The 57,110-nt window shown below is 63.8% G+C and carries 49 protein-coding genes (2 of these 49 cut by a window edge); 20 read left to right on the plus strand and 29 right to left on the minus strand.

Annotated elements, in window-relative coordinates:
* Window positions 1-25 carry the beginning of a hydroxylamine reductase gene (gene hcp, locus GTA51_RS06805; RefSeq protein WP_160959758.1) on the minus strand. The gene continues 1,592 nt to the left of window position 1, outside the view, so the window shows 25 of its 1,617 coding nt (coding positions 1-25); its start codon is at window positions 23-25; its stop codon lies beyond the left edge, outside the window.
* Between the two features lie 532 nt (window positions 26-557).
* On the opposite strand from hcp, the gene GTA51_RS06810 reads away from it, so the two are divergent.
* The gene (locus tag GTA51_RS06810) at window positions 558-2,780 is read left to right on the plus strand and encodes a methyl-accepting chemotaxis protein (protein ID WP_160959759.1); all 2,223 of its coding nucleotides are present in this window, start codon (window positions 558-560) and stop codon (window positions 2,778-2,780) included.
* 106 nt (window positions 2,781-2,886) lie between these two features.
* On the opposite strand, the gene GTA51_RS06815 is transcribed toward GTA51_RS06810, so the two are convergent.
* On the minus strand, window positions 2,887-4,197 hold the full coding sequence (locus GTA51_RS06815) for a 4Fe-4S binding protein (protein WP_160959761.1): 1,311 nt from the start codon (window positions 4,195-4,197) through the stop codon (window positions 2,887-2,889).
* On the minus strand, window positions 4,194-4,826 hold the full coding sequence (locus GTA51_RS06820; RefSeq protein ID WP_160959762.1) for a 4Fe-4S dicluster domain-containing protein: 633 nt from the start codon (window positions 4,824-4,826) through the stop codon (window positions 4,194-4,196). Before GTA51_RS06820 ends, GTA51_RS06815 begins: the two co-directional genes overlap by 4 nt.
* Window positions 4,827-4,932: 106 nt before the next feature.
* Here GTA51_RS06820 and GTA51_RS06825 point away from each other — a divergent pair, with 106 nt between their 5' ends.
* On the plus strand, window positions 4,933-5,640 hold the full coding sequence (locus GTA51_RS06825; protein WP_160959764.1) for a cyclic nucleotide-binding domain-containing protein: 708 nt from the start codon (window positions 4,933-4,935) through the stop codon (window positions 5,638-5,640).
* Between the two features lie 62 nt (window positions 5,641-5,702).
* A complete protein-coding gene (locus GTA51_RS06830) occupies window positions 5,703-6,407 on the plus strand; it encodes a class I SAM-dependent methyltransferase (RefSeq protein WP_160959766.1) in 705 nt (234 codons plus the stop codon).
* A gap of 153 nt (window positions 6,408-6,560) precedes the next feature.
* Here GTA51_RS06830 and GTA51_RS06835 read toward each other — a convergent pair whose 3' ends face one another.
* Both GTA51_RS06835 and htpG read right to left on the minus strand, forming a co-directional pair.
* Window positions 6,561-7,832, minus strand: a complete 1,272-nt coding sequence (locus GTA51_RS06835) for a GGDEF domain-containing protein (RefSeq protein WP_160959767.1) — start codon at window positions 7,830-7,832, stop codon at window positions 6,561-6,563.
* Between the two features lie 163 nt (window positions 7,833-7,995).
* Window positions 7,996-9,906, minus strand: coding sequence for a molecular chaperone HtpG (gene htpG, locus GTA51_RS06840; RefSeq protein WP_160959769.1), 1,911 nt, complete (start codon window positions 9,904-9,906; stop codon window positions 7,996-7,998).
* A 242-nt stretch (window positions 9,907-10,148) separates the two neighbouring features.
* Between htpG and GTA51_RS06845 the strand changes: the two genes are divergently transcribed.
* The 4 genes from GTA51_RS06845 to GTA51_RS06860 all read left to right on the plus strand — a co-directional run bounded on the left by GTA51_RS06845 (window position 10,149) and on the right by GTA51_RS06860 (window position 12,158).
* Window positions 10,149-10,562 carry an Hsp20/alpha crystallin family protein gene (locus GTA51_RS06845; protein ID WP_160959770.1) on the plus strand — a complete coding sequence of 138 codons (414 nt, stop codon included), beginning with the start codon at window positions 10,149-10,151 and terminating at the stop codon, window positions 10,560-10,562.
* An 88-nt stretch (window positions 10,563-10,650) separates the two neighbouring features.
* Window positions 10,651-11,019: an Hsp20/alpha crystallin family protein gene (locus tag GTA51_RS06850; RefSeq protein ID WP_160959772.1), complete on the plus strand. Its 369-nt coding sequence runs from the start codon at window positions 10,651-10,653 to the stop codon at window positions 11,017-11,019.
* A 346-nt stretch (window positions 11,020-11,365) separates the two neighbouring features.
* Window positions 11,366-11,764, plus strand: a complete 399-nt coding sequence (locus GTA51_RS06855; RefSeq protein WP_160959773.1) for a Ros/MucR family transcriptional regulator — start codon at window positions 11,366-11,368, stop codon at window positions 11,762-11,764.
* A gap of 118 nt (window positions 11,765-11,882) precedes the next feature.
* Window positions 11,883-12,158 (plus strand): HU family DNA-binding protein, encoded by a 276-nt coding sequence (locus GTA51_RS06860; RefSeq protein ID WP_160959775.1) that lies wholly within the window; start codon window positions 11,883-11,885, stop codon window positions 12,156-12,158.
* Between the two features lie 243 nt (window positions 12,159-12,401).
* On the opposite strand, the gene GTA51_RS06865 is transcribed toward GTA51_RS06860, so the two are convergent.
* From GTA51_RS06865 to GTA51_RS06910, 10 genes are all read right to left on the minus strand, one after another.
* The gene (locus tag GTA51_RS06865) at window positions 12,402-12,851 is read right to left on the minus strand and encodes a PPC domain-containing DNA-binding protein (RefSeq protein WP_160959776.1); all 450 of its coding nucleotides are present in this window, start codon (window positions 12,849-12,851) and stop codon (window positions 12,402-12,404) included.
* Between the two features lie 153 nt (window positions 12,852-13,004).
* On the minus strand, window positions 13,005-14,210 hold the full coding sequence (locus GTA51_RS06870) for an FprA family A-type flavoprotein (RefSeq protein WP_160959778.1): 1,206 nt from the start codon (window positions 14,208-14,210) through the stop codon (window positions 13,005-13,007).
* A 44-nt stretch (window positions 14,211-14,254) separates the two neighbouring features.
* Window positions 14,255-14,413: a rubredoxin gene (gene rd / locus GTA51_RS06875; RefSeq protein WP_160959779.1), complete on the minus strand. Its 159-nt coding sequence runs from the start codon at window positions 14,411-14,413 to the stop codon at window positions 14,255-14,257.
* Window positions 14,414-14,678: 265 nt separating this feature from the next.
* On the minus strand, window positions 14,679-16,691 hold the full coding sequence (locus GTA51_RS06880; protein WP_160959856.1) for a methyl-accepting chemotaxis protein: 2,013 nt from the start codon (window positions 16,689-16,691) through the stop codon (window positions 14,679-14,681).
* A gap of 107 nt (window positions 16,692-16,798) precedes the next feature.
* Window positions 16,799-17,290 (minus strand): cytochrome c family protein, encoded by a 492-nt coding sequence (locus tag GTA51_RS06885; protein WP_160959781.1) that lies wholly within the window; start codon window positions 17,288-17,290, stop codon window positions 16,799-16,801.
* Between the two features lie 231 nt (window positions 17,291-17,521).
* Complete coding sequence (locus tag GTA51_RS06890; RefSeq protein ID WP_160959782.1) at window positions 17,522-20,518, minus strand: phosphoribosylformylglycinamidine synthase subunit PurL; 2,997 nt, start codon at window positions 20,516-20,518, stop codon at window positions 17,522-17,524.
* 58 nt (window positions 20,519-20,576) lie between these two features.
* A complete protein-coding gene (locus GTA51_RS06895) occupies window positions 20,577-21,545 on the minus strand; it encodes a polyprenyl synthetase family protein (protein ID WP_160959784.1) in 969 nt (322 codons plus the stop codon).
* Between the two features lie 64 nt (window positions 21,546-21,609).
* A complete protein-coding gene (locus tag GTA51_RS06900; RefSeq protein WP_160959785.1) occupies window positions 21,610-22,413 on the minus strand; it encodes an MqnA/MqnD/SBP family protein in 804 nt (267 codons plus the stop codon).
* 13 nt (window positions 22,414-22,426) lie between these two features.
* Window positions 22,427-23,134: a futalosine hydrolase gene (gene mqnB / locus GTA51_RS06905; RefSeq protein WP_343039494.1), complete on the minus strand. Its 708-nt coding sequence runs from the start codon at window positions 23,132-23,134 to the stop codon at window positions 22,427-22,429.
* A gap of 137 nt (window positions 23,135-23,271) precedes the next feature.
* Window positions 23,272-24,585, minus strand: a complete 1,314-nt coding sequence (locus tag GTA51_RS06910) for a nucleotide sugar dehydrogenase (protein ID WP_160959788.1) — start codon at window positions 24,583-24,585, stop codon at window positions 23,272-23,274.
* 119 nt (window positions 24,586-24,704) lie between these two features.
* Here GTA51_RS06910 and GTA51_RS06915 point away from each other — a divergent pair, with 119 nt between their 5' ends.
* Complete coding sequence (locus GTA51_RS06915) at window positions 24,705-24,911, plus strand: DUF2065 domain-containing protein (protein ID WP_160959790.1); 207 nt, start codon at window positions 24,705-24,707, stop codon at window positions 24,909-24,911.
* A gap of 332 nt (window positions 24,912-25,243) precedes the next feature.
* Here the strand turns inward: GTA51_RS06915 and GTA51_RS06920 are convergent, their stop codons facing one another.
* Window positions 25,244-25,963, minus strand: a complete 720-nt coding sequence (locus GTA51_RS06920; protein WP_160959792.1) for a ubiquinone/menaquinone biosynthesis methyltransferase — start codon at window positions 25,961-25,963, stop codon at window positions 25,244-25,246.
* Window positions 25,956-26,159 carry a hypothetical protein gene (locus GTA51_RS06925; protein WP_160959793.1) on the minus strand — a complete coding sequence of 68 codons (204 nt, stop codon included), beginning with the start codon at window positions 26,157-26,159 and terminating at the stop codon, window positions 25,956-25,958. Before GTA51_RS06925 ends, GTA51_RS06920 begins: the two co-directional genes overlap by 8 nt.
* A 413-nt stretch (window positions 26,160-26,572) precedes the next feature.
* Here GTA51_RS06925 and GTA51_RS06930 point away from each other — a divergent pair, with 413 nt between their 5' ends.
* Genes GTA51_RS06930 through GTA51_RS06940 form a run of 3 tightly spaced genes read left to right on the plus strand, consistent with a single transcriptional unit; the run spans window position 26,573 to window position 30,622 of the window.
* Entirely contained in the window at window positions 26,573-27,619 is a 1,047-nt protein-coding gene (locus GTA51_RS06930) for a hypothetical protein (protein ID WP_160959794.1), read from the plus strand.
* Between the two features lie 3 nt (window positions 27,620-27,622).
* A complete protein-coding gene (locus GTA51_RS06935) occupies window positions 27,623-30,256 on the plus strand; it encodes a cytochrome ubiquinol oxidase subunit I (RefSeq protein WP_160959796.1) in 2,634 nt (877 codons plus the stop codon).
* Window positions 30,257-30,286: 30 nt separating this feature from the next.
* A complete protein-coding gene (locus GTA51_RS06940; protein ID WP_160959797.1) occupies window positions 30,287-30,622 on the plus strand; it encodes a hypothetical protein in 336 nt (111 codons plus the stop codon).
* 111 nt (window positions 30,623-30,733) lie between these two features.
* On the opposite strand, the gene GTA51_RS06945 is transcribed toward GTA51_RS06940, so the two are convergent.
* The 3 genes from GTA51_RS06945 to GTA51_RS06955 are packed head-to-tail and all read right to left on the minus strand — an operon-like array spanning window position 30,734 to window position 35,123.
* Entirely contained in the window at window positions 30,734-31,861 is a 1,128-nt protein-coding gene (locus GTA51_RS06945; RefSeq protein ID WP_160959799.1) for a DUF362 domain-containing protein, read from the minus strand.
* Window positions 31,858-34,323, minus strand: a complete 2,466-nt coding sequence (locus tag GTA51_RS06950; protein WP_160959800.1) for a mechanosensitive ion channel domain-containing protein — start codon at window positions 34,321-34,323, stop codon at window positions 31,858-31,860. Before GTA51_RS06950 ends, GTA51_RS06945 begins: the two co-directional genes overlap by 4 nt.
* A 47-nt stretch (window positions 34,324-34,370) precedes the next feature.
* Complete coding sequence (locus GTA51_RS06955) at window positions 34,371-35,123, minus strand: RNA methyltransferase (RefSeq protein WP_160959802.1); 753 nt, start codon at window positions 35,121-35,123, stop codon at window positions 34,371-34,373.
* A 258-nt stretch (window positions 35,124-35,381) separates the two neighbouring features.
* Between GTA51_RS06955 and GTA51_RS06960 the strand changes: the two genes are divergently transcribed.
* Window positions 35,382-36,020, plus strand: a complete 639-nt coding sequence (locus tag GTA51_RS06960) for a polymorphic toxin type 44 domain-containing protein (protein WP_160959803.1) — start codon at window positions 35,382-35,384, stop codon at window positions 36,018-36,020.
* A 289-nt stretch (window positions 36,021-36,309) separates the two neighbouring features.
* Here the strand turns inward: GTA51_RS06960 and GTA51_RS06965 are convergent, their stop codons facing one another.
* From GTA51_RS06965 to GTA51_RS06975, 3 genes are all read right to left on the minus strand, one after another.
* Window positions 36,310-37,059 (minus strand): hypothetical protein, encoded by a 750-nt coding sequence (locus tag GTA51_RS06965; RefSeq protein WP_160959805.1) that lies wholly within the window; start codon window positions 37,057-37,059, stop codon window positions 36,310-36,312.
* 331 nt (window positions 37,060-37,390) lie between these two features.
* Entirely contained in the window at window positions 37,391-38,728 is a 1,338-nt protein-coding gene (locus tag GTA51_RS06970) for an ATP-dependent 6-phosphofructokinase (protein ID WP_160959806.1), read from the minus strand.
* A 163-nt stretch (window positions 38,729-38,891) separates the two neighbouring features.
* The gene (locus GTA51_RS06975; protein ID WP_160959808.1) at window positions 38,892-39,254 is read right to left on the minus strand and encodes a DUF2917 domain-containing protein; all 363 of its coding nucleotides are present in this window, start codon (window positions 39,252-39,254) and stop codon (window positions 38,892-38,894) included.
* Window positions 39,255-39,454: 200 nt separating this feature from the next.
* Between GTA51_RS06975 and GTA51_RS06980 the strand changes: the two genes are divergently transcribed.
* The 4 genes from GTA51_RS06980 to GTA51_RS06995 all read left to right on the plus strand — a co-directional run bounded on the left by GTA51_RS06980 (window position 39,455) and on the right by GTA51_RS06995 (window position 44,000).
* Window positions 39,455-40,927: an aminotransferase-like domain-containing protein gene (locus GTA51_RS06980; protein ID WP_160959809.1), complete on the plus strand. Its 1,473-nt coding sequence runs from the start codon at window positions 39,455-39,457 to the stop codon at window positions 40,925-40,927.
* A 124-nt stretch (window positions 40,928-41,051) separates the two neighbouring features.
* On the plus strand, window positions 41,052-41,366 hold the full coding sequence (locus tag GTA51_RS06985) for an STAS domain-containing protein (RefSeq protein WP_160959811.1): 315 nt from the start codon (window positions 41,052-41,054) through the stop codon (window positions 41,364-41,366).
* 8 nt (window positions 41,367-41,374) lie between these two features.
* On the plus strand, window positions 41,375-42,931 hold the full coding sequence (locus GTA51_RS06990; protein WP_160959813.1) for a SpoIIE family protein phosphatase: 1,557 nt from the start codon (window positions 41,375-41,377) through the stop codon (window positions 42,929-42,931).
* A 154-nt stretch (window positions 42,932-43,085) separates the two neighbouring features.
* The gene (locus GTA51_RS06995; RefSeq protein ID WP_160959815.1) at window positions 43,086-44,000 is read left to right on the plus strand and encodes an SAM-dependent methyltransferase; all 915 of its coding nucleotides are present in this window, start codon (window positions 43,086-43,088) and stop codon (window positions 43,998-44,000) included.
* 42 nt (window positions 44,001-44,042) lie between these two features.
* Here GTA51_RS06995 and GTA51_RS07000 read toward each other — a convergent pair whose 3' ends face one another.
* From GTA51_RS07000 to GTA51_RS07015, 4 genes are all read right to left on the minus strand, one after another.
* Window positions 44,043-47,162, minus strand: coding sequence for an efflux RND transporter permease subunit (locus tag GTA51_RS07000; protein ID WP_160959816.1), 3,120 nt, complete (start codon window positions 47,160-47,162; stop codon window positions 44,043-44,045).
* Window positions 47,159-50,287 (minus strand): multidrug efflux RND transporter permease subunit, encoded by a 3,129-nt coding sequence (locus tag GTA51_RS07005; protein ID WP_160959818.1) that lies wholly within the window; start codon window positions 50,285-50,287, stop codon window positions 47,159-47,161. The genes GTA51_RS07000 and GTA51_RS07005 overlap by 4 nt, the downstream gene beginning before the upstream one ends.
* Window positions 50,284-51,486, minus strand: a complete 1,203-nt coding sequence (locus GTA51_RS07010) for an MdtA/MuxA family multidrug efflux RND transporter periplasmic adaptor subunit (protein WP_160959819.1) — start codon at window positions 51,484-51,486, stop codon at window positions 50,284-50,286. The genes GTA51_RS07005 and GTA51_RS07010 overlap by 4 nt, the downstream gene beginning before the upstream one ends.
* Window positions 51,487-51,833: 347 nt before the next feature.
* Window positions 51,834-52,037: a hypothetical protein gene (locus tag GTA51_RS07015; RefSeq protein WP_160959821.1), complete on the minus strand. Its 204-nt coding sequence runs from the start codon at window positions 52,035-52,037 to the stop codon at window positions 51,834-51,836.
* A gap of 218 nt (window positions 52,038-52,255) precedes the next feature.
* Between GTA51_RS07015 and GTA51_RS07020 the strand changes: the two genes are divergently transcribed.
* The gene (locus GTA51_RS07020; RefSeq protein WP_160959823.1) at window positions 52,256-52,873 is read left to right on the plus strand and encodes a hypothetical protein; all 618 of its coding nucleotides are present in this window, start codon (window positions 52,256-52,258) and stop codon (window positions 52,871-52,873) included.
* A 164-nt stretch (window positions 52,874-53,037) separates the two neighbouring features.
* Window positions 53,038-53,565: a hypothetical protein gene (locus tag GTA51_RS07025; protein ID WP_160959824.1), complete on the plus strand. Its 528-nt coding sequence runs from the start codon at window positions 53,038-53,040 to the stop codon at window positions 53,563-53,565.
* Window positions 53,566-53,947: 382 nt separating this feature from the next.
* Here the strand turns inward: GTA51_RS07025 and GTA51_RS07030 are convergent, their stop codons facing one another.
* Window positions 53,948-54,472: a shikimate kinase gene (locus GTA51_RS07030; RefSeq protein WP_160959830.1), complete on the minus strand. Its 525-nt coding sequence runs from the start codon at window positions 54,470-54,472 to the stop codon at window positions 53,948-53,950.
* Window positions 54,473-54,637: 165 nt separating this feature from the next.
* On the opposite strand from GTA51_RS07030, the gene GTA51_RS07035 reads away from it, so the two are divergent.
* Both GTA51_RS07035 and GTA51_RS07040 read left to right on the plus strand, forming a co-directional pair.
* On the plus strand, window positions 54,638-55,258 hold the full coding sequence (locus GTA51_RS07035) for an RNA polymerase sigma factor (RefSeq protein WP_160959832.1): 621 nt from the start codon (window positions 54,638-54,640) through the stop codon (window positions 55,256-55,258).
* Window positions 55,251-55,652, plus strand: a complete 402-nt coding sequence (locus GTA51_RS07040; protein WP_160959834.1) for a hypothetical protein — start codon at window positions 55,251-55,253, stop codon at window positions 55,650-55,652. The genes GTA51_RS07035 and GTA51_RS07040 overlap by 8 nt, the downstream gene beginning before the upstream one ends.
* A gap of 90 nt (window positions 55,653-55,742) precedes the next feature.
* Here the strand turns inward: GTA51_RS07040 and GTA51_RS07045 are convergent, their stop codons facing one another.
* Window positions 55,743-57,110, minus strand: partial view of an SPFH domain-containing protein gene (locus tag GTA51_RS07045; protein ID WP_211922472.1) — the 3' portion only. Its footprint extends 732 nt past the window's final position; the window shows 1,368 of its 2,100 coding nt (coding positions 733-2,100); the start codon falls outside the window, past its right edge; its stop codon occupies window positions 55,743-55,745.

Consider the following 57,110-nt stretch of genomic DNA (forward strand, 5'->3'; position numbering starts at 1 on the left):
TCTGTTCGCACTGGTAGCAAAACATATGTCGTCCTCCGTTTGGGTTTGGTTCGGATTCGCGTTTCGTTGATTTCGGTCTACGCGGGCCGGGCCGGGAGCGGTTTGACCTAAGTCAAAAGGGCGCATTATTTTCGAGAGGTCCGCATTTTTTTGGGGGACCGGTGTCGCGAAGCCGGAAAGGCAGTGAATCCGCAACCGTGTTTGCCGTGGCGTCGGGGAGTCGCGCGGGCGCGGCGTCCCCTGACGCGGGGACGGGAAACCTTTTGGGGAATAGGGGGACTATAGTACGGGATGGGGGAAAAAGGTCAAGGCGCGTCTGGTAGCCAACGGCCGTGGCCAGAGCCGCAGGTGTCCTGGGCGCTTCGCCGGAGCGACTATCGGAAAGGTGCCCCCGGGCTGCCCGTTTTTCCGAAGCCGGCATCACCCGGGCGGTCTCGCGATAGAGGCCCGGGAGTGCGGCCTTATGATTGTCACATACGCAGCGTAGTGTAATTTTTCAGGGTTCCAAGGCGTTGTCGTGGGAGAGCATGTCGGACTTTTGTCTATCGGAGCTGTGTATGTTCAAAGATTTGCAGTTGCGTTATAAAATTCTTTTCCCCGTTTCCCTGGTCTGCGTTGGGGTGTTTGCAGCCATCATGATTGTGGTGCAAATGGAAATGGAGGAAAAGTCTGCCATCGAGACGCGCCAGCTTGGAGAGGAAGTCAGCGCCCGCTACGCCGGCGTGGTGCAGGGGGAACTCAATGCCGCCATCAGCGCCGCCAAGGTTCTGGCTGCGGCTGTTGCCAGCGAGCGGGCCGCCGAGCAGCCCCACCGGGCTGCTGTGGCCGGTCTGCTGCGACGGACCCTGGACGTGTTGCCCAATGTTTTCGGGGTCTGGACCGCCTGGGAACCAGACGCCTTTGACGGCAGGGACCGGGAATTTGCGAACGCGGATGCCCTGCACGAGGCCTCGGGGCGCTTTCTGCCTTACCTGATCCGGGGCGAGGCCGGCGTTGAGCAGACCCATACCACGACACCCTCGGCGGGTACCCGCGACGAGGGGGAAAAGTGGTATTGGCTGACCCTTGAGACGAAAAAAACGCTGCTTGTGGAACCGACGGAATACGAGGTGGCCGGCAAGAAGCGGATGATGGTCAGCGCATGCGTTCCCCTGCTGGAGAAAGGCCAGGGGGTGGCCGGCCTGGATCTGAGCCTGGAAAATCTCCAGCGGCTTGTTTCGAGCATCTCGGTTTTTGGCGGGGGCTACGGCGTGTTGTTGTCCAATACGGGGATGATTGTGGCCCACCCCGAGAAAGGCCTCATCGGAAAACAGGCCGGTGATCTGCTGGACGCCGCCAACAAGGTGGCGGTGGCCGAGGCCCTCAAAAACGGATCGCGTTTCCTGTTCTCCCAGAAATCGCCGAGCACGGGCCAGGAGATGCTCTACAGCATGACGCCTGTGGCGCTTGAAGGCGTGGCCGGGGCCTGGAGTTTTATCGTCGGCATCCCGAAAGAGGCCATGCTGGAAAATGCCCGCCACATGCAGATGGTGCTTTTCTGGTTGTGCCTGGGTGGCCTGATCCTCCTCATTGCCGCCGTCTTCCTGATCGCCCGGGCCATCGTCCGGCCGGTTGGGCAGATCGCGCAGGCCGCCCAGGTTGTGGCGGCGGGCGACCTGAACCATCCCATCGAAATCCGGCAGCGGGATGAAATCGGCCGGCTGGCCGACGCGTTGCGGGAGATGGTGGACGGACTTCGGAGCAAGATCGCCGAGGCCGACGAAAAGACCCGTCTGGCCGGCGAGGAGTCGGACCGGGCGGCCCGGGCCGGCGAGGAGGCAGAGGCGGCCCGGCAGGCAGCCGAGCGGGCCAAGACCGAAGGTATGCTGCACGCTGCGGCCCGGCTCGAAGACGTGGTGGAGATTCTGTCCTCAGCGTCCGATGAACTGGCCGCCCAGGTCGGGCAGTCGAGCCGGGGCAGTGAAGAGCAAAACGGTCGGGTGGCCGAGACGGCCACGGCCATGGAAGAAATGAATGCCACGGTGCTGGAAGATGCCCGCAATGCCGGCGAGGCGGCTTCGGCTGCCGAAAACGCCAGGACACGGGCCGAGGACGGAGCCGGGATCGTGGCCAATGTCATCACGGGCATCGGTACGGTCCAGACCCAGGCCACGTCGCTTAAGGCCGACATGACGAGCTTGGGCCGGCAGGCCGAGGGCATCGGAAACGTCCTGAACGTCATCTCCGACATCGCCGACCAGACCAATCTGCTGGCCTTGAATGCCGCCATCGAGGCGGCTCGGGCCGGTGAGGCCGGGCGGGGTTTTGCCGTGGTGGCCGATGAGGTCCGTAAGCTGGCCGAAAAGACAATGGTTGCCACCAAGGAGGTCGGTGACGCCATCCGATCCATCCAGGATGGTGCCCGCAAAAATATCGACAACGTGGAGCAGGCCGTGACCTCCATCGACGGGGCCACGGCCATGGCCCGGCAGGCCGGGGAATCCCTCAAGGGCATCGTCTCCTTGGTGGAAACGACTTCCGAGCAGGTGCGTTCCATTGCCACGGCGGCCGAACAACAATCCGCCACGTCCGAGGAGATCAACCGCTCCATCGATGCCGTCAGCCGGATCTCGTCTGAAACGGCCGACGCCATGCGCCAGTCGGCCCAGGCCGTCGGTGAATTGGCCGAACAGGCCCAGGCGCTCAAAGGACTCATTGCCGATATGAAAGACGAAAGCGGGGCCACGGCCCTGGCCGGTGCGGGGGTGAGACCTCCGGCCCTGGCGCGCGCCCGGAGTTGAGCTTCCCCGGTGCCTCGCCGTGTTCCAATCGTTGTTGTCGGAACACGGCGAGGTTCTGCCAAGCCCGGGATACAGCGTGTTGACCGCCCACGGCTCGTGCTTTTTCCTATATCCGCGCCACCCCCAAAAACACCGCGTGCAGCGCCACGACCAGCGCGAAAAAGGCCTGCCGCGCCGCCGTCGACGATAAGCCGGGAAAGCGAAAGGCGATGCGCGCGCCAGGGCAGGCCCCCACACAGTCGCCGCATAAGGTGCAGGTCGCGCCGGGCCGGCCGCGTTCCAAATCAGCCGGGGACAGGGCCAGATAGCGGCACACCCGCGTACACCGGCCGCAGCCGTCGCAGCCTTCCCCTATGCGGATGCGCCAGGGGCTGATCCGCCCCAGCACATTGCCGAGCAGCCCGATGGGGCAATACAGCGTGCAATGAACCATGACCCCGGTCGCCCGCGACAGCGTTGCCATGACGACCAAGCCGATGCCCCCGAAAATCGCCGCTGCCCAGACCGCTGCCAGGGTCGAAACCCCGGCCCAGCGCATTCCCAAAGCCCCGCCAACCGCCAGCGCCAAGGTCGCCAGCCGCCACCAGCCGAGTTTGCCGGGCAGGCGCTTGGGTGTGCCCCGGCCCAGGCGGGCGCAGGCGTCGTCGGCCGCGCCGAGGTAGCACAAATGCGAACACCAGCCCGGCCCCACCAGCAGCAGCGTGGACAGATAGAGGATGGGCATGAAATAGCCGCCGCCCCGGTAGAGCGGGCCGGCGACGATAAGCGCCGGCACCGGCAGATGCAGCGCCCCGGTCATGAGGAATATTGTTTCGCCGGCCAGACCCAGGGCGAGTTGGCCGAAAAAAACGAGCGAAAAGGCCGCCCAATAGCGCGAGCGCAAGGGGCCGGTGTGCGGCGCGTTGAGCATACGACCGGTGAGCCAGGCGGCGTAACCGGCCAGGGCAGTGATCTCAAAGAGTCCCCAGCCCGGAAAGAAACGGTCGGCCAGCAGGATGGGGAAGGACACTTTGGCGCGGGCCAGGGCCAGCAGCCCGGCCGCGAGCCAAAAGGCCGCCGCCTGGGCCAGGGCCGCCGCGCTGCCGCGCCGGTAAAACGCCTGCCCCCGGGCCGAAAAAGCGAAAAGCCCGCCCGCCGCGCACACCGCCACCACCCCGGCCATGATGGCCAGCAGACGGAGGTACGGCATCCCGGCCGCCAACCGAAAGAGCGCCATGTCCCGGGCGACGACGACAAAGGCCAAGCCCATGGCCAGCAGCGCCGGGCCGACGATCAGCCGGGCAAAGCCCTGCCGGCTGCACACCAGACCGACCAGGGCCAGACACGATGCGGTGAGGCCAAGCTCGCCCAGGCGCAGGCTGTGGGCGGCAAAAACGAGCAGCCCGAGAATTTGCAGGAGAACGCCGGCCGCAGTCACGATAGCACCCAGGCCGGCAGTCCCGGCAGGCCGCCCGGGGACAGGATGTCGCCAAAGCGCAGGCCGGGGCGCATATGGCGCACATAGGCGGCAACGCTGCGCTCGGCCAGGGCCAGGGCGTCGGCCGGGGGCAGACTGTGGCCCAGGTCGCAGCCCAGGTGCGGTCGCCGGCCCAGACGCCCGCCAAGAAAGGCTCGAAAGCCGACCCGGCCGGTTGCTATGGCCTGCGTCGGGCAAACGGCGGCGCACTGGCCGCAGCCCTGGCAGACGGCGGCATCAAGGACGGCCTTGCCGGCGCGTAGCGCCATGGCCCGGTCCGGGCAGCCCGCAACGCACAGGCCGCAGCCGGTGCAAAGGCTCGGATCAACGGCCACGGCCAGGGCGGCGGCCAGCCCCAGGTCGGCCACTTGCGGGCGCACGCAGCCGTTGGGACAGGCGCACACGGCCAGCCGGAACTGCTCATGGCGGCGCAGCGGGCGGGCCAGAGCGGCCACGGCCGGCGGTTGCGGGGCGGCGGCGGCCAGATTGACCAGGGCGGCGACCCAGTCCCAGTCCAGGGGCGCGGCGTGGGGGCAGCAGGACGGCTTAACACCCCGGCAGGTTTCCAGTAGGATGGCGGGAACTGGCATGGCGCGTCCTTTGTGGGGCGGATTGTGTGTCCGGGGGCGGTTGCCGCCAAAGATGGCGCAAGCGCGTCCAGCCTGCCTTGACTTACGTCAAAAACGGGGGAGCGTCGTGGATAAAGCCCAAGCCGTGGCCGGCATCGGTCTGTTTGCCGGTCTTGGTGCCAAGGAACTGGCCGCTTTGGCCGGCATCGCCGAAGTGCGCCGGTTTGGGCGCGGTGAGGACATCTTTTTTTCGGGTGACCCGGCCGAGGGTTTTTTTTCGGTGGCCTCGGGCAAGGTGCGCATCTACCAGACGTCGCTGGCGGGCAAGGAGCATATCGTCCATGTGTTTGGCCCGGGCGAGGTGTTTGCCGAAGTGGCGGTCTTTGCCGGCGGGGTCTACCCGGCCAGCGCCCAGGCCCTGGAAGCGGGCGATTATCTGTTCTTTCCCCGCGAACGCTTTCGCCGCCTTTTGGCCGACGACCCGGATCTGGCCCTGAATATGCTGGGGCTGCTCTCCATGCGCCTGCGCCAACTCGTCAAAAAACTTGAGGATTTGAGCCTGCGCGAAGTGCCGGCCCGCCTCGCCGCCCATTTGCTGCTTCTGGGTGCGGAAAGCAAAAAAAAGCTGCTCTCCCTGGATCTGCCCAAGGGGCAACTGGCCGCCTATCTCGGCACCATCCCGGAAACCCTGTCCCGGGTGCTGCGCCGCTTTGCCGACGACGGACTGATCAGCCTGTCCGGCAGCGCCATTGAAATTCTGGATGCCGGCCGCCTGGAAGCCCTGGCTGCGGGCACGGCGGCTGGGACGCCGCCGTTCGGGCCGGCAGCCCGTTAAGGCAAGCTGCAAGGGCAATAGCGCACTCTTGTGATGTGGCAACCCCTACGAGGTTTTAATTCATGAAAAGAGATGAAGATGATTCCAAGGCCAGACAAGCAAGCGGCAGCGGTATTTTCTCGAAGCTCACCGGCGACTTTGAAAAAATACTCACCAATATTTCGATTGTTTCAGGGTATTGGTTAATTACCGATGAGTTCGCTTTTATTGAAGGATTCCTTGACCCGATAGAAGGCTACGCGCTTTATTTGTTGTCAAAATTTGGCCCTGGCATTGGCACTATAGTGGAAATAGGAAGCTATGCTGGAAGGTCAACAGCCTATCTTGCCAGAGGCTCAAAAGAGGCTCGGCGTGAGAAAGTAATTGCTGTCGATCACTTTGAAGGATCTCCAGAACATAGAGAAGGAGGCGATCATGAGTCAGCATTTGTAAAAAATAACAATCTTTATGATGTGTTTATTCATAATTTGAATCGTGCCAAGGTTAGTGATCGAGTTTCTGTGATTAAAAAGAGTTCATGTGCTGCTGCTGCTGATTGGAGACACCCAATAAGATTATTGTTTATTGATGGCGACCACTCCTACGAAGATTCCAAGAGAGATTTTGAGTGCTGGTCCGAGTGGCTCGTTCCAGAAGGCTTGGCTGTCTTTCATGATATTGAGAGTTTTCAAGGAGTGACAACGTTTTATAACGAACTCTTGGCCGGCGGCCAGTATGGCGAAGTGCTTTCGGTCGATTCCTTGCGGGTCGTATCAAAGATTGCGTAGATCACAATAGTCGACTGGGCCGCGGTCCGAGCCGAGCTGCGGCTGCACAGCCCCATTGGGCGAATGGTCAAAATGCCAACCTTTCCCTTGCGTATTGCGTAACATTGCAGGTGATTTTTGCAAACGCGCCACGAGACGAGGCAGGGCGCTTGGTTATTCGTTTGACTCGATGGGCGGCTGGTCGCACTTCGTGTCGTCTGCTTGGCAGTCCTGCGCCATCGCCACCCGGTTTCGGCCGGAATTTTTGGCAGCGTATAACGCCGCGTCAACCCGGATCATCAATTCGTCCACGGATTCACCCGGGCGCAGTTGGGCCACGCCAAGGCTGATACTGCCGCTGATGCCATGGGGAAAGGGTGCGCTGGCAATGAGCTGGCGCAGTTTTTCGGCTAAAAGGGCGGCGTTGCCCAGGTTGGTGTGGGGCGCAGCCACCACGAATTCCTCGCCACCGTAGCGAAAAAACCAGTCCACGCCACGGGTTGCGGCCGAGACGCGACGCGCGATCTCGCGCAGCATGTCATCGCCGGCCGCGTGGCCGTAGGTGTCGTTGACGGCCTTGAAATGGTCGATATCGAACATGACCACGGCCAGCGGCTCGTTGTACCGGGCGGCGCGGCTGACCTGGCTGGTCATGACCTCATGGAATTTGAGCCGGTTGTAAGCACCGGTCAACTGGTCGGTCACGGCCAGTTCGGCCAGGGCTTCGTTGGCACCCTGCAGGCTTTCGCGGTCGGCGCAGATGCGGCGCACCATGGGCCGAAAGACGACGAGTCCCGAGGCGGCCAGGATGGCGAGCATGGCGGCGGCCGCCGCGAATTCCAGGCGGCGCAGCACGGCCAGGCGCGAAAGCGCCAGGCGCTGGTACTGCTGGACCACGGCATTCAAGTCGCGCAGCAGTTCGTTTTCGCCAAAAGCCAGCAGATTGCGAAAGGCCGGGTCGGACAGGGCCGGGCGGGCCGCTTCGGTATCTATAAAGGCCCGGGTGTTTAGGATAAACAGGCGCATGGCCCGGTCGAGGTCGTAGGGCGGTTTAAAATAGATGTCGCGCAGTTCGGGCGAGCGTGCGGCCAGGGAATCGGGGGCGTCGAGGTCGGCCAGCAGTCGGTCGTGGTTGACGGTCAGGACGGCCACAGCCTGCGTAAGGCGGCCCTTGATGTCGCGACGCTGTTCATCGTCATCGGCAGCGGCGGCAGCGGCCAGGAGCAGGCATTGGGCCAGGACGCGCTGGGTCAGCAGACGTTGGGAGCCAAACAGCGCGGTGGTGGCAGCGGCCTGGTCGATGGTGTCCATGCTGTGGCGAAACAGACCGTAGGAGGTCAGGGCCATGGCAGCGGCCAGGGTCAAGGCGGCAATATAGCGCAGGGTGAGGCTGCGTTTGAAGCGGCGGTTGCGCCGGGCGATGTCGTCCTGTTGAGGGTTTGCCATAGTGATTCTGTAGGCCAGGGCAGAGCAATAGGCAAGCCGGTGATGGCCGGCGGCCTGCGACGGTGCACCGCAGGCCGGCAGGCCGGACGCGATAAAGAGTAACGGCCGGGAGAGGACATCCATCCTCTCCCGGCCGTCGCCGTGTGCGGCAGTGCAGCAGCGCTTATTTGGCGTGCAGGGCGCTGGCGTCGGCCAGCAGATCATTGATGCGCGCCACCATCTGGTGCGGATCGGACAGGTAGCCGTCCAGCAACAGGGCCGAGTCGTAGAGCTGCTCAACTGCTTTGCCGATAAACGGATCAGCGGCGTCGCGACGATAGATGGCCAGCAGATTGCGGATCAACCCGTGGTCGCGGTTGATCTCCAGGGCTTTTTTCGGGACCGAGGTGTCCTTGCTGACCAGCCGCATGATCTTTTGCATGCTGGACGTCATGCGGTCATCCGGCGACACCAGACACGACGGGCTTTGGGTCAACCGGGTGGAGACGCGCACGTCGGTGACGCGTTCCCCCAGGATTTCTTTGATGGCTTTTAAGAAGTCGTCCATCGAGCCGGATTCCTCGGCCGTCATTTCCGGGGCTTTGGGCGCTTCGGCCGTGCCCTCAAAGGCATCAAGCTCGGCAGCGTCGGCCAGTTCGGCGGATTTAAGCGTCAGCTCTTTGTACGTGCCGATGGAATCCATGATGAACTCGTCCACCGGCTCGTAGAGATAGAGGACTTCCAAGCCCTTGGCCCGAAAGACTTCCAGGTGCGGGTTGAGGTCGAGTGCCGCCCGGGACGGCCCGGAGAGATGGTAGATGGATTTCTGGCCGTCGCGGGCCCGGGTGACGTAGTCGGCAAGGGAGGTCAGGCCGGCTTTGTCTGCGTCCCCGTCGGCCTGCTCCAGAGCCGAGGAATCAAAGCGCACCAGCTCGGCAAAGGCCTCGCGGTGGGCGTAGTCGCCGTAGCCGAGCTTGAAACCCTGGCCGTGGGCCGCAAAGAATGCATTATATTTGGCCGGGTCTTCCTTGGCCAGGGCCTTGAGCTTGTCGAGAATCTGCTTGACCAGCACGGACTGGATTTTGCGCAGCACCACGTTTTCCTGCAACGTCTCGCGGGAGATGTTGAGCGGCAGATCTTCGGTATCCACCACGCCGCGCACAAAGCCCAGATATTCCGGGATGAGTTCCTTGGTTTCCTTGGAAATGAGCACCCGGCGCACGTAGAGGTCCAGGCCGTGGTGGAGCTGTTCGCGAAAGGCCATAGGCCCCAGGCCGTTTTTGGGAATAAAGAGCAGGGCCGTAAACTGCACCGGCGCGTCCACGCTGACGTGGATCGTTGCCAGCGGTTCTTCGTTGTCATAGGTCAGGAACTGATAGAATTCCTTGTACTGTTCCGGCGTGACCGAGAACTTGGATTCCCGCCACAGGGCCGGGATGGTGTTGGTCTTCTCACCATCAACGAGGATGGGAAAGGAGATGAAGTTGGAGTGGGTGCGCAGCACAGCCTTGATGCGCTCGGGATCGGCGTATTCTTTGGCCTCTTCCTTCAGCGTAATTTCGATGCTGGCTCCGCGCGGCACGTCGCCCTCGACGTCCTCTACGGTAAAGCTGCCCGAGCCGTCGGAAATCCAGCGGGCAGCCGCGGCGTCCGGGGCAAAGGAGCGCGAGGTCACGGCCACTTTGTCGGCCACCATAAAAACGGAATAAAAGCCCACGCCAAAGCGGCCGATCAGGTTGGAGGCCGCGTCCTTGTTGTCGGCCACCGAGCGCATGAAGGCTTCGGTGCCGGACTTGGCGATGGTGCCCAGATGGTCGATGAGTTCGTCGCGGGTCATGCCGCAGCCGGTGTCGGCGATGGTGATGCGGCCGGCTTCCTTGTCCGTGGTGATGCGGATTTCAAGGGGCGCATCGGGATCGGCCACGGTTGTTCCCCGGCTTTGCTCGAAGCGCAGTTTGTCCAGGGCGTCGGAAGCGTTGGACACCAGTTCCCGCAGGAAAATCTCGCGGTTGGTGTAGATGGAATGGGTGATGATATCCAGGAGCTTGCGGATCTCGGCGCGAAACTCGTGGGTTTCGCCAGCGGTGGCGGACATGGGCGTATCTCCTTTCTCCGTTTGATCATGGCCGGTCGGCCGAAAAAAAGACGCCGTCCCCACAGGCAGGGCGGAGTCTTGGGGACGCATCCCCAGAGTATGTATTGAGAAAGAAATAACCCGCCGGCCGGACCTGTCAAGGCCGGTGCGGGAAGACCTTGCAAATGCGTTTCGGGCATTGACACGGCTTGCGGCTTGTTTATTTTGCCTTGATAAGAGTCCAACTGTCAGGAGGAGCATCTATGGTCATCGATCTGAGCCCGTTTTACGGCACAACGACGCCCTTTGACCGGCTGTTCGAGACGCTTTGGCCGTCCATGGCCATCAGCCAGCGCAGCATGGCCTATCCTCCGGTCAATATCGGCGAGGACGACGCCAACCTCTACGTGTGCTGCGAGATTCCGGGCATGGCCATTGCCGATCTCGATCTGACCCTGACCGATTCGAGTCTGGTCATCAAGGGCGAGCGCAAGGTCGAGCGCGGCAAATACTACCGCCAGGAGCGCCCGACCGGGGTGTTTCAGCGGGTGGTCAACATCCAGGCCGGCGTCGACCGCGACAAGGTGACAGCCACCATGCGCGACGGGTTGCTTGAGGTGGTGCTGCCCAAGGCCGATGAGAACCGGCCCAAAAAGATCAACATCGAGGCGATGTAAGCGGCATCTGAACCGGTGCCCCGACCGGGCGGCCGGGCAAAGTGACCGAAGAAGGCGATCAGAGTCCTTAAGCGCAAGGAGGAAAGCCATGGCGGAACAAGCAACCAAGGCCGAAGAACGGCGGCTGCCCCGGGTCAAACCGGCCACCGACATCATCGAGAAAGAAGACGGTTTCTATATTTATGTCGATATGCCGGGCGTGTCCAAGGAGCAATTGGTCATTGACCTCAACGAAGACGAGTTAAAGGTATCCGGCAAAGCCGAATACAAGCTGCCCGAGGGCCAGAAACTGGGCCATGTGGAATTTGGCGGCGGCGAGTATTTTCGCAGTTATACGGTGTCGCACATCGTTGACAAGGAGCGCATTCGGGCGACGTTGCGCGACGGGGTGCTGGAATTGCATCTGCCTCGTCTGGAAAGGGTCCAAGCGCGCAAAATCGACATTCAGGCCGGCTGAAGCAAGGGGCCAACCGCCTAAGAGCGACATTGAGGCCGGCTGCAGCCGCCGCGCAAGACTCTACGGGAATCCGACTGGAAAGCGGTCGGCGATTGAGCCGGGATGCGTAGGACGCATCCCGGCTTTTTTCGTGTCACGTTTTTGAAAAACAGCAGCCGGCGTCTGAAAACGGCTGCTCGTGGTGCATTTCAAAAGTGTAATGCAAGGATCGAGAGCAAAAGGGCTGTTGTGTCTGTGCCGTAGTCGTGGTTCCTGCGTTGGCGCATGGTGACTTTGCAATTGACAAAAAGGAGAAAGAACTGAAAGGCTCACGAGATTCACAAGCAATTGCCACGAAGGAGACTGCATGGACGACCATTTGAAAAGCGCACTGGAAATTGTCAAAGCCCAGGCTTCGGTGCGCACAATGACTCATGAGGAAATTTCTTCCATGGTGCGCTGTCTGGCCGCCGGTATCCGCGCCATCAGCCTCGGCCTGACTGAGGCTGACGACGCGACCGCCGTGGCGATGGACCCTAAAAAAGCGGTGAAGGAAAAATCCATCACCTGCCTGGAATGCGCCAAGACATTTAAGGTCATCACGAAAAAGCATCTGGCCACCCATGGGTTGACCCCGGAGTCGTACAAGGCCAAGCACGGGTTTAAAAAGACCATGCCCCTGGTGTGCAAGTCCTTGCAGCGGGAGCGGCGCAAAAAGATGCAGGATATGCGCCTGTGGGAGAAGAAGGGGAAAGTTGTGGCCTAATGGGGCGATTTTCGGTATGAGGGCAACGAATATGCGAATCGGTCGCACCGTTTTCTGCCTGAGGCCCTGGTGTCCCCCGCAGGAGTTGGCGCGCCAACGATAAGGAGATCGCACGCACATGGCTAAAACCGACATCATCGCCAAGATCCAGGCCAATGCCGCCATCGCCACCAAGGCCGAAGCCGGCAAGGTTCTCGACGCCGTCCTGGCCGCCATCCAGGAGTCCCTGGCCGGGGGCGAGGCCCTTACCCTGACCGGGTTTGGCACCTTCAAGGTGTCCGAGCGGGCGGCCCGTACCGGCCGTGACCCCCGCACCGGCAATCCCATTGATATCCCTGCTTCCAAGGCCGTGCGCTTTACCCCGGGCAAGACCCTCAAGGATGCCGTGAAGTAAGTTTTTTTGCAGCCGCATGCAAAAAAGGCCGTGAGCGATCACGGCCTTTTTTTGTGGCTGGAGGCGCTGCCCGCGTACCGGGAGTGCGGCGCTTCCCGGGCTGCGCTCCCGGCGACGGCCCCAGCGTGACGGCCCAGAGCGGCGGCCCAGGGTGACGGCGCGAGAGGACGGGCCAAGAGCGTCTCTCCGAGAGCGACGGCCCCGGAGCGGCGGCCAGGGCCGCGGCCCAAGTGCGGCAGCGTCTCAGCTTACAGCCCGGCCGAGCAGCTCGAACCCGGTTTCCGGGTCTTTGGCCCGGGCCAGATCCAGGCCGGTCATCTCGATGACCACCACCTCGAAGATCTTCCAGACATCGAGCCCGGGGCGTACACAGCCGGTGCGGGTTTCGCCGGCCCGGCCAAGGGCCGCGTGCATGTGCAGGCGCGGTGCGCCGTCGGCCCCGGGAAAAATCGTGCCCACGGCCGCGGCCTCGTGCACGGCGTCAATGGCCGTCAGCATGGCTGTCGGCGGCATGGTCGTGGCGTCCTGCGGCCCGGTGACCAGCCGGCCGTTTTCCACGCCGCCCAAGGCGGCCACGAGCGCCGAAGACACGCCGCGCGTGCGGGCAAACTCCTCAATGGCGTCCGGGATGCGGTCCCCGTCGCCCAGCCGCAAGACAAACACCCGGCCGAGCCGGCCTTCGGAAACGATCATGGCGTCCTCGCTTTGGCAGTCTGCCGCGCCAGGGACAACGGGGGGCGCGGTGTCGCCGGCCCCGGCCGCCAGCCCTTACCGGCGCAGCCTTTAAAAAAAAGGGGAACCGGACGCGCAGCCCGATTCCCCTGACAGTCGGTGACAGGAGGCGCGTTAGCCGAGCTTGTCGGCCACGAGCTTGCCGATGGTGCGGCCCATTTCCGTGCAGGCAGCCAGTTGTTCGTGGGTGGGCACGTAGAGCAGGCGCACCGGCGCAACAGGCATTTCCATGCCCATGTCGGTCAGCCAGGCGGCAATGTCCTTGGCGGCCTCGCCGCTCCAGCCATAGGAGCCAAAGGCCCCGCCGATCTTGCCCTTGGGCTTTAAGCCCTTCATGTAGGTCAGCATGTCCGCCACTTTGGGCAGCATGCCGTTGTTGTGGGTGGCGGAACCCACAAAGACCGCAGCCGCGTCCCAGACCTCTTCCATGACATCGGAATGGTCAAACATATGCAGATTCATGAGCTTGACCGTCAGGCCCTGCTCCATGAGGCCGGAGGCAATGGCGTGGGCCATGCGCTCGGTGGAATGCCACATGGTGTCAAAGACCAGCACGGCTTTTTTCTTCTGCTTCTGGGCGGCCAGTTCCTTGTAGCGTTCGATCACCCAGGCCACATCCTCGGGCGTGCGAAACATCAGGCCGTGGTCCGGGCAGACAAACCGGACATCCAGGCCCATGGTCTCGATGGTCTCGATGGTCTTTTGGGCGATGGGGCTAAAGGGCAGGACGATGTTGGCGAAGTAGCGGTCGAGCTGCTTGCCCAGCAGGCTGCGATTGACTTCGTCGGCAAAGCGTTCGCTGGTGGCCCAGTTCTGTCCAAAGGCGTCGGAGGAGATGAGCACGCCGTCTTCGGGGATAAACGTGGCCATGTTGTCGGGCCAGTGGAGCATGCGGGTCTCCAGGAACTGGAGGGTGCGCTTGCCCAGCGACACGGTGGAGCCGGTCTTGACCACTTCGATGGGCCAGTCGGCGCAATCGAAATGGGCGCGAAGGGCCCGCTCGCCCATGGGCGAGGTAAAGATCTTTTCGGGTTTGGTGCGGGCCACCAGTTCGGGCAGCGCGCCCGAGTGGTCCATCTCCACATGGTTGACGATGAGGTAATCGACCTCTTCGGGTTTGACCACATGGGCCAGACGGCACAGCATTTCGCTGCCGTGGCCGGCCTTGACCGAGTCGAACAGGGCGACTTTTTCGTCTTTGATCAAAAAGGCGTTGTAGGTTGTCCCGGTGGGGGCGGTCATGTAGCCGTGAAAATCACGGCAATCCCAATCGACGACCCCGACCCAGTAGACATCCTTGCATATTTCAACAGGGTGCATGGAAATCCTCAAAGTGTCGCCCGGAGAGCGGCGGATGAAACGGGTTAGACTTTGTTGAATTCGCTTTTGGGCGCGCCGCACACCGGGCAGACCCAGTCTTCGGCCACGTCTTCGAACTTGGTGCCGGGGGCCACGTTGTTGTCCGGGTCGCCGGCGGCGGGGTCATACACATAGCCACAGATGCTGCATTCGTATTTGTCCATGATGCTGCTGCTCCATTGCTTAAGGTTGGCTGGCTTGGCGATCCTTATTTGCCCTCAGCGCCGGGTTGCCCGGGGCACCCTTGCCTGAGCGGCAACAAGGTCATCTTCCATCAACGCAACAGCGGCCATCTGACGACAGCCGGGGCACGCCACGGAATCGGCCTCGCCGACAGGAGGCGCGGGGTAAAATTACCGCGCGCGCACGCCTAAGTCTATCCTTTAGTTTGCACCGAATTGTCAAGACCGGCCCTGCGCCCGGGAACGCTTACTCCTGCCGGAACTGCTCCACCAGCCGGGCCAGATGGTTGGCCATGGTGCGCACTTCGTGGATGCGCTCCCCGGTTTCGGCAATGCGGCTGGTCAGATCCTGGGAAAGTTCGTTGATATGGGCCACGCTGCCGGCGACTTCCTCGCTGGTGGCAGACTGCTGCTCCGAGGCCGTGGCGATGTTTCGCACCATATCGGCGATGCGGTTGGCCTGATCGACGATGCGCCCGAGCACCTGCCCCGAGCCTTCGGCCATGTCGGCCGTGCGCTCCACCCGGGTTTTCGTCTCGTCCATCCCGGTCACCACCTGCCGGGTGCTGTCCTGGATTTCGCCCACAGCACAGGCCACCTCGGAGGTGGCGGTCATGGTTTTTTCGGCCAGTTTGCGCACTTCATCGGCCACAACGGCAAACCCGCGCCCGGCCTCGCCGGCCCGGGCGGCCTCGATGGCTGCGTTTAAGGCCAGCAGATTGGTCTGGTCAGCGATATCTCCAATAACGGAAAGCACTTGTCCGATATTGGTGGCCCGGATTTGCAGTTGCCCCAGCGAGGCAGCCAGATCGGCGGTGCGTTTGGAAACCAACCGGGTTTCGGTGACGGTCTGGGCCACTTCCCGGCCGCCGGCCTCGGCCTCCCGGGAGGCGTCGCCCGAGGCCCGGGCCGTGTCTCCGGCGTTGCGGGCCACTTCAATGACCGTGGCGTTCATCTCTTCCATGGCCGTGGCCACGCGGTCGGTTTCCCGGGCGGTATTGGCTACGCCGGTGGTCAGTTCCTCCATACGGGAGCTTAAAACGTCTGCGGCGCTGGAAAGCGCCTGGGCAACCGAGGTGACTTCGTCGGCCACGGCCAGCAGCTTGGCGCGCTGGGCCTTTATGTGGTCCTTGTCGGTCTCTTCCTGGGTCAGATCAATAAGGACGCCGATGACGCCGACCACTTCGCCGGCGGCGTTTTTCAGCGGCGAAATTTCATAATGCAGGGGAAAGGTCTGGCCGTCAGCCCTCGTAAACCGGGTGAAGCCGCTGGTGCAATCGCCTGAGGACAGAACAGCGGCGCAGCCAGAGCGGCCGTCCTCGCGCAAAAAGCTCTCGACCACGGGCTGGCCGAGCATGGCCTGGGCCGATTTGCCGAGGATGGTGGTCAGCGGCGTGTTGACGAACTCAAAGCAGCGCTGCCGGTCGGCCACGAAGATGGGGATGATGACGCCGTTTAAGATGCCCCGGTTGTATTCAAGCTGGTCCTTCATGGCCCCGACCATGGTGGAGAGGTTGCCGGCCAGGGAGGCGATCTCGTCTTTGCCCGGATCGTTAAAGGTGAGATCCAACGAGCCTTGGGCTATTTTGGCCGACAGGGCGGCGATGGTTTTCACCCGGCCGACCACGGCATATTTCATAAAAAGGAGCAGGGCGGCCAGCAGGGCAACACCCCCGCCCACCGACAGTCCGGCCGCCTTGTACTGGTCGGCGGCCAACCGGCCCATTTCCGGGGCGATATCCTGGACCACCACCATGGCCCCGAGGATGGGCTTGGCAGCCCCGTGGCAGTGGTGGCAATCGGGTTCGTTGCGGATGGAAGTGACGGCCACAAAGGAGGGCGTGCCGGCCCAGGTGAGAATCTCGCCGCCGTGGAAGTCCCCGGCCAGGGCCTTTTTGACCAGCCTGGGCACGGCCGGGTCTGTGGCGGTGCGGTCGATGTCCTGGCGCACGGCCCCGGTCTCGGTGGCATAGGTCACGTTGCCGCTATAATCCGTTAAAAAGACCCGGATATCTTTGTGGGTAGCGGCCACCTTGGCAAATTGCGCCTTGGTTTCGGTGTTTTTGCCAAGCCGCATGGGTTCTTCGATGGCCAGGCGCAAGATGTTGCTGGAACGCGTGGCCGCCCGGTCGATCTGGTCCACCGCTCCCTGGCGCTGCCAGTGGGAGTTGGCCAGAAACAGACCGGCGAAGGCCAGGACGGTCAGCCCCGAAACAAGCAGCAGCACCTTGATTCCCAGCGATCGCGCAACCACATTCATCATGGCCTCCTCGGTAGGGTGGCCCGGAACATTGCACAGATGCAATTCCAGGCGGTACTCGCAACAGCCCTTCCGCCCGGCCAGCTTCCCGGCCGGGCGGGGTGGCCCTAGTGCGCTCCGGCAAAGAGCATGGGCTTGAAGTTAAACGTGCGCACCCGTTCGGCGCTGTGGCAGCCCTCGCACTGGCGCATGGCCAGCTTGGCCTGGATCAGCTTGGGATCACCGCCGGCATCGGCGTGGGCGGCACCTGGGCCGTGGCAGACTTCGCAGCCGGCGTCGGCCATTTCCGGGGTCTTTTCAAAGCTGACAAAGCCGCCGGGCTTGCCGTAGCCGGTGGTGTGGCAGGCAAAGCAACTGGCAAGTTCCTCGGGCGTGAGCTTGGGGGCCATGATCTTGACGGATTGGGAGGAGTGGGACTTTTTGGAATATCGGGAAAACGATTCGTATTGCTTGGGATGGCAGTCCATGCAGACTTTGGAGCCGACATAGGTGCCCGACGGTTCGTCTGCGGCGGCCGCTGGCGCTGTTGCCATGCCAATGGCGCAGGCGCAAAGACCTGCCGCAAGCAATGCCTTAAACCTAGCACGCCAACGGACCATGTCGGTCTCCTCGGTTACGTGTGTTGAGAAATTGGTTACTTTGTAACACAATCTATTCAGGGTTGCAATATGGATAGTCGAATTGCCGCAAAAGTCATTCTGCGTAATGGTTCCGTGTCTCTTGGTTGCACCAAGTCTGGCCTGTCCGGCGCACTGGGCGCAACAAAAACGCCGGAGGGAAAGTTCCCCCCGGCGTTTGGACAGGTTCTGGACGGGCGTAGGGCGGCGCGGCTACCAGTTCAGCGTTGCCTTAAAGGCCTGGGCCAGCGCTTCGGCGGGTTCGTCGCAAAGGACGACGCTGCCCCGGCGCAGGGTCAGCGCAGGGGACTGGGTTACGCTGCCGAGCCGGCCTATGGGCTGGCCGGTAAACAGCGTCTCGAAGGCGGCCGCATGTTGCGGGGAAACCGCCACCACAAGCCGGCTCTGGGATTCGCTGTAGAGCAGTTCCAGATCGGTCAGGCGTGCGGCCCCGGGCGCGGCGTTGCAGTCCAGCTCGGCTCCAAGGCGGCCGCCGATGGCCATTTCGGCCAGGGCCACGGCCAGACCGCCGTCGGAGCAGTCGTGGCAGGCGCTTACCAGTCCGGCCTGGATGGCGGCGAAAAGGGTTTTATAGCGGCGTCGGGCCGAGACGGCCTCGACCTGCGGCACATCCGGCGACGTGAAACCCAGCTCGTCGGCCAGTTCCGAAGCGCCGAGTTCGGCGGCTGTGGCCCCGAGGACATAGACCAGATCGCCGGGTTGTTTGAAATCCGAGGTCACGACCTTGGCCACGTCGGGCACGAAGCCCATGACCGAGAAAAGGACCGTGGGCGGAATCGAGATCTTGGCGCCGCCGCCGGAGTAGTCGTTTTTCATGGAGTCTTTGCCCGACACGCAGGGCGTCATAAACGCTCGGCAGAAATGGGCCAGGGCCTTGTTGGCCCGCACAAGCTGGGCCAGCTTGTAGCGGCCGTCCGGGGTCTTGGCCGACTCCACCGGATCGCACCAGCAGAAGTTGTCAACGCCGGCCAGACGGTCGGGATCGGCCCCCACGGCCACGGCCGAGCGCACCGCTTCGTCGATGGCGGCGGCCATCATCCAGTAGGCGTCAATGTCGGCATAGCGCGGACAGATGCCGTGGGTGAGCGCCACGCCTTCGGAGCGCGACAGCACCGGGCGCAGCACGCCGCCATCGGACGGGCCGTCACGGCGCACGCCGCACAGGGGCTTGACGGCCGAGCCGCCCTTGACCTCGTGGTCGTACTGGCGGACCACGTATTCCTTGCTGCAGATATTAAGCCGGCCGAGCATCGTTTTGAGCAGCGCGCCGTGGCCGCCGGCCGGCAGGACCGGTTCGGTGCGCGCGATAACCGGACGCTTCCAGGTGGCGGCAAGCGCCATGCGCGGCGTGCCGTTGTGCAGGAAGTCCATGTCGATGTAGGCCACCGTGCGCTGGCCGTAATAGACACGCAGATAGCCGGAATTGGTATAGTTGCCCAGTTCCGTGGCTTCGACGCCCATTTCCTTGGCCAGGGCCATGAATTCGGCGAACTTGTCCGGCGGCACGGCCAGGGTCATGCGCTCCTGGGCCTCGGAGGTGAAAATCTCCCAGGGAACCAGCCCATCGTATTTGAGCGGCACCCTATCGAGGTAGAGTTCGCAGCCGCCGGCGTCCTGGGCCATTTCACCCACCGAGCTGGACAGGCCGCCGGCCCCGTTGTCGGTGATGGCGTTATACAGGCCCAAATCCCTGGCGCGCATGAGGCAGTCGTACATGCGGCGCTGGGTGATGGGGTCGCCGATCTGCACGGCGGTTGCCGGCGAGCCTTCGTGCAGCTCTTCCGAGGAAAAGGTCGCGCCGTGGATGCCGTCCTTGCCGACCCGGCCGCCGACCATGACGATGTAGTCGCCGGGCAGGGCCTTTTTGTAATGGCTCGGTTTGCCGTTGATAACGGCCGGCAGCATGCCGACGGTGCCGCAAAAGACCAGCGGCTTGCCGAGATAGCGTTCATCAAAAACGATGGAGCCGTTGACGGTCGGCACGCCGGACTTGTTGCCGCCGTGCTCAACACCCTCGCGAACGCCTTCCAGCACCCGGCGGGGGTGGAGCAGGCGCGGCGGCAGTTGGCCCTTAAAAAAGGGCGAGGCAAAGCAGAAGACGTCGGTGTTGCAGAGCAGATTGGCACCGATGCCTGTGCCCATGGGGTCGCGGTTCACCCCCACGATGCCGGTCAGGGCGCCGCCGTACGGGTCCAGCGCCGAGGGGCTGTTGTGGGTCTCGACCTTGATGCACAAATTGAGTTCTTCGGTGAATCGCACCACACCGGCGTTGTCGGAAAAGACCGACAGGCAGAAGTCGCGTTCGCCCAGGGCAGCCCGGATGTCGGCGGTGGACCGCTGGATGTAGGATTTGTACAGGCTGACGATGTCTTCCTCGGTGCCTGCTTCCTCGTCGCGGTAGGTGATGGCTGCGCTAAAAATCTTGTGCTTGCAGTGCTCGGACCAGGTCTGGGCCAGACACTCGAGCTCCACGTCGGTGGGGTTGTGGATAAGCCCCCAGGACACCCGGCGCAGTTTAAAGCCCGGCAGGCCGAAATAGCCCCGGATGGCCCACCACTCGTCCAGGGACAGGGCGAGCGTGCGCTCGTTGCTTAGGGCCTGCATCTGCTCTTCGGTCATATTGAACAGGTCGGGCACGGTGACGGTGGAGTCGGCCTTGCCGGTGACCTTGGCCGCCCGGGCCGGGAAACCCGGAACGGCTGCCCATTCGTCGCGGGATTTGATCTCGTGGCGCTGAAGCAGATCGTTGGCCAGCAGATCCAGGGCGACGTGGGCGGCGCTGTCCCGGTCGGGCAGGCCGCAGATGTGATATTGGACGGCGGTGTAGACGGCCAGCTCTTTCCTGCGGGCGTCGTCGAGCCCAAGGGCCAGGGCAATGGCTTCCTTGGCGGTGCGGGCCTCGTTGTCGGTGACGCCGGGGCGGAAACCCACCTCGATGACCCAGTCGGCCGGGTCGCCCTGGGGCGTAAGCGGCGCAGCGGATGCGGTCTGGACCACGACGTCATGGAGCACGCCGGCGTCGATGACGGCAGCTATTTCGGCGTCGGTCAGGCCGGCGATGGTGAAAATTCGGATCATGGCGACGGCGGTCACCGGCAGATGCAATTCGTTTTGGATCTTGCCGGCCACGCGCTGGCCGACCACATCCCGGACGCTTGGGCGCAGGCCCACGGCGACGCGACTGAGCATGGCGTTCCTTCCGTTTTGAGGTCACAAGTGTGCGGGCACGCCGCCGGCAGGCGTCTTCCTATTTCTCCCGGGCGAGCATGGGAGCCAGGACGTCGCTGATCAGTTCGGCTTCGGGGGAGGGGGGAAACAGGGCCAGGGCGGCTTGGGCCTTGGCCAGATACTCGGCGGCCCTCTCCCGGGTTTTCTCGGCGTGTCCGCCGGCAACGATGTTGCCGCGCAAATATTCGATATCTTCGGCCGAGAGCTGGTCCTGGCGGAAATCTTCAGCCAGCCGGCGGCGTTCCTCGAAGGGCAGCGTCGCCAGATAGAGGATCAGCGGCAGGGTGACCTTGCCTTCCTTCAAATCGCCGCCGGTGGGCTTGCCGGACACGGTGGCCGGGGAGGTGTAGTCCAGGGCGTCGTCCACGAGCTGGAAGGCGATGCCGATGGCGTGGCCAAGATCCTGGGCCGCCTGGCACAGCGTTTCACTGGCTCCGGCCAGCACGGCGCCGCAGTGGCAGGACGCCTGGATGAGGTAGGCGGTCTTGCCGGTGATGATGGAAAAATAGGTGTCCAGCGGCAGATCGACATCGCGCAGATGGGCGATTTCCTGGATTTCCCCGGTGGCGGTCTGCAGGAGCGCCTCGGACAGGATGCGGGTCAGCTCCGGGTCGTCGTATTCGGCCACCAGCCGGTTGGCCAAGGCGAGCAATACGTCGCCGGCCAGGATGGTGTGTGTGGCGCCGAAAAGCACATGGGCCGAGGCGCGGCCCCGGCGCAACTTGGCCCCATCGACGATGTCGTCGTGCAGCAGCGTGGCCGAGTGCAAAAATTCCAGGGAGCAGGCCAGGGGATGGACGTTGTCCCCGGCATACCCCAAGGCTCTGGCCACCAAAATGGTGAGCAGCGGGCGCAGGCGCTTGCCTCCGGCCAACAGCACATGGCGCACCACCGGCTGCACCAGAGGGTTTAGCGTATTGGCCGCGCCCTCCAGGTACCGGTTGATGGCCGGGACTTCCCGAGTCAAAATGTCCGCGATATCGCTCATCCGCTGGAGTTTAACAGCATTGGTCCGGGGCTGGCAAGGGGGGGGCGGGCGGGAAATGGCGCTCTCAAGCCATTTGCGCCAGGGCGACCAGGGCCGCACCACCGGTTGGTCCCATGTCCAGGCTCAAATCGCCAACATAGGCCCGGATATGGGCAGCAATGACGGCGTCGTCGCGTTCCCGGGCAAAAAGCCGCACCAAGGGGGCCACCAACCCGGGCTGTTCCCGGGCCAGGGTCAGGCTTTGGCGCAACACGCCGGCCAACGCGGCCAGGCGGGCCGCGCCCAGGCTTTTGCGGGCCGCGATGACGCCAAGGGGCACCGGCACGTCCGGCCAGCGTCCCTGCCACCAGACCCCAAGATCGAGCAGCAATGTCAGGCCGTGGGCAGCGGCGGCCAGGGCCGTCTCGTGGATGAGCAGCCCGGCCTCGGCCCGGCCGGCCTGCACGGCGGCGACAATCTCGTCGTAGCGCACCGGGACAAAAGCGGCGTCAGGCAGCGGCAGCTCGGGCCGGTCCTCGGCCAGGGCAGCGCGCAGCAGGGCGGCCGCCGTGGTGCGAAGGCCGGGAACGGCAACCGACCGGGGACGGCCGGCAAAGCCCTTGGCGACCACGAGTTTGGGGCCGGCCCCGAAACCAAAGGCCGCTCCGGACGGCAGCACGGCGTAGGTTTGGGCCAGGGGCGCGGCCATGGCGGCGGAAATCTTGACCACGTCGTAGCGGCCGGCCAGGGCGGCTTCATTGAGCGTTTCCACGTCCTCAAAGGCGAAGTCGGCCCGCAGGCCGGGCACACCCACCCGGCCCAGAATAAAGGCGGCGAAGATGGCCATGTCGTTGGGACAGGGGGAGATGGCGACGGTGATGGTGTCCATGGGGCGGCCTCGTTTAGGCAAAAAGGCAGGCGGCGGCGCGGCCAAGGGCGGCCAGGGCGGCGGGCAGATCCCAGTCGGCCGGTGGGCGCGCGCCTACCCGGTTGGAGATGGCGCGTAGTTCCAGCGCTGGCAGGCCCGAAGCGGCGGCAGCCAGGGCCACGGCAAAGCCTTCCATGGATTCGGCCAATACGCCGTAGCGTGCGGCCAGGGCAGCGGCCCGTTCGGCCGTGGCGCTGACCCCGGCCACGGTGAGGCAGGGACCGGCGATGACGGCCTCGGGCAGGGTCAGGCCCAAGGCCCGGGCGGCCTCGGCCGGTGGGGCCAGGGGCAGGCGGTCGTAGATGTCGTGGCCGTCGATGACCGCCTGGGGAAACCGCAGGCCCCGGGCGTCCATAGCCTGGGGACCGTCTGAACCGCGCAGGCCGTATTCGGGAAAGATTTCGGCTGTGGCCGCCACCAGCCCGCCCAGGGGCAGGACGGTTGGATCGAAGCTGCCGGCAATGCCAAGGGCCAGCACACCGGACACTTCCCGGTCAGGCGCTCCCTGTCCCCGGCCGATGGCCCGGCCCACGGCCAGGGCGGCGGCCACCGGCCCGACCCCGGAAACAAGGACGAGCATGTCGCGGCCGCCGCGCCGCCAGGGCACGGTGTGGCCAGGAGCCGGGGGGGCAGGAGCGCCAAGGCCCGACAACGCGGCCCGGTATTCCTTGGCCGTGGCCAAAACGAGCAGGAGCCGTGGGCGTGGGGCCGGGGGCGCATCCCCCGGCCCCAGCGGGCCGTTCGTAAGACTTGCCTCCCCGGTCCCGGCACACGCGCCAGAAGGACCGGGGGGTGGCGTTGGGTGGGCCATGGATGTTTCTACAGCCGCCAGTAGCGGTAGCCGGCGGTTTCGGCGGCGGTGCGCTCGAACACGCCCTTGACGTCGATAAGTATTGGCTCGACCGAAGGGCGAAACCAGGTGGCGATCTCGTCCAAAGTCAGCGCCGTAAAGGCGGCGTGGTTGACGGCGATGATAAGCGCGTCCAGCTCGCGCAGCTCCTCGCAGGGAACCAGCGTCAGGCCGTATTCCTCGCGGGCTTCCTCGGGCGAAGCCATGGGATCGTGGACCAGCACATGCATGCGGAAATCGCAAAGCTCGCGCACCATATCCACAACCTTGGTGTTGCGCAGATCCGGGACGTTTTCCTTGAAGGTCAGGCCCAGGACGCCGATGCGGGCGCAGCTCGCCCGGCACTCCGAGCGAATGAGCATCTTGATGGTCACTTCGGCCACATGCTTGGCCATGGAGTCGTTGATGCGACGCCCGGCCGGGATGATCTGCGGATGCAGATTGAGGCTTTGGGCCTGATAGAGCAGATAGTACGGATCGACGCCGATGCAGTGGCCGCCGACCAGACCCGGGCGAAAAGGCAGGAAGTTCCATTTCGTCTCGGCGGCGCGCAGCACGTCCACGGTGTCGATGTCCAGCTTGTCGCAGATCATCGACAATTCGTTCATAAGCGCGATGTTGATGTCGCGCTGGGTGTTTTCAATGACCTTGGCCGCTTCGGCCACCTTGATCGAGGCTGCCTTGTGGATGCCGGCCGTGACCACCGCGCCGTAAAGATCGGCCAAAAGGTCCGTCACTTCCGGGGTCTGGCCGGCCACGATCTTGACCACGGTGGCCAGGGTGTGGACCTTGTCGCCGGGATTGATGCGCTCCGGGGAATAGCCCACAAAAAAGTCCTGGCCGGCTACGAGGTTTGAGCCGTTTTCGAGCAGCGGCAGACAGACCTCTTCGGTCAGACCCGGGTAGACCGTGGACTCATAAACGACGATGGAGCCGGGGGTGATCCGGCCGGCCAGCAGGCGCGAGGCACCGACCAGGGGGCCGAGGTCCGGTGCCCGGTGGGCGTTGATCGGCGTCGGCACGGCCACAATAAATATCTTGCAGGCGGCCAGCTCGGCCGGATCGCAGGTATAGCGCAGGCTGGCGGCGGTCAGTTCCCCGGGTTCGACCTCAAGGGTGCTGTCGCGCCCGGCCCTGAGTTCTTCCACCCGGGCGGCCTTGACGTCAAAACCGACCACGTCAAAATGGCGGGCCAGGGCCACAGCCAGGGGCAGGCCGACATAGCCCAGGCCAATGACCGCCACAGCGGCCTTTCTCGCGCGGATGTCTTCAAAACTGATCAATGGGTGTTCTCCTTCATTGGAAAAAAACGGAACAGATCCATGGTCGCGATAGCGCAAAGCGCGGCCCCCTGCAAGATAGGCGGCTTTACATGTCGCGGCCGAAATCGTACTCTTGAGGGATGGAATTTAACTGGAAACTGTTCCTGACGGCCCTGGGGCTGGCCTTTATTCTGGAAGGGCTGCCGTATTTTCTGGCGGCCGAGAAGATGCCCACAGTGCTCAAAGCCCTGTCCGAGCGCAAACCCGGCGAACTGCGGGCCCTGGGCTTCACAGCCATCCTGTCCGGTCTGGCCCTGCTCTTTTTCCTACGCGCCTCCGGCGGCTAGCCCTTGCGAGAGAAGAAGAGAGAAGAGGCCTCCGGCGGCCGGGGGGATGATCCCCCCGGACCCCCCAGCGGAAGAAGTTTTTAAAGGGGCTTGGGGTTGGCTGGTCAGTTGGGCGGTTGTGGACCAGGATTGCCAAAATTTGAGCGTGGCAGGAATCCCTGTGGCTGCGGCTCGACCGACAATCGCCTTTCCTGCTCCCGTCAACCGTCGCACAAACGTCCAATAACCCCTTAAAGACCTCTCCTATCAAGGGGGTCCGGGGGGGATTATCCCCCCCGGCCGCCGGAGGCATCTTCTGCCTTCCCTTCTCTCTCTAATCTCTTTTCTCTTTTCTACACCGCCTTGACCCCGGCGTGGAGGAAGACGATACCGCCGGCCATGGCCCGGTAGCCCACGTCGGCAAAGCCGGCCTGGCGCATTTCCTCGGCCAGCGTCGCTTCGTCCGGGAACTCCCGGATCGTCTCGGCCAGGTAGCGGTAGGCTTCGTCGTCGCCGGAGACGAGCTTGCCGATTTTGGGCAGCACCCGGCGCAGATAGAAATTGTACAACCCGCCCCACATGCGCCGTTTGCCGGTGCCGAATTCCAGCACCAACAGCCGCCCGCCCGGCCGGATGACCCGGGCCAGTTCGGCCAGGGCCTGGGAACGCGGCCGGATGTTGCGGATGCCAAAGGCAATGGTGGCCCCGGCCACGGACGCATCGGCCAGGGGCAGCACGCGTCCGTCGGCCACGGTGGGAAAAATGCGCCGCCGGTCGGCCTCGCTTAATTTGCCAAGGCCGGCCAGGAGCATGGGGGCGCACACGTCGGCGGCCAGGATGCGGCGGCTGCAGCGGCGGGCCACGGCGATGGACACGTCGAGGGTTCCGGCGGCCAGATCGAGGATGGGGCCAAGGGGCAGGCCGGGGGCCAGCAGCGCCCGGACCATGGTCCGGCGCCAGGCGATGTCGAGGCCGGCTGAGAGCATGTGGTTGAGCAGATCGTAGGAGCCGGCCACCCGGCCGAACATGCCGGCCACCCGGCGGTTGTCTCCGGGAACGGGCAGCTCAGCCATGGTCGTGTCCACCCTTGGCCGGGGCCGCGTCGGTTTGGCCGGGCGCATGTGGCGTGCGGCTTATGACCCGCAGCACTTCCTCATAGATAGGACCGAAATGCTCGGTGAAGTTGCCCGGCGAAATACGGCCGGTCTCCACAAACTTGACCACGATTTCCTTGGTCACCTGCAAGGCCAGGTTTTCCCGCTTTTCCATGCTGCTTGGTCCTTTATGGCCCTGACCGCGTTGCCGGGCAGGCGGTCTGGCGTCTCGGGGCAATCCGTCGGCTTTGTGAAAAAACCCGCCCGGTTGGGGAAATGGCCTTGGACCGTCCAAGGGCAAGGACCGGGCGGGAAAAGGGAAAAACCAGGGGAGGCACTCCACCTTTTTGCGCAGGCCCTAGCACGGGCCGCCCGGCGCGTCGAGGCCCGCCAAACCGCCCGGGCCGGCAGGCAAGGCCCGGACGCGGCGGCACAAGAAAACGCTTGTGGCCGTGTGCTCATGACGCAAGCAGCCTTGGCCGTTGTGATCGACACCATATTTCCGTAAGGTCGGGGGAAATTCGAATCCCCGGTTTGTAAGCCCCATGGCCCCACACGCCACTGCGCCGGGAAGGGAGCTTTGTCGTCATGTCCCATGTTCTGACCCTGGCACCCGGAATGGCCGTCACCGGGCCGCCGGGCCTGTATGAAGTCCTGCTTGTGGCCGCCTTTGCCGCCCACGTGCTGCTGGTCAACGTGGCCCTGGGCTGCACGCTGATCGCCCTTTTTTCGCCCGGCACCGGCCGCGCCGTGGCCGGTGCCCTGGCCAAACGCCTGCCCATTGCCGTGGCCGTGGCTGTCAACCTGGCCATCCCGGTGTTGCTCTTTGCCTCGGTGCTCTACGGCCAATACCTTTACACCGCCGCCATCCTGTCGGCCGTGCCCTGGCTGTCGCTCTTTATGGTTGTCATGATCGCCTACGGCCTGCTCTACGTGTTCCAGCCCCGGGCGGCACGGCCCGGCGCGGGCTGGATTGCGGCCGGGGCAGGGGCGTTGCTCCTTCTCGCCAGCCTGACCCTGGTCAATGTCTCGCTGCTGGCGGTGCGCCCGGATCTCTGGCCCGGGGCTGCGGCCCAGGCCGGCGGCACGGCCCTGGCTGTGGGCGACCCGACCTTTTTGCCCCGCTGGCTTCATTTCGTGACCGCCTCCCTGGCCGTTGGCGGACTGGCCCTGGCGCTTTTCTCTCAAAAAGCGGCCCGTAGCGACGCTGCGGCCGCCGACCGGCTGCGGCTGGGGCTGCGCTGGTTTGGTGGGGCCACCCTGGCCCAGATTCCCGTGGGCCTGTGGTTTCTGCTGTCGCTGCCGCGCCCGATCATGGAGCGGTTTTTCGGCGGCCATCCCGTGACCACCCTGGCCTTTATGCTCGGGCTTGGGCTGGCGGCGGCAGCACTGTTAAACGCCTGGCGCGGCCGGGTCGGGCGGGCGGCCTTTTTTATTGTCGCCGCTGTTGGCGGCATGGCGGTTGTGCGCGAGCAGGTCCGGCAAGCCTATCTGGCCCCGCATTTCACCCTGGACGCGCTGCCGGTCGCCACCCAGATCGGTCCCATCGTCATGTTTCTGGCCTGTCTCGCTGCCACGGCCCTGGCCGCAATCTGGGCCATCAGCCTGTATCGCCGCGCCGGGCAAAGGGGTTAGGGCATGGAATTTCCTGTCTGGCAGCTGTCTACCTTTGGCGGTGGTTTCTGGATCATCCTCATTGCCGTGCTGCATGTGTTTGTGGCCCATTTCGCCGTGGGCGGGGGCCTGTTCCTGGTTTTGACCGAAGCCAAGGCCCGGCGTCTGGGTTCCAAGCCGCTGCTGGCCTATCTGCATCGCCACACCCGGTTTTTCATGCTGTTGACCATGGTCTTTGGCGGCCTGTCCGGGGTCGGCATCTGGCTGACCATATCGTTGCTCTCGCCCCAGGCCACACTGTTTCTGGTGCGCACTTTCGCCTGGGGCTGGGCCACGGAGTGGACGTTTTTCGCTGGCGAGATCGCGGCCTTGCTTGTCTATTATTACGGCTTCGACCGCCTGGACGCCCGGCGGCATATGCTCGTGGGCTGGCTCTATTTCGCCTTTGCCTTTTTGTCGCTGTTCGTGGTCAACGGCATCGTCGGGTTCATGCTCACCCCGGGGGAGTGGCCGGTGAGCCAGGATTTCTGGGACGGCCTGTTCAATCCGACCTTCTGGCCGGGCGTTGTGCTGCGAACGGTCCTGGGCTTGCTTCTGGCCGGGCTGTTCGGTTTTGCCACGGCTCTTGGCATACCGGACGAGGAGGCCCGGGAGACGATGCTGCGCACGTCCTGCCGCTGGGCCGTGGCCGCCGCGCCGCTCTTGCTGCTGTCGGGCTGGTGGTATGTGGGCGCGCTGCCGGAACCGGTGCGGGCCTTTTTCCTGCGTCGCGGCAGCGAAATAGCCGCTTATCGGGCCGCCTGGCCGGCGTTGCTGCTGGCCGTGGCCGCCGGCTCCATGGCCCTGTCCCTGCGTTTGCCGCTGGGGCTTCGCCGGGTACTGGCCGGGCTGTTGCTGCTGGCCGGGCTGGGGCTGGTCGGGGCCTTTGAGACCATGCGCGAGGCCGCCCGCAAACCCTGGCTCATCCCGGGGCTTGTCTGGGCCACCGACATCCGGCCCAGTCAGGCAGCGCCCTACGAAGCGCCGCTTTTGCCCCGGGCCGCCTGGGCAAAAATCAAGGAAATCACGCCGGAGAACCGGCTGGCCGCCGGGGCCGAGCTTTTCACCCTCCAGTGCCTGGGTTGCCACAGCGTTGGCGGGCCAGTCAAAGACATCCGCAACTATACCAGCCAGATCGGGGCCGAAGGGGTGGAGGCCTACCTCACCGGCCAGGGCAAGCTGTTCACCCAGATGCCGCCTTTCCTTGGTTCGCCGGATGAGCGGGCCGCCCTGGCCGCCTACGTGGCCCAGGGGATCAACGGCCGCTATGCGCCAAAGGCCAAGCCGGTGGAGGTCAATCCCGTCGAGGTGGCCATCCCGCCCTTTGATCTGGAAAACGCCAGCCATCTGCTCCTGGCTGTCGGGGAACTGGGTGTTGTGGCCATGGCCGGCTGCGACGGCTCGTTTTCCCTGGCCGCGCCCGGCAACGGGCTTAAGGCAGTGCTGGTCAAGCGCGACGTGTTGCCCGAAGTGGTCACCCAGGGGGCGACCGTGCGCTATGCCGCCCCGGACGGAGCCAAAAACCCGGCCGCGCATCTTCCTTTCTGGAAATACGCCAAGACGTTGGTGGGCAAGACCCTGGCCGGGAACACCTCGGTCACGGGGCTGACGCCCGACGGCATCATGACGCCCGCCGGCAAGGTCTTTACCGCCGCCGGCATCCCGGTTTCGCCCTACGCCGACGACGGCACGGTCAACCCCTATCCGGTCTTTACCGTCACTGCTGCCGACGCGGCCGGGGCACCCCTGGCCGCAACCAAGGCCGTGGCGGCCGTGTCCACGGAAATGGGCTGCAAAACCTGCCATGGCGGCTCATGGGGCGAGGCTGAGGCAACTGGCGTGGCCAAGCCCACGGCCGAGGCGATTTTGGCCGTGCATGATAAGCGAAACGGCACCAAACTGGCCCAGACCGCGGCTCTGGGCGAACCCGTGGCCTGCTTTGGCTGCCATACCGATGCCGGTCCCAACGCCGCCGGGCTGCCCGGCCGGCCGGAGCTGCTCACCCTCTCGGCCGCGGTCCATGGCTTTCACGCCTCGTACATGACCGGCCAGGGGGCCGAGGCCTGCAACCGCTGCCATCCAACCGCGCCAAACGGCGTGACCCAGGCCCAGCGCGACAACCACGCCGCGGCCGGGATCGGTTGTCCGCGCTGCCATGGCTTCATGGAAGACCACGCCCTCTCACTTTTGGCCCACGAAAAGGCCGCCGGCAAGGCCGCTGCCGTGCGCCTTATGACGCCCCTGGCCCCGCGCAGCGTGGCCACGGTTGCCGCTGTCCATCCCCGGGCGGCCTGGACCCAGTTGCCCGACTGTCTGACCTGCCACAAGGACTTTGCCCGGCCGGCCAAGGATGCCAGCGCCTTTAACACCTGGACCAAGGACGCGGCCGGCCTTTATCGCAATCGCACCGAGGCCACGGGCAATATTCCCTGCGCCGCCTGCCACGGCAGTCCCCATGCCACCTTTGTGGCGGTCAACGACTACGGCCTGAATGTCAATAATCTTGCCCCCATGCAGTACATGGGCGCGCCCGGGGTCATTGCCTCGGGCAAACGCTGTGACGTGTGCCACACTGTGGAGATGGACGGGGATTCCCACCATCCCAATATGGTGAAATAGGGTGGCGTTGCCAGCGAGGGAGGAGTGGGCATGAAGACGTTTCTTGTGCTGCTGGCGGCGCTGCTTGCGCCGCTACCAGCCTTTGCAGCCGGGGGGATCACCATGACGCCGGAAATGCGTCAAACCTTGCAGGCCAAGATGCACCAGGAGTGTCTGGCCAAGGAAGGGGATTTTGCCCGCCAGGGCTATACCAAGGCCCAGACAGCAGCCATATGCAAATGCTCCACCCAGCAGACGGCGGCGTTGTTTAACTCCCAGACCGTCAGCTATATCCTGACGCACGGGGCCATGCCGGCGGATATGCAGCGCAAGGTGTCCTCGGCCACAGCCGGGTGCATCAAGTCCAGCACCGGCGTTCGGAAATAGCGGGCTGTGGCGATGTCCTCGCCACACGCCGTCTTGCGCGGCGCACAATGCAAAACGCCCGCCCCGGAGTTTCCGGGGCGGGCGTTTTCAGGTCAGCGGACCGGGCCGCAGTTAGATGCGCACCAACTCGTATTCGGGCCGCCCCAGGCCCACGGCCGCGCCGTGGACAAAGGTCACATCCCCGCGCGTCCACTGCCACAAGGCCGCGAATTTGTCCTCGCCGGTGCCCAGGCCGTGTTCGAGCTTGCACTCGGGACAGGCCGCCTGGGCGTTGACCAGATCAAGACAGGCCTTGTCCAGCGCCACCGGGTCGGTGGAAGCCAGAAAGCCGATGTCCGGCACAATGGGCGCGTCGGACCAGGGCACGCAGTCGCAGTCCGGCGTCACGTTGACCAAAAAGTTTACATAGCCCACCCGGCCCTTCTTGCCGGTGACCGCCCCCAGGGCGTATTCCACCAGGCGCTCCATAAACGGCACGATCTCGGTGTGCCAGTTGATGCTCATGGCTTTTTTGCGGCACACCGTCAGACACTCGCCGCAGCCGATGCAGGTCGCCTTGTCAATGACGGCCTTCTTGCCGTCCATGGTAGCCGCCCCAACCGGACACACCTTCACGCACTCCTGGCAGCCGATGCACTTTTTGGCGTCCACCACAAAGCGCACGCAGTGCTGCTCCTGCTTGCCCGCCCGGGGGGCGCAGCCCATGGCCAGATTTTTGACCGCCCCGCCAAAGCCAGCCAGTTCGTGGCCTTTGAAATGCGACAGCACCAGCAGGGAATCGGCCCGCACGATGTCGCCGGCAATTTTGACGGACTGGAAATGCTTGCCGGCAACAGGCACCTCCAACACGTTGGTGCTGTCCAGGCCGTCGGCGATAATGACCGGCGCGCCAAGGACGGCATAGTCAAAGCCGTGCTCCACGGCCGTGACCATGTGGTCCACGGCGTTGTGCCGGCTGCCGGAATAGAGGGTGTTGGTGTCGGTGACAAAGGCCCGGCCGCCGCAGGCTTTGATGCGCTCCACCATGGCCCGGACGTAGGTGGGGCTTATATGGGTGTCGCAGCCGCGTTCGCCGAAATGGACCTTGACCCCGGTCAGGTCGCCTTTTTTGACGACATCGCCAAAGCCGGCGGCCTCAAAGAGTTTTTTAAGCTTGGCCGTGCGGTTGCGATTGGGCGTGCGGGCTCGCAAGTCGGCGAAATAGACCTTGGCCGGTTCATGATTTGTGTCTTGGGTCATGGGGCGCTTCCTTTTTTGGCATCGCCGTCGCAGCCGTCGGGCTGGCGGCGGGTCTGTTTTTCCAAGGCGTCGAGACGGTCGCTGATGGCGGCCAGCAGGCGGGTGGTCTCGGCCGTGTGCTCGCGGGCGAGCTGTTCCAGGGCCGGGGCCGTGCGCAGATGCAGGTCGGTCTGGGGAAAGGCGATTTCGACGCCGGCTTCGCGAAAGAGCCGGTCAATGGCTCCGCGCACCGTGGACAGGGCCGTCACCGCGCCGGATACGTCGGCCAGCCAGACGCGCAGCTTGAAATCCAGGGTGCTGGCCCCGAAATCCCAGTGCAGCACGGCCGGCGGCGGGGTGGCCAACACGTCGGGGCACTCTTTGGCCGCCGCCAGGAGCAGTTCGCGCACCTTGGCCGTGTCCGAGCCATAGGCCACGCCCACGGCGATGTCGCGGCGAACGCTGGGGTCTTTGTGGCTCCAGTTGATGATCTTGCCGGACACCAGCTCGGAGTTGGGCACAAACACCGTGGCGTTTTCGTTGGTGAGCACCTCGGTGTTGCGGATGTTGACTTCCTTGACCACCCCCTGCCCGTCGCCGAGCTGGATGGTGTCCCCGGCCTGGACCGAGCGGCCAAAGAGCAAAATCAGGCCGCTGACGAAATTATTGACCGTGGTCTGCAAACCAAAGCCGATGCCGACCGACAGACCGCCGGCCACCACCGCCACGCTGGTCAGGGACACGCCCAGCACCGACATGGCAAAGACGACGTAGAGCCCCCACCACAGGTAGGTGTTGATGGTCAAAAGGGTGGTCTTGGCCCCGCGTTCCACGCTGCGGCGTCGGCCGGCCATTTCGGCGATAAAGGCCGCCGACAGGGCAATAAAGGCCCGGGCCAGATAGTAGCCGAGCAGAAGCAGTGCGAGCTTTTGCAGGCTGATGCCCACGGACTCCACCCGGGTTTCCGTGGTCAGCACTTCCAGGAAGACGTTTTCGCCGCCAAACTGGTTTGAAAGCAGCCACAAAAAAAGGAACAGGCAGGCCAGAAAGAAAAACGGGAACCCGGCCCCTGCCAGGACGCCCAGGAAAAGCGGCAAACGGCCATGGCGGCGCTCGATTTCGCGGCGGCCGAAATAGCGGGTGATACGTGCGGCGAATCGCAGGGACAGGGCCACGTAGAAAAGGCCCGAGGCGAACAGGATGGCTGTTTGCGGCAGCCCGAACAGCGACAGTCCGGCCAGGGGCGGCAGGGCAAAGGCCAGGATGCCGGTGATGGCCCGGTCCAGGCGCTGATCCGGGGGCGTTGCCTTGCGCCGCTTCCAAAAGCCCAGGGCGGCCAGAGCCAAAACCACGGCCATGAGCGGGCCGCTCAGGGTGTCGGGAAAACGGCCGGATTCGAGCATAAGGCCCAGGGCGAACAGTCGCCAGGTGGGCCATAAGACGGCCGGCCGTTGGCCGTCGCGCGACGCATCGCGGCTTAAACGCGAGAGATGGACCAGGGCGGCGGCATAGAGAATTTCGCCAATGGAAATGAACAGGGTGAACAGGAAAAACGGCGCGAACTGGGCCAGGGTCGTAAAAAACGCTCCGGCAGCGGTGCAGACCGCCAGCTTGGCCACAAGCCCGAGTGTCAGCCTGGAAACGCCGCGTCGGGCGGCCACGCGCCGGCCAATCAGAAACAGGGCGGCGACCAGGGCGGCGGCCAGGGCGCCCATGCCCAGGCCCTCCAGGAGCATGGTCTGCAAGGCCGCCGTGTCCAGCAGTTCCGAACACAGCCCGGCCCAGAGTTTCCAGTCCTCAATGTCTTCATGGAGATACCGGAAAAAGGAAGCGGCGAAAATCGAGGGGTTGGAGTCCTTGTAATACCGCTTCCAGGCCGGGGCCATGGCCTCTTGCAGTTCGTCGGCAGCGGTGTCGAGCTGCTCGGCCAGATTGCGCAGGGGGGTGGCTTCCAGCGCCAGACTGTCGCGCAGGGCGGTGATTTCGGTGCTGAGACTGTCAATGGAGCGCTGGCTGGGGGCCAGGGCCTGGCGGAAGCGTTCGGGCACTTCCTGGCTGGTGATGGCGCGGAGCTTGTCGCGGTAGGATTCGAGCAGGGCGACGTTTTGTTCCAGGGCCGTCCAGGCCTGCTGCGGCCGCTGGGCCAGATGGGCCACATCCTGGCGCAGCCGGTCCATGCCGGCCATGACAGTGCGGATTTCCCAGGGATCAGAGGCCGTGGCCTGCCATAAGGCGAGTCTGGCCCGGTCGCGAAACAACCGCTCCAGTTCGATGTTCTGCTCGGCCTCTTCGACGGCGCGACGGGCCTTGAAGGCCTCCAGCCGACTGCGGCTGATCGCATCCTGCTTTTGCAGGGTCTCCAGCACCAGGCCCCAGGCCTGGTCGTCATCGACAACCAGACGGGAAATGGCGGCAACCGATACGGTCGCGGCCAGCAGGACCAGCAGCAGGCAGGCAGGGAGGAGGGCGCGGCGCGGCGTCATAGCTGCCCTGATACGGCCTTGGCCAGCCCCTGTCCATGGGGCGGCGGTCAGTCGCGCCGCTTTTTGTCCAGACCGCCGCCCACCACCCATTTGATCTGGCGGCATACGCCCATGAGCAGATTGAATTCGTGGCGCCTAAGCCCCACCCGGTCGATGAAGCGGCGCACCGGCAGCATCCAGTAGTCCGGGTTGTCGGCCTTTAAAAAATCAATGGCCAACAGCGACTCCCGCAGCGCTCCAAACAGCGATTCCCGCTCGGCATGGGTGGCGGCGCGCGAAGGCAAGGGCACATCCTCTTCCTCGGCCAGCCCCTGGGAGGTCTTAAAGACCTCGTAGCAGACCAGCAGCACGGCCTGGGCCAGATTGAGCGAGGTGGCCTCGTCGGCTGTGGGGATGTTGACCAGCCGGCCGCAGAGCTGCGTCTCCTGGTTGGACAACCCGGCGTCCTCCGGCCCAAAGACCACGGCCACGCCATCGCCTGCGGCCAGGGTCCGCCAGACGCTGCCGGCCGCCTGCCCGGGGGTGATCACACCCTTGCGCCAGCCGCCCAGCCGCGCCGTTGTGCCGTAGACATCCTGGGCTCCGGCCACGGCCTCGGCCAGGGTGGCGACGATTTCCAGCCGGTCGAGTAGCAACCCGCCCTTGCTGGTGGCCATGGGCCGTGCCCGGTCCAGGTCAAAGGCCGGCGGATCGACCAGCACCAGCCGGGTTACACCCATGTTGGCGCAGGCCCGGGCCGCCGCGCCGACGTTTTCCGAGAATTTGGGTCTGAAAAGGACGATAGTGAGATTATTGAGCATAGTTTCCATGGAATAGAGCAGGAGGAATGTCGGGAGGGAGGCCCCGTCTTTCCCGCAACGTTTACAGACGCGGCTTGTTTTATCAAGCGAAAGTGAAAATGGGGGAGTGGTGACTGCTCCCTTGCTCGGCAGCGATGCACAGCGCATCAAACATGGCAGGCAGATATGAGGAAAGCGCCTTGACCGCTGCGGCTATTCGTGGACCAGTAAGTATAAGGAGCCCGCTGTAGAGAGAGAACCTCAGCCAGGAGAAAGGAAATGCCCTTTGAATCAGAATCGTTACTTGATGATATGAAATTGAATAATAGACTCATCCTCGCTGAGAGCGAATTGGAGCACTCTATAATCTATGCTCTTCTTAATAAGGCACAGGAAATTGATAATGCTGCATTGCTCAGAGAGATTAATAAGTATACTCCAGTTCAAAAATTTGAACGAGATTACACAATGCTACAGGGTCCAATTTATGTGCCAATTTCTCCAGCGAATGCTGATATTGACAAAAATATTCAACGCGCCCGTGCCAGTTGGAGCCCGTCATGGTTTTTGGAGAAACTCGCTCCAGGCGGAGAGATGGATTATAAAGCTGGCCATGGTAATATAAAATATGAAGATTTTGGAAATTTTAATTATGGTGCTGTCGCACTTGCTTTTGGTTTGTCGGAGAAAGTAGCATTGCGAGGAGCAGGCTTGGTACAAACGATTGTTGATATTTCAAGAATAAAGAACAATAAAGGTTCTGACGAAGCAAAACAATATTTTAAGGATCATAAATTTGATTTTCTTGGCCGTGAATCTTACGGTGACCAGCGGAAAGATCAGGAAATGATCAAACAGGGGTTCCGTTATTACAAAGAGGTCTATTTAAAAAAAACAGTCAAGCAAAACAGCAATTGAAGATTTTGAGAATATGCAAGAGATACAGAAAAGGATTGGAGCAGAAGAGTGGGGTAGTTTTTTTCAGAATGGAAAATATAAAAGTACTACGAGAAAAATAGTCTGTCGCATTGTTAAATAGTGTAATGGCACTCTTTCGTGAGAGGAGTTGGTATTCACCGCGCCGCAAGTTTTTCCCTGGTCAGTCTTCCGTAAGTCAATGCGCTGCACGCCATCCAACTGCGGTCAGGAATAGAGCTGATAGTTAGCATTACGTTGCGACAACGCTTAGTCATTTAAAATTGTTAGTCTATTTGTTTTGTGTTGGACGGACATAATCCCCCGCCTCTTCGTCTGGGGGGTCGTTCATGATGATAGGCAAATAGCCAAGCTCTGGATATATAATATACCAGCAGCGTTCAAGCTTGTGGGGAAAACGCGCTCTTTCAATTCTTATCCAGCGCGAAATGTTGTCGTCAGGAACGTAACAAAGTCCGATATCGAGTGTGAGAATATTCCATCCTAACGAAAAAATTGCACTTGTTTGGTTATCAATTGTTGTGTAAATGGTTAAACCGTTTTGTGTGGCGAGATGAGTATGGGGTTGTGGCAAGTGTATGACTGCTGATGGCGTGTTTTTGTTGCCAATTCGCCCATTTTTAATCATCTTGATGATTTCTATGCGTTCTTGTTTGAATAATTCGAAGTATAGTTTGTCGTCAATACTGCCAGAAGGGCCTGGGGGGTAGTATACTATGAAATAGAGATTGAAAAGAAGTGGGAGGACGGCCCAAAGAGGCGTTGTCCAGACATAGCGGAAAAAGACATATGTATTGCGGATGAGCAAGAAAAATTCATATAGTAAAATCCAGTTGGGCAGGGGGCGGCTGATATTAAACGGCATGCGGCAGCACAGGATGTAGCCGAAATACAGGAATGGCGTAACAAGCGCCATGAATGTGAGCATCGCCCGCAAGGCTCGCTGGCAGCGTCGTTTCGCCAGCCAACGACGGCGCGCAGGGCAGACGGGCATTTGCGGAACCTGCGTCTGGATGATCATGGCACCCGTTTATCGGTTTTTCAATGGATACGCCAGACCAGCCCCGAGGCGCAGTGCGTCGGCGGGGTTTCGCCGCCAATCAATTTGCAGAACTTCTCCAATTGAGGGGGCGGGGGTGTCTCCACAGCCGCCGGGGCAATGGTGGTTCCCGTCAAGCTTGCCGTGCGGCATTGCCCACCCGACAAAAGTGTATTCTCCGCCCCACCCACCGTCGCGGCAACGCCGTCCCCCACGTAACCCCTTGCCTTCCAGGAGGGATTCCAAAGGGGCCACCCCTTTGGCCGCCGGAGGCCTCTTCTGTCTTTTCTTCGCGTCCGTTTTTCCGCTCTCGCTACAGCGAGCAGAACACCGTCGGGTCTTCGCTAAAGGGCGTCACTTCGTGCTGGCCGGTGGATTCGAGCACCGAGCGCCAGTAATCCGAGGTGATGTTGAGTTTTTTGCGCTTAAGCGTCACGAGATCCAGCGGCAGATGGACGTAGCGGTCGAAAAGGCGCGACACCACCATGCCGGTCTTGCCGGCCATGGCGGCGTGGACGGCGTTTTGGCCGAGGAAACCGCAGTAGACCCGGTCGTTGGCGTTGGCCGGCACCGAGCGGATGATGTAGCTGGGGTCGATAAATTTCAGCGTGAGCGGCATGTCGCGCTCGCGGAAATAGTCTTCGATTTCGCCGCACAGGAACTGGGCGATATCGCCCAGCACCGGATTGCCCGAGGCGTCGCGGGCACCGGTGTCCGGCAAAAGGCTTTGCCCGGCACCCTCGGCAACCACAATGACGGCGTGTTTGCGGGATTTAAGCCGCGTCTCCAGTGACGGGAGCAGCCCGTGGGGACCGGTCAGGGAAAAGGAGCATTCCGGCACCAGGACGTAGTTGACTTCTTTAAGGGCCAAGGTGGCCTGGGCGGCAATAAACCCGGATTCCCGGCCCATGACCTTGACCAGGCCCACGCCGTTAAGCGCGCCGATGGCCTCGGTATGGGCGCAGCGGATGGCCTCGGTGGCCTTTTCCACGGCGGTGTCGAAGCCAAACGACTTGGTGACCAGATTCACATCGTTGTCGATGGTTTTGGGCACGCCGATGACGCTTATTTTCGAGCGCCTGCGGGCAATTTCCTCCTGGATGCGCCGGGCGGCCTTCATGGTGCCGTCGCCGCCGACGACAAAGAGGATGCCGACGTTTAAGCGCTCCAGGGAATCGACGATGTCCTCGGGGCGCTGGGGGCCACGGCTGGAGCCGAGCACCGTGCCGCCGAACTGGTGGATGTCGGATACGGCCTCGGAAGTCAGGTCCACCGGGGCATGGCCGTAGGACTCGATAAAGCCTTGCAGCCCGAACCGGATGCCGAGCACGCCGGCCACATTGTAGTTGTGGCGGCACTCCATGACGATGGCCCGGATGACGTCGTTTAAGCCCGGACACAGCCCGCCGCAGGTGACGATGGCCACCTTGACCTTGGACGAGTCGAAATAGATCTTGCCGCGTGGTCCGGCCAGTTCGAAATCGGCCCGGCACGGACCGGTCCCGGGGCCGAAATCGCTGGCATCAAGCTCCATGGTGACCCGGTCCGCATCGTCGGTAAACCGGCAATAGGGCAGCGGGGAGGGGATCTTGGCCGGCCCCAGCGTGGCAATGGCGGTCTCGGCCGGGGAGACAGGACAACGGTCTTGCATGGCGTGCTCCTTAAGGCCCGCAAACTACCAGTTTGCGCCCCCGGCAGCAACACGACCCGGCGACAATCCGGCGAAATCGCGTCCGCGCGTCGTTTTCACAAAAGCGCAGACTGCCAGCATGGTCGTCCTCCGCAACCCCTGACGGACATTTCAGGCCGCGTCGCTAGTCCCAACGCACCTTGACTTCCGAGGAGTCACCGCGCCCGGAAATGACCACCTTGCCGGCGCTGCCAAGGGTCAGGCTCTGCCCCGGGGTCAGCACCGTGTCGCGCCCGTCGCCGGTGGCCGTCACCCAAACCGCGCCCTTGGCGCAGACCACCCGGCAGGTGCGCACGCCGGTGAGCGCCAGATACTTGCCCTGGCCAAGACGGAAATAGAGGCTTTTGCCCGGCGTAAAAAGCTTGGCCCCGGCCTTGGCCGCCAGCCGCATAAAGCGGTTGTCGCGCCAACGGCCAAGCCACTCGTCGATGATCCCCGGCCGCGCGGCGTCAAGCGCCCTGTCTTCCCGCATACGATCTGCAAACATGGTTGCCCCCTTTCGCTTGCCCGGTGGCAACGGCCCCCGGCTTGCTTCCCTTGGACCATATTTGCTGTTACCATCACAGATACAGTTTTTAAAAAAAACGTGCATAACAGATTCGTCCCGACAAGACACCCGCCGGCTACCCGGGCCGGTTGCCGCCACCCGGGACAGCCGAACCGCCAGGCCGTTGCCAAGGAGACGCCATGACCCAGCCACTGCCGCAAGCCGCTGCCGGCGTTTTTCGCTATGTGACCGTGGAAAAACACATTCTCGAACTGATCGAGTCCGGGGAGCTGGCGGCCGGGGAACGCATCCCGTCGCTGCGGGTGCTGGGGAACCGGCTTGGGGTCAGCGTCACCACGGTCAATCAGGCCTATTTGGAGTTGGAACGGCGCGGCGTGGTGGAGGCCCGGCCCAAGTCGGGATTTTTTGTGCGCCACGCACCCCCCCGCCGGCCGGCCCCCCAGGGGGCGAGCCAGCCGGCCAAGGCCCCGGCCGCCGTGGCCCGGGGGGCGCTGATCCGGGAGGTGCTCGACGGCATGGGCCGACGCGATATCGTGCCCTTGGGCGTGGCCCGCACCGACGAGGCGCTGTTGCCTGTCAAGCAGTTGGCCCGCCTGCTGGCCAAGGTGGCGGCCGGGGACGACCGGGTGACGTCGTATGAAGGGGTGTGCGGCAATCTGGAGTTTCGCCGCCAGATCGCCTGGCGATTGGCCGAGGCCGGCATCGAGGCCGGCCCGGAGGACGTGATGATCACCGGCGGGGCCATGGAGGCGCTGTATCTGGCCCTGCGCTCGGTGACCCGCCCTGGGGACAATGTGGCCATCCCGGCCCCGACATATTATTGTTTTCTGCAACTGCTGGAAAATCTCGGGCTGCGGGCGGTGGAGCTGCCGTCCTTCCCGGACGGCGGGGTGCGCCCGGTCGATCTGCGCGCGGCGCTGGACCGCTTTGATCTGCGCGCGGTGATCCTCACGCCCAATTTCAACAACCCCGACGGTTCGCTTATTCCCGACGCGGCCAAGGCCGAGATGGCGGCGCTTCTGGCCGAGCGCGGCGTGCCGGTCATCGAGGACGACGTGTACGGCGACTTGCACTTTTCCGAGCGCCGGCCGCGCTGCCTGCGTTCTTTTGACGCCAGCGGCAACGTGCTGCACTGTTCGTCGTTTTCCAAGACCCTGGCCCCGGGCTTTCGCCTGGGCTACATGCTGCCCGGCCGCCATGCCGCCCGGGCCTTTGAGATCAAAGCCACCACCAACGTCTGCTGCGCCACCCCCACCCAGATTGCCGGGGCCATGTATCTGGCCCAGGGCGTTTTCGAGCGCCATCTGCGAAAGACCCGGGCCGTATTGGAACGCCAAGCCCGCATGACCGAGGAACGCGTGCTGCGCCATTTCCCCGAGGGCACGCGGGTCACCCATCCCGGCGGCGGCTCCGTGGTCTGGGTGCAGATGCCGGATTGCGTGGATTCCATCGCCCTTTTTTACGAAGCCAAGGCCCTTGGCATCGGCGTGGCCCCGGGCAACATTTTTTCCAGTTGCGACCAATTCAAGCATTTTTTGCGCTTAAGCTACGGCCACGCCTGGACGCCGGCCGTGGAGCAGGCTCTGGCCACCCTGGGACGCCTGGCCCACGAACTGGCCGCGCGGGGTACGACGCTGGAATTGGTGCCGTAACGGTTGGGCGGCAGTATCGGATTGTCGCAGAAATCCCGGTGCCAGGGCGTTGGTTTTTTCCGGCAAGGCTGGTAGCCTGTGCTGGAGAGATTGCGGGCCGGATCGGCCCCAAGGGAGCTGGCCGATGCAGTTCACATGCAACCAGGCGGATCAGGCTCTGGTCGTTTGCCTGTCGGGCGAGATCATTATGGACGCCGTGTCTGAGCGCAAGGCCGAGGTCGAACGTCTGGCCCGGGCGGCTCCCGGAGCAAACGTCGTGGTCGATCTGGCCGGGGTGACCTTCATGGACAGTTCGGGCGTGGGGTTTCTCATCGGCCTTCGCCGGCTGTGCCAGGAGCAGGGCAAGACCATGACCGTGGCCAACCCGTCGCCCCCCATCAAAAAACTCCTGGATATGCTGCGGCTGACCGACTATTTCGCCGCCCCGGCCCCAATCTGATGCCCGTCATGCGCATCGCCATCATCGATGATTCCGAAACGTTTCGGGCCTTTCTCTTCAGCCTGCTGGTGGGCTGCGGCGATATGGAAGTCCACGCGTCGGCCGAGGACTTTTTAGCCGATCTGGATGCCGGCACCGCGCCGCCGGATCTCGTGCTCATGGACCTCATCATGCCCGGCATGAGCGGTCTTGCCGCTATCAAGCGCCTCAAGGCCAACCCGGCCCTGGCCGATGTGCCGGTCATCGTCGTCACGGTGTCCGACGCCGCCGCCGATCTGGCCGAAGCCTTTGCCGCCGGGGCCATGGACTATATCAAGAAGCCGCCCTGCCGGCCCGAGTTGCTGGCCCGGGTGGATTCGGCGCTACGGCTCAAACGGGCTATCGACGAACGCAAGGCCCGGGAACGGGAGCTTAAGGCCGAGAAGGAATACATCGCCGCCATCTTGGAATACTCCCATGACGGCATTGCCGTGGCCGGCCGCAGCGGCCGTTTCACCTTCGTCTCCCCCGGCATGGAGCGCATTTTCGGCCTGCCCGCCGACACCTACTCCACCTCCGACCGCTGGCTGGATATCATTTTCCCCAACGAGGCCGCCCGGGACGATCTCACCGATATTTTCGTCTCCCGTCCGGCCCCGGGCCATGTCTGGCGACGGCTCTACCCCTTTGTCGACAAGAACGGACAGGCGCGTATCTGCCAGATCCATTTTTCCACCATGCCCAGTGGCGATCTGATCTTAAATATCCAGGACATGACCCTTTTCGAGAAGCAGAAGGAAGATCTGGTCAAAAAGCACACCCGCCACCAGAAAGACCTGGACGCGGCTGCCGAGATCCAGCAGAGCTTGCTCCCCCGGCGCTTCACCATGTCCGATTCGCTGCGCTTTGCCTGGGAGTTTCTGCCCTGCGACAACATCGGCGGCGACATCTTCAATGTCTTCCCGCTGGGGCCAAACCATGTGGGCCTGTACATGCTTGATGTGTCCGGGCATGGCGTGGCCTCGTCGCTGGTGGCCCACTCGGTCTACAACTTCATGCACTACCAGCGCTCGACACTCATCGACCGCTCGGACGGCCACATCGACGTGGTGCCGCCGGAAGTGGTGCTGGAACGGCTCAATGACGAATTTCCGTTCACCAAGTTCCAGAAGTTTTTTACGATCTTTTTCATGACCATCGATCTGCGCACCGGCTACGCCCGCTACGGCAATGCCGGGCATCCCGCGCCTCAGCATATTACCGCCGCCGGCGTTGTCACGCCGCTGCCCATGCGCGGCACCATCATCGGACTCACCGGCCTTGGCCCGGTGCCGCCCGGGGAGCTGACCCTGGCCCCGGGGGATAAGATCCTGTCGCTCAGCGACGGTCTGGCCGACAGCCGCAACGCGGCCGGCGAATATTTCGGCGAGGAGCGCATCGATGCGGTCCTGGCCAACCAGGCCACGGCCCCGGTGGGCGAACTGCTGGCGGCCCTGCGCCAGGCGGCCTGGGAATTTTGCCAGGCCGCCCCGCCCCGCGACGATGTCAGCATGCTCGGGGTGGAATTCGTGCGGCCAAAAGGGTAGGCACTCTTTCTCCGGCGGGGCCACCCTCCAACCTCCGCCTCGCTGCCGGCACCGGCCGCCAGGGACAAGACGCATCCAGGCTCCCCGCAACGCCCCAACCCGGCCGCAATCGGCCGCAACTCCCCACAACCACCCGCAACCACCCGACGTACCCATGCCCTTTACCGTCTACCATGCCCCGCCCGGACTGTTGCCTGAACTGACCCGCGAACTCGGCAGCGCCGTCACCGCCGTGCGCGATCCTCTGGTCGTGGCCCAAGGGCCGCCCCGCGAGTGCGCCTTTGCCGCCAACATCTGGACCGAACCGGCCTTTATCCCCGTGGATTCCATTGGCGACGCGGCCAAAAAACTGACAGCCCTGGGGCGCAACTGGTCGCTGGTGCCTTCGGGGCATTTCCGCCGGGCGGCGCTTCTGGCCGAAAAGCTGCCCCGGCCCCCGGCCAGACCGCTGGTTTTTGGGAAGGCGCTGCCGCGCGCGCCCCTGGGGGCGTTTACGCTGTGGGAGGACAATGTGCTGCTGGCCTCGCCGGGCACCAGCCAGCCCGTAGCGGACGGCGTCTACCATTTCAACGAAGACCGGATAGGCCCGCCGAGCCGGGCCTATCTCAAGCTGTGGGAGCTTTTTACCCGCCTGGGCGTTCAGCCCGCCCCGGGCGAACTGTGCCTGGACATGGGCGGCAGTCCCGGGGGCTGGGCCTTTGTGCTGGCCGGACTCGGCGCCCGGGTCTTTTGCATCGACAAGGCGCCGCTGGCCCCAAACGTGGACAAAAATCCGCTGGTGACCTGGTGTCCGGGCAGCGCCTTTGGCCTGGACCCCCGCCATGCCGGGGCCGTGGATTGGTTTTTTTCCGACGTGATCTGCTATCCCGAGCGCTTGTATGCGTGGCTGATCCGCTGGCTGGAGCTTGGCCAGTGCCGGCGCTTCGTGCTGACGGTCAAGCTGCAGGGCGAGACGGATTTCGCCCTGCTGGACCGCTTCCGGGCCATCCCCGGCAGCCGGCTTCTGCATTTAAGCAACAACAAGCACGAATTGACCTTTGTCAGGCTTGAAACCGGGGAGCCTGTTTAAAGCGCGCGTTGTTGCCCGCCCGTGCCCTGCCCGGGCCGTGGGTCAGCTCCCGTCCGGCCGTGCCGCGTCGGCCGCCTTGCTGCGCTTGGGGCCGCGTCTGGTGAAGCGCCAGCGCAGCCGATCCAGATAAAGATAGATCACCGGCGTGGTAAAAAGCGTCATCAACTGGCTGATCACCAGCCCGCCGGCAATGGCGATGCCCAGCGGCCGGCGCAGCTCCCAGCCCGAACCATGGCCAAAGGCCAACGGCAACGCTCCCAACAAAGCGGCCAGGGTGGTCATCATGATGGGCCGAAACCGCTTGAGGCAGGCTTCGGTGATGGCCTCGCGCGGGGCAAGCCCCCGGGTGCGCTCGGCCTCCAGGGCGAAATCCACCATCATGATGCCGTTTTTCTTAACGATGCCAATGAGCAAAATGATGCCGATGACAGCGATGATGGACAGGTCCAGGCCAAAGACCCACAAGGCGGCCACGGCCCCAAGCCCGGCCGAGGGCAGGGTGGACAGGATGGTCAGGGGATGGATGGTGCTCTCATAAAGGACTCCCAGGACAATGTAGACGGCCAGCAGCGCGGCCAGCAGCAGATAGGGCTGGTTTTTAAGCGACTCGCCAAAGGCTTGCGCCGTGCCGGCATAGGTGGTGCGGATGGTTTTGGGCACACCCATGGCGGCCACGGCCGCGTCGATGGCTGCCGAGGCCTGGGACAGGGACACGCCCGGGGCCAGGTTAAACGAGATGGTGGCGGCCGGAAACTGGCCCTGGTGCTGCACGGAAAGCGGGGTTTGGGCCTCATGCACACTGGCCACGGTGGCCAGCGGAATCTGCTTGCCGTCAGTGCCCGGGACATAGATCTGGCGCAGCCCCTCGGGTGAGGACCAGATGCGCTTTTCGGTGTCGAGCACCACATGGTACTGGTTGACGTCGGCATAGGTCACCCCGGCCAGACTCTGGCCGAAGGCGTCGTAGAGGGCGGCATCGATGGCGGCCGTGGTCACGCCCAGGCGGGCGGCGGCGTCGCGGTCGATGACCACCGAGGTCATAATACCCTTGTCTTCCTGGTCGGCCACCACATCGGTAATGCCGGCAACCGCGCGCAGCCGTTCTTCCACCCGGGGAGCCCAGGCGGAAAGCTCGCCGTAATCGTCGCCTAAAAGCGTAAACTGGTAGAGCGCCTTGCCCGCCCGGCCGCCCAGGCGCAGTTCCTGGGCCGGCATGAGAAAGGCTTGGGCTCCCGGGACGGCGGCGAGCGCCTTTCGCAGGCGTTGCAACGTCACGGCCAGGGGCGGGCGCGCAGACAGGGGCGCTAGCGTCACAAACATCTGGGCCGAGTTGACGCTGCCGCCGCGCGGGCCGCCGCCGCCGCCGGTAAAGCCCGTCACCGAGGCCACGTCGGGATCGGCTTGTACGATCGCCACCACGCTTTCCATCTTGCCGGCCATGGAATCGAAGGAACTGTCCGAGGAGGTCTGGATAAATCCCATGAGCCGGCCGGTGTCCTGCTCCGGGAAAAAGCCCTTGGGGATGACAATGTAGAGCCAGACAACACCCACAAGCGCCCCGGCCGTGGCGGTCAGCATAAGCCGGGGATGGGACAGGGCCACGGCCAGGGCGCGCTCGTAGCCCCGGGTCACGGCCTCAAAAAAACGGCGGCCAAGGCCCGGCCGGGAGGCCGCCTTTGGCCTGTGGGGGCGCAGCAGCACGGCGCACATCATGGGCGTGGCCGTCAGTGACAGCAAGAGTGACAGCATGATGGCGATGGACAAGACGGCGGCGAATTCCCGAAAAAGCCGTCCCACCATGCCGCCCATGAAAAAGATCGGAATAAAGACCGCCACCAGTGACACGCTCATGGACAGGACGGTAAAGCCCACCTCCCGCGAACCGGCTATGGCGGCGTCACGGGGCGACTGCCCGGTTTCCAAGTGGCGCGAGACGTTTTCCAGGACCACGATGGCGTCGTCCACCACGAACCCGGTGGCAATGGTGAGCGCCATAAGCGACAGGTTGTCCAGGGAATAATCCAGCAGATACATGATGGCAAAGGTGCCCACCAGCGAGGCCACCGTGGCCACGGCCGGGATGACCATGGCCGAAAAGCTGCCGAGAAAGAGCCAGACCACGGCGATGACCAGCAGGCATGACAGGCCCAGCGTCGTCTCCACCTCGGACAGCGAGGCCCGGATGGGCGGACTGCGGTCCATCTCCACGGAAAGGGCCACATCGCCCGGGAGTGAGGCCTCCAGCTGGGGCATAAGGGCCCGGACATTGTCCACGGTCTCGATGATGTTGGCCCCGGGCTGGCGAAAGAGGATGACCATGACCGCCGGCGTGCTGCCGACCAGGCCGGCCGTACGCACGTCCTCCACGGAATCGGTAATGGCGGCCACGTCGGACAGGCGCACGGCCGCGCCGTTTTTATAGGACAGGATCAGCGACTGGTATTCCCGGGCAGTGTGGAGCTGGTCGTTGACCGCGATCTCGTAGGCGCTCCCGTCCCCTTCGATGCGCCCCTTGGGCCGGTTGACCGTGGTTTCGGTAATAAATTTGCGTACATCCTCCAGGCCAAGGCCATGCTGGGCCAGCTTGGCCGGATCGACGCTGACCCGCACCGCCGGCAAGGCCCCGCCGCCCACGAACACCTGCCCCACACCTTCGACCTGGGCCAGCTTTTGCTGGAGCACGGTAGCGGCCACGTCGTACATCTCGGCCCGGGAGATGGTGGCTGAAGTGAGCGCCAGAACCATGACCGGGGCGTCGGCCGGGTTCATTTTGCGGTAAGTGGGATTTTGCCGCAGGGTGGCCGGCAAAAAGCCGCGCGCCGCGTTGATGGCCGCCTGGACGTCGCGGGAGGCCCCGTTGATGTCGCGGGACAGCTCGAATTGCAGATTGATCTGGGTGGAACCCCGGCCACTGGACGAGGTCATTTCCGTCACCCCGGCGATGCGGGCGAACTGGCGCTCGAGCGGCGCGGCAACTGCAGTGGCCATGGTCGCGGGTTCGGCCCCGGGCAGTTGGGCCGAAACCGAGATGGTGGGGAAATCCACCTGCGGCAACGCGGCCGCCGGCAGGAGCCTGAAGGCAATGGCCCCGGCCAGCATCAGGGCCAGGGTCAAAAGGGCCGTGCCAACCGGGCGGCGAATGCAGATTTCGGGCAGATTCATGACCGGGCCGGCTCCCTTGGCGCAACGGTCCGGCCGCGACCGGCCAGACGCTCGAAGAACAGGTAAATAACCGGCGTGGTATAAAGGGTCAGCACCTGGCTGACCACCAGCCCGCCGACGATGGCGATGCCAAGGGGCCGGCGCAGTTCGCTGCCCACGCCCGTTCCGAGGGCCAGGGGCAAGGCACCTAAAAGGGCGGCCATGGTGGTCATCATGATGGGGCGAAAGCGCAGCAGACAGGCTTCATAAATGGCCTCGCGCGGTGGGAGTCCCCGTTCGCGTTCGGCGGTCAGGGCGAAATCCACCATCATGATGCCATTTTTTTTAACGATACCAATGAGCAAGATGATGCCGATAACGGCCATGATGCCCAGATCCTCGCCGCACAGCCATAAGGCTCCCACCGCTCCGACCCCGGCCGAAGGCAGGGTGGAGAGGATGGTCACGGGGTGGATAAAGCTCTCATACATGACCCCAAGGACAATATAGACCGTAATAAGGGCGGCCAGGATGAGCAGCGGCTGGTTTTGCAGCGAATCCATAAAGGCCCGGGCCGCGCCGACAAAGGCCCCGGCTATGCTGGCCGGCAGGCCGAGCTCGGCCGAGACGGCCTTGACGGCTGCCACCGCATCGCCCAACGAATGGCCCGGGGCCACGTCAAAGGAGATGGTGGCGGCCGGAAACTGGGCTTGCCGGTTAATCACCAGCGGCGTTTCCCCCTGGGTCACCGTGGCCACGGCGGAAAGCGGCACCTGCCCGCCGTCGATCCCGGACAGGCGGATGCGGTCCAGGGCCTGCGGCCCCTGGGCCATGGCCGGGGCCATGCCCAGCACCACCCTATATTGGCTCAGTTCCGTAAACATGGTGGAAATCTGGCGCTGGCCAAAGGCGTCATAAAGCACGTCGTCCACGTCGGCAGGGGTTATGCCATAGCGGGCGGCGGCCACCCGGTCGATGTCCACGTTGACCCGAAGCCCGCCCAGGGCCAGATTGTGGGAGACGTTTCGCATCTCGGGCCGCGCGGCCAGGGCTTTGACAAAATGCGGCGTCCACTGGGCCAGATCCTGGCTGCTGGGGGTCTCCAGGGTGTACTGGTACTGGGCCCGCCCGGCCCGGGCGTCCACGGACAGATCCTGGACCGGCGAGAGCGCCACGGTCAGCCCCGGCAGGGTGCGGGTTTTCTCTTCCAGGCGTCTGGCCACCTGGGCCGCGTCGGCCTTGCGGGCACTCTTGGGGATCAGTTCCATGGCAATGCGGCCCACGTTGGGGCTGGGGTTGACCCCGTCCACGCCAACGAAGACCGCAACCGTAGCTACAGCCGGGTCTGCGGCCAGAATCTCGGACAGCCCGGCCTGGGCCTGGGAGACGGCGGCAAAGGAGGCTGTGGCCGCAGTCTCGAAAACGCCTGTCAGGCCGCCGGTGTCCTGCACCGGGAAAAAGCCCTTGGGCACGGCGGCATACAGCCACACCGTGGCCGCAACCGTGGCCACGGCCACAACAAGGGTTGTCGGCTGATGGCGCAGCACCACGGTAAGCGTTCGGGCGTAGAACCGGGACAGGCCCGCGAAAAAGGTCTGGAAGCCCCGGGTTACAAAGTTACCGCGCAGCCTTCCCGTCTTCTGGCCAACAGCCTGCCCCTCCTTCTGGCCCCGGCCCAGCAGCCGGGCGCACAACATGGGCGTCAGCGTCAGCGACACCACGGCCGACAACAAAATGGCCACGCCCAAGGTCACGGCGAATTCCCGGAACAGCCGGCCCACCACGTCGCCCATAAAGAGCAGCGGAATAAGCACCGCCACCAGCGATACGGTGAGCGACAGGATGGTAAACCCGATCTGCCCGGCCCCGTCGAGGGCGGCCTTAAGCGGGGCAACACCTTCTTCCACATGGCGGGCCACGTTTTCGATCATGACAATGGCGTCGTCCACCACGAAGCCGGTGGCAATGGTCAGCGCCATCAGCGTCAGATTATTGAGGCCATAGCCCAGCAGATACATGACGCCAAAGGTGCCGATCAGGGACAGGGGCACGGCCGTGCCAGGGATGAGCGTGGCTGGCAGGTCGTTTAAGAATAAGTAAATGACCCCGACCACCAGGATGACCGCCAGCAGCAGCTCGATCTGCACGTCGTCGATGGAGGCCCGGATGGTGACGGTGCGGTCGGTTAGAACGGCCAGATCCACCGTGGCTGGCAAGGCGGCGCGCAGTTGGGGCATGATGGTTTTGATGCGGTCCACCACGGCGATGACGTTGGCTCCGGGCTGGCGCTGGATATTGAGCACAATGGCCGGCTTGCCGCCCACCCAGGCGGCTTGGCGCAGATCTTCGGGGCCGGCATGGACGTCGGCCACGTCGGAAAGCCGCACCGGCCGGCCGTCGTGGTAGGCAATGATGAGCGGCCGGTATTCCTCGCTGGACAGCAACTGGTCGTTGGTTTCCAGGATCGAAGACTGGCGCGGGCCGTCAAAGCCGCCCTTGGCCTTATTGACGTTGGCAGCGGCAATGGCCGTGCGCACGTCTTTAAGGCCCAGGCCATAGGCCGCCAGGGCGGTTGGGTTGGCGTCGATGCGCACGGCCGGTCGCTGGCCGCCGGCCACGCTGACCAGCCCCACGCCCGAGAGCTGGGAAATCTTTTGGGCCAGCCGCGTGTCGGCCAGATCCTGAATCTCGGTCAACGCCATGGTTTCCGAGGTCAGGGCCAGGGACAGGATGGGCGTGTCGGCCGGGTTGACCTTGCTGTAGACCGGCGGGGTGGGCAGGTCGGTGGGCAGCAGGCTGTAGGCCGTGTTGATGGCCGCCTGCACCTCCTGCTCGGCCACATCAAGGCTTAGGCTCAGGGCGAATTGCAGGGTGATGACCGAGGCCCCCGAAGAACTCACCGAGGACATTTCGGTTAAGCCCGGCATCTGGCCGAATTGGCGTTCCAGCGGTGCGGTCACGGCCGAGGCCATCACATCCGGGCTGGCACCGGGATAAAAGGTGCGCACCTGGATGGTGGGATAATCCACTTGCGGCAGGGCGGAAACCGGCAATTGGAAATAGGCGACGGCTCCGGCCAGGATCACCGCCACCATAATCAGGCTGGTGGCCACCGGGCGCAGGATGAACGGGCGCGACAGGTTCATGGTTTGGCGGCCGTCGTCGGGCCGTTGTTTCTGATCGTCACTTTGGCTCCGTCGCGCAGCCTGTCCGCCCCCTCGACCACCACCACCGCCCCGGCAGCCAGGCCCGAGGCGATCACCACGTCCTCGCCAACAGCCATACCGGCAGTCACCGGCTGGGACTTGGCCACACCCTCGGCCCCCACCACATACACCCGCGCCCCCTTGGGACCATGCTGCACCGCAGCGGCCGGCACCAGGATCACATCCTTGCGCTCTTCCAACAGCAACTCGGCGTTGACGAACTGGTTGGGGAACAGCGCCTCGTCGGTGTTGTCGAAAACGGCCCGCAGTTTGACCGTGCCGGTAGTGGTATCGATCTGGTTATCGACGTTGCCAAGAGTCCCCGTGGCCAGTTTGCGGGTCATGGTGCGGTCGTAGGCGGCAACGGAGAGCTTTTCCCCGGCCCGGAAACGGCTGAGCACTGCCGGCAACTGGTCTTCGGGCAGGGTGAAAAGGACGCTTATGGGCGAGACCTGGGTGATGACGCACAGGCCCGTCGTGTCTGCGGCCTTGACCATATTGCCGGCATCGACCTTGCGCAGGCCCACCCGGCCGGTGACCGGGGCGGTGATGCGGCTGTATTCGAGCTGGAGTCTGGCGTTGTCGATAAGCGCCTTGTCCGTGCGGATGGCCCCTTCGTACTGGTGCACCAGCGACAGTTGCGTGTCCTTGGTCTGGCCGGCCAGCATGTCTTTTTGGGCCAGATTGGCGTAGCGGATAAGGTCAGCCCTGGCGTTTTCCAGAATCGCCGTGTCCTTGGCCAACTGGCCCTGGTACTGCTCCAACTGGGCGGCAAAGGCGCGCGGGTCGATCTGGGCCAGCAGATCGCCCTCTTTGACGAGCTGGCCTTCTTCAAAACGCACGTTCATGAGTTCGCCGTCCACCCGGCTTGTAACGGTCACGGTGCGCAGCGGCGTCACCGTGCCAATGCCGGAAAGCGTCACCGGGGCAACGCCTGTGCGGGCCGTGGCTGTTGTCACCGAAACCGCCTGGCCGCCAAGGCCGGGAGGGCCGCCCGGACCGCCGGGCCCGCCCGGCTGGGCCTGGCCGTTGCCGGCGCTGTGCCACCAAAAGGCCCCGGCGCACAGGAGCAGCAGCGCGCCGAGCGCCAGCCAACGAAACGGTCCCTTGCGGGCTGGACCGGAATCAGTCGTATGCATCGCGAACTTCCTTGATAAATGATTCGGCCCTGGCGCGGGCCGGGCGGGGCCGGTCCGGGTCGAATCGGATTTGCCTTCGCCTGGGCCACGTCGCAGCCGGGCGCGCAAAGGTTACAGCTTAGGCTGGCCGGGGGCCAGTCTGGAAAGAGCGTCCTTCATTTTTGTCAGGGTGTTAAACCAATTTGTACGACAGTGTCGGTGCCGCGTTGCGGGACAGCCTCGTTGTGTCTAACACAGAAAAGGCAAAGAAGTGCAAACGGCCGACAGTCCCGCGTCAGGGGAGGCTGTCGGCCGTTTGGCGGCGCGTATGCCGGCGGCTGGGGTGCGGGCCGGCGGTTGGGCGAACGCTACATGCCGCCGCACAGGCGGGCGAAGCTCATGCACTCGAACCGATTGCTAAAGGGGCACGGCTCCTTGGAAAACCACTTGCGCTTGGGGCACCAGTAGGCGTTTTTAAAGGGCTCGTTGCACCCGGAGGGCGTCGTGGCCTTGCGGGTGTACGAGCCGAACCGCATCTTGCCATCGCTGTGACTGACGTTCCAGACGGCCATGGTCGACACCTCCGTTGTGTTTCTCCCTGCATAGGCCGGGCCAACGGAATCTATTGCCATCTGGTTATGATTTAAACGATTTTTTGCCACAAGGCCGCCGCGTCGCCCCAGCCCGCCAGCCAGCCCTGGCGCACCGCCGCGATTTGATCTAAGAGCCAGTCCGTACCCCATACCCACCGCGCGCCGGAGACGAAAACCGGCGGGCAAAGGAGGACGCCTTGGGACTTTTGGCCGCCAGCGGCGGATTCACCCGATATAGGTTTGTCGGCGAGGTCAACAAACAGACCCTGCGCGAGGCCCCGGACCGGCTCAAGAAATACGCCTTCGTGGACATCGACGGCACCGCCGACGAACGCTCCTACGGCTGGGTCGCCTTTGAAGACTACCTCGACACCGAATGGCGCGGCGCGCCCCCGGAAAAAGGCCACTATCTGGCTTTTTCCCTGCGCCTGGACACCCGGCGCATCTCGCCGGCCGTCTTTAAAAAACACCTGCGCCTGGCCATCGACATCGAAAAACAGCAGATGCAGGGCGAAGGCAAGGTCTTTATCTCCAAAGACCGCAAGAAAGAGATCGCCGAACGCGTCAAACTCTCGCTCATGGCCCGGGCGCTGCCCATCCCGGCCGTGTTCGAGATTGTCTGGAACACCATCGATCAGGTTCTGTGGCTGTGTACCACCAACGGCAAGATGCAGCAGCTCTTTGAGGATCTGTTCACCATGACCTTTGAGATGCACCTGGAGCCGCAAACGCCGTCCTATCTGGCCGAACGCATCGTCGGCGTCGAACGCGCCCTGGCCATCGAACACCTCGAACCCAGCCAGTTCGGCGGCTAACCAGGGGCGCTGCCCCTGGACCCCGGCAGGGCGCTGCCCTGCACCCGCCAGGGCGCTGCCCTGGACCCGCCGGGGGGATGATCCCCCCGGACCCCCCGACGGGGGAGGGGAGGGGTGTGGCGGCGGCCTTTTTTGTCGCAATTGCTCACGCGTGGAGAGAAAATATGGATTCGATGATGGCGGAAGCCAAAAACCCGGTGCTCGGCCAGGATTTCCTGACCTGGCTGTGGTTTAAAAGCGAAAAAAGCGGCTGGCTGTTCAAGCTGCCCGACGGCGGCGAGGTCAACGTCTATCTGGAGCAAAAGATTTCCGTGCGCGGCGGCGTCGGTGAAGAAGCCGAAACCGCCACGGTGTCCGGTCCCCATGCCCAGTTCGGCGAGGCGCGGCTTGGCGTGAAAAGCGGCAAACGCGTGGACCGGGCGCTGATTCGCTTCGAACAGGACGGCGAAACCTGGACCGTGACGGCCAAGGCCGACGATTTCACCTTCAATGCCCTGCGCCCGCCCAAAACCGAAAGCCGCAGCGAAGAAGGCGAAGACCCGGACGCCAAGGTGCTGGAAAAAATGTATTTGATCGAAAAATGCGCCACCTTCTTCGACGCGCTCTACACCCAGTTCCTGGCCGTGCGCCTCAGCCAGGGCTGGACCGGCGAACTCTCCGATTTCAACGAATGGCTGCACGAAGGCGTGTAGGTGTTGGTGCAGGTGTAGGGGAGAGGGAAGAAAAGGCGAAGATGCCTCCGGCGGCCGGGGGCCTGAGGCCCCCGGACCCCCCACCGGGAAAAGTATTTAAGGGGTATTGGACGTGGGCTGGCCTACTGGTCGGTTACCGGCCCGGACAGTCAGCCTGTGTACTTGACGGGGCCGCTTGCGCCTGCGTCCTGAATCCGATTCGGTGGATTCTGGACGCAGGCGCAAGCGGCCCCGCAGACGTTTAAACGCGAAAATTTCGTTCCCGCCACAATCCAAGGCACCCCCTCGTTTCGAAGGGGGGTGTCGGGGGGAAACGCTTTTCAAAAGCGTTTCCCCCTGACATTCGCCTTTCATCTTCGCCTTTTGCCTTCGTCTCTTCGCCTCAAAACATCTTCAAAGCCCGCAGCGTATAGTCCAGCATCTCGTCAACCGGCCGGTCGGGCAGGCAGGCGTGGGCCAGGGACAGGTAGAGCGGCTCGCGTTCGGCCAGGGTGGCGACGATTTCTTCTTTAAGCCCCAGTTCCGTCAGGTTGGGCCGCTGCTCGGCGTTGAGGTCGGCCATGAGCCGCTCGGCCAGCCGGTCCGGGTGGGCTTGCAGATAAAGCACCAATCCTTTGGCCAGCCGGGCGCGGTTTTCGGGCATAAGCACCACGCCGCCGCCCGTGGCGGCGACCAGCCCTTTTTGGGTGGCGGTTTCGGCCAGGATTTCGGCTTCGGCCAGGCGAAAAGCGTCCCAGCCTTCGCGGGCGACCAGGGCGGCGATGGTTTCCCCGCGCACGGCGACAAATTGGGCGTCGAGGTCCACAAACGGGCGGCCCAGGCGTTCGGCCAGACGTTTGCCCAGGGTGGTCTTGCCCGAGGCCCGGGGGCCGATGAGATAGATATTGGTTTCCTCGGAAAGGGGCATGGCTGTCTCCCAATGGGGGCGTGCGGCCGGCAGGATGCGGCCGCCGGGTCCGGGGATAGCCTTGCCGGGGCAACTTGTCGAGGTGCAGGTGTAACCGCTGGCCGTGTCCGAGCGCCTGATCCGGTGACGTGCCTGGGGGAGGGGCGTTACAAGGAGGCGTTTGCCATGGCGACATTGCGCAGCGGGGAATGCGCGCCCAAAGGCGGCGACGGGACCGCCAAGGCGACGGGTTCCGGCCTGCGTCTGGACGGCATCGACGACGGTGCCCTGGCCCGGGCGGCGGCCCAAGGCGATCAGCGGGCCTTTGCCGTGCTGGTGGGCCGGCATCAACAGGACGTGACCCATCTGGCCTCGCGGTTTTGCCAGGAACCGGCCGGGGTTGAGGATCTGGCCCAGGAAGTGTTTGTCAAAGCCTATCTCAATCTGGGCGGGCTGCGCGACGGGGCCATGTTTCGCAGTTGGCTGCACCGCATAGCCGCCAACACCTGCATCGACTGGCTACGCCGGCGCAAGGCCGAGGTCGGGCTGGTCAGCGGCCTGGAGGACTCCCTGCCCGACGAGGGCGAAGTGGCCAGAGGGCAGGCCCGGGAGGCCCGGCGGCGGCTGGAGGCGGCCATGTCCGTTCTTGGCCCCAAGGACCGGCTGCTGGTGGCCTTGCTGGGGCTTGAGGGCAAAAGTGTGGAAGAAGTGGCCGAGTTGACGGGTCTTTCCCGGGTCAATGTCAAGGTGCGGGCCTTTCGGGCCAGACGCAAGCTCAAAGCGTTTTTGGAGAAGGATCATGGCTGAAGCAACGCCGAGTTGGCGCAGCGCAACGGTGGCGGTCGTGTTTGTTTTAGGGGTGGGGTTGGGCTGGCTTGGTGCCAGCCGTCAGGCCATGCTTGATAATCGGGCCAGGGATGTGGCCGGTTTCGAGGTCATGCGCCAGCGGGTGGACGCCGAGTATATGCGCCGGCTGGATTTAAGCGAGGCGCAGCGCAAACATTTTACGGCCGTGTGGGATGAAGCCCACCGGGAACTGAATCTGGCCATGAGCCGGATGCGTCCCGAATTTGACGGCCTGCTGCAACGCATAGACGAGCGTGTCCGCCCGACGCTGAGTCCCCGCCAGTTGGCCGTCTACGACCGGCTGGAAAGCGAGCGGCGGTCCCAACTGCCCCCGCGCCCGGCCGACAGCGAATAGTCCCGCACGCCGGGAATTCCGGCATGCCCGCCCAGGGAGCGCTGCGCCAAACCGAAGCCCCCTGGTCCAGGCCCAACGTTTGAGGGCGTGCTACGCGTTGGCCTGTCCCTCTGGCGCGTCCCCGGCCGTAGCCTCCTGGGGCATGCTTGGGGCCAGAGGCTGGGTCGCCCCTGCGGGCGTAACCGCCTTGGTCATATGGTTGACCAGGAAGGCCGCAAGCAGACCGCCCAGTTCGCCGGCACCGCTGCCCTGGACCAGGACGTCGGGCGTCACCTTGATCTGGCCGTCCTTGATGCGCTCGGCCAGGGCAATGGCGGTCAGGCCGCTGCCGCCGATGACCTTGCCCTGCAGTTCAAAGGCCTTGGCCGTGGCTTCGCCCACGGCCAGGATTTTGTTGCCCTCGGCCTCGCCCTTGGCGGTGATCCCCTTGGCTTCGCCCTCGGCCTTAAGGCGCAAGGCTTCGCCCTCGGCTTCAGCGCTCTTGATGGTGGCCTGCCGATTCTGCTCCGCCACCTTCACATTGATTTCCGAGGCGACCAGCACTTTTTGCTGATCGGCCTCGGCCCGGGTCTTTTCCGTGGCGATGCGGGCCTGCTCCGCTTTTTGCTGTTCGGTGTACTGGGCCTGTTCCTGCTGGGCGATGATCTTTTTGGTCTGGGTGTCCATCAGATCCTGGGGCAGGGTGATCTGGCAGATGAGCACCGAAACACACTCCACATGATACTTCTCCAACTCGCTTTTGGTCCGGTCCTCGGCTTTTTTCTGTTCATCCTGGCGGTCCTGCATGAAGTTCATGGCCGAGGTGGCCGAGGCCTGGTTGCGAAAGCTCGAATCGATCATGGGATGCACGACATGGATGATGAGGTTGTCGATGGAGCCGACCTTGGCCACCATGTACGGGGCCTGGTCGGGACGGACCCGGACCACGACCTTGACCGAGACGCCGATGGTGAAGCCGTCCTTGGAGATGACCTTGAGCGGGTCAAACCGGGTGTCCTTGGCGTCGTCCCAATCGATGGTGATGTTGGTGGTATCGACGATATAGGGAATAAACGCCCGGCGGTTCAGGTAATACCGGCCCGGTCCGGCCACTTCTTCCTGAATGCCCCGATAGCCCTTGGGCACGACGTAGACTTCCTGGAACCCGCCGCCTTGGGGGCGGGCCGCCTGGGCTGCCCCCAGCCGTATTTTCACCTCCTGGGTGGGTTCCTCGCCCACATTGGAGACGACCACCGCCACCTGGCCGCGTTCGACCACGGTCACACTGTCGGCCGAGACCTGGAACATCATGGGATTGATATAATAGGTGCCCGGCCGCAGGACATCGAGTTGCGGGCCGCGTTGGCCGCCTGTGTCCAGAAAGGCCTGGGCGTTTTGGAAATCGCTGTGCCCGGCCACGGACTTGGCCACGAATTCCTGCTCCGGCAGCGGCACGCCGTCCAGGGCGGTCACCAGTCC

Origin of the sequence: Solidesulfovibrio aerotolerans (genome assembly GCF_009856865.1) — a bacterium.
Lineage (GTDB): Bacteria > Desulfobacterota > Desulfovibrionia > Desulfovibrionales > Desulfovibrionaceae > Solidesulfovibrio > Solidesulfovibrio aerotolerans.

Coding starts and splice junctions, on each gene's coding strand:
- GTA51_RS06810 (WP_160959759.1), top strand. CDS start 558: ATGTTCAAAGATTTGCAGTTGCGTTATAAAATTCTTTTCCCCGTTTCC.
- GTA51_RS06820 (WP_160959762.1), bottom strand. CDS start 4,826: ATGCCAGTTCCCGCCATCCTACTGGAAACCTGCCGGGGTGTTAAGCCG.
- GTA51_RS06830 (WP_160959766.1), top strand. CDS start 5,703: ATGAAAAGAGATGAAGATGATTCCAAGGCCAGACAAGCAAGCGGCAGC.
- GTA51_RS06835 (WP_160959767.1), bottom strand. CDS start 7,832: ATGGCAAACCCTCAACAGGACGACATCGCCCGGCGCAACCGCCGCTTC.
- htpG (WP_160959769.1), bottom strand. CDS start 9,906: ATGTCCGCCACCGCTGGCGAAACCCACGAGTTTCGCGCCGAGATCCGC.
- GTA51_RS06845 (WP_160959770.1), top strand. CDS start 10,149: ATGGTCATCGATCTGAGCCCGTTTTACGGCACAACGACGCCCTTTGAC.
- GTA51_RS06850 (WP_160959772.1), top strand. CDS start 10,651: ATGGCGGAACAAGCAACCAAGGCCGAAGAACGGCGGCTGCCCCGGGTC.
- GTA51_RS06855 (WP_160959773.1), top strand. CDS start 11,366: ATGGACGACCATTTGAAAAGCGCACTGGAAATTGTCAAAGCCCAGGCT.
- GTA51_RS06860 (WP_160959775.1), top strand. CDS start 11,883: ATGGCTAAAACCGACATCATCGCCAAGATCCAGGCCAATGCCGCCATC.
- GTA51_RS06865 (WP_160959776.1), bottom strand. CDS start 12,851: ATGATCGTTTCCGAAGGCCGGCTCGGCCGGGTGTTTGTCTTGCGGCTG.
- GTA51_RS06870 (WP_160959778.1), bottom strand. CDS start 14,210: ATGCACCCTGTTGAAATATGCAAGGATGTCTACTGGGTCGGGGTCGTC.
- rd (WP_160959779.1), bottom strand. CDS start 14,413: ATGGACAAATACGAATGCAGCATCTGTGGCTATGTGTATGACCCCGCC.
- GTA51_RS06880 (WP_160959856.1), bottom strand. CDS start 16,691: ATGAATGTGGTTGCGCGATCGCTGGGAATCAAGGTGCTGCTGCTTGTT.
- GTA51_RS06885 (WP_160959781.1), bottom strand. CDS start 17,290: ATGGTCCGTTGGCGTGCTAGGTTTAAGGCATTGCTTGCGGCAGGTCTT.
- GTA51_RS06890 (WP_160959782.1), bottom strand. CDS start 20,518: ATGCTCAGTCGCGTCGCCGTGGGCCTGCGCCCAAGCGTCCGGGATGTG.
- GTA51_RS06895 (WP_160959784.1), bottom strand. CDS start 21,545: ATGAGCGATATCGCGGACATTTTGACTCGGGAAGTCCCGGCCATCAAC.
- GTA51_RS06900 (WP_160959785.1), bottom strand. CDS start 22,413: ATGGACACCATCACCGTCGCCATCTCCCCCTGTCCCAACGACATGGCC.
- GTA51_RS06915 (WP_160959790.1), top strand. CDS start 24,705: ATGGAATTTAACTGGAAACTGTTCCTGACGGCCCTGGGGCTGGCCTTT.
- GTA51_RS06920 (WP_160959792.1), bottom strand. CDS start 25,963: ATGGCTGAGCTGCCCGTTCCCGGAGACAACCGCCGGGTGGCCGGCATG.
- GTA51_RS06925 (WP_160959793.1), bottom strand. CDS start 26,159: ATGGAAAAGCGGGAAAACCTGGCCTTGCAGGTGACCAAGGAAATCGTG.
- GTA51_RS06930 (WP_160959794.1), top strand. CDS start 26,573: ATGTCCCATGTTCTGACCCTGGCACCCGGAATGGCCGTCACCGGGCCG.
- GTA51_RS06935 (WP_160959796.1), top strand. CDS start 27,623: ATGGAATTTCCTGTCTGGCAGCTGTCTACCTTTGGCGGTGGTTTCTGG.
- GTA51_RS06940 (WP_160959797.1), top strand. CDS start 30,287: ATGAAGACGTTTCTTGTGCTGCTGGCGGCGCTGCTTGCGCCGCTACCA.
- GTA51_RS06945 (WP_160959799.1), bottom strand. CDS start 31,861: ATGACCCAAGACACAAATCATGAACCGGCCAAGGTCTATTTCGCCGAC.
- GTA51_RS06950 (WP_160959800.1), bottom strand. CDS start 34,323: ATGACGCCGCGCCGCGCCCTCCTCCCTGCCTGCCTGCTGCTGGTCCTG.
- GTA51_RS06955 (WP_160959802.1), bottom strand. CDS start 35,123: ATGCTCAATAATCTCACTATCGTCCTTTTCAGACCCAAATTCTCGGAA.
- GTA51_RS06960 (WP_160959803.1), top strand. CDS start 35,382: ATGCCCTTTGAATCAGAATCGTTACTTGATGATATGAAATTGAATAAT.
- GTA51_RS06965 (WP_160959805.1), bottom strand. CDS start 37,059: ATGATCATCCAGACGCAGGTTCCGCAAATGCCCGTCTGCCCTGCGCGC.
- GTA51_RS06970 (WP_160959806.1), bottom strand. CDS start 38,728: ATGCAAGACCGTTGTCCTGTCTCCCCGGCCGAGACCGCCATTGCCACG.
- GTA51_RS06975 (WP_160959808.1), bottom strand. CDS start 39,254: ATGTTTGCAGATCGTATGCGGGAAGACAGGGCGCTTGACGCCGCGCGG.
- GTA51_RS06980 (WP_160959809.1), top strand. CDS start 39,455: ATGACCCAGCCACTGCCGCAAGCCGCTGCCGGCGTTTTTCGCTATGTG.
- GTA51_RS06985 (WP_160959811.1), top strand. CDS start 41,052: ATGCAGTTCACATGCAACCAGGCGGATCAGGCTCTGGTCGTTTGCCTG.
- GTA51_RS06990 (WP_160959813.1), top strand. CDS start 41,375: ATGCGCATCGCCATCATCGATGATTCCGAAACGTTTCGGGCCTTTCTC.
- GTA51_RS06995 (WP_160959815.1), top strand. CDS start 43,086: ATGCCCTTTACCGTCTACCATGCCCCGCCCGGACTGTTGCCTGAACTG.
- GTA51_RS07000 (WP_160959816.1), bottom strand. CDS start 47,162: ATGAATCTGCCCGAAATCTGCATTCGCCGCCCGGTTGGCACGGCCCTT.
- GTA51_RS07005 (WP_160959818.1), bottom strand. CDS start 50,287: ATGAACCTGTCGCGCCCGTTCATCCTGCGCCCGGTGGCCACCAGCCTG.
- GTA51_RS07010 (WP_160959819.1), bottom strand. CDS start 51,486: ATGCATACGACTGATTCCGGTCCAGCCCGCAAGGGACCGTTTCGTTGG.
- GTA51_RS07015 (WP_160959821.1), bottom strand. CDS start 52,037: ATGGCCGTCTGGAACGTCAGTCACAGCGATGGCAAGATGCGGTTCGGC.
- GTA51_RS07025 (WP_160959824.1), top strand. CDS start 53,038: ATGGATTCGATGATGGCGGAAGCCAAAAACCCGGTGCTCGGCCAGGAT.
- GTA51_RS07030 (WP_160959830.1), bottom strand. CDS start 54,472: ATGCCCCTTTCCGAGGAAACCAATATCTATCTCATCGGCCCCCGGGCC.
- GTA51_RS07035 (WP_160959832.1), top strand. CDS start 54,638: ATGGCGACATTGCGCAGCGGGGAATGCGCGCCCAAAGGCGGCGACGGG.
- GTA51_RS07040 (WP_160959834.1), top strand. CDS start 55,251: ATGGCTGAAGCAACGCCGAGTTGGCGCAGCGCAACGGTGGCGGTCGTG.